Source organism: Curtobacterium sp. ME-Dv--P-122a (assembly GCF_030209645.1).
Taxonomy (GTDB): Bacteria; Actinomycetota; Actinomycetes; order Actinomycetales; family Microbacteriaceae; genus Curtobacterium; species Curtobacterium flaccumfaciens.
Genome location: NZ_JARVRO010000007.1, coordinates 1 through 54593 on the forward strand (window position 1 = coordinate 1; position 54593 = coordinate 54593).

General features: G+C 71.5%; 59 protein-coding genes, 3 tRNA genes and 1 riboswitch (1 of these 63 running past the window's edge). Of the genes, 42 read left to right on the top strand and 20 right to left on the bottom strand.

Annotated features, from left to right (window positions below):
* The 4 genes from QRN49_RS08675 to ribH all read left to right on the top strand — a co-directional run.
* Positions 1 to 701, top strand: a 701-nt coding sequence (locus tag QRN49_RS08675) for an LAVTG motif-containing sortase-dependent surface protein (protein ID WP_502868997.1), incomplete at its 5' end; no start/stop codon positions are given.
* Positions 702 to 1042: 341 nt separating this feature from the next.
* Positions 1043 to 1177: riboswitch (FMN riboswitch) on the top strand.
* Between the two features lie 94 nt (positions 1178 to 1271).
* A complete protein-coding gene (locus QRN49_RS08680) occupies positions 1272 to 1925 on the top strand; it encodes a riboflavin synthase (RefSeq protein WP_071247477.1) in 654 nt (217 codons plus the stop codon).
* The gene (ribB, locus tag QRN49_RS08685) at positions 1925 to 2614 is read left to right on the top strand and encodes a 3,4-dihydroxy-2-butanone-4-phosphate synthase (protein ID WP_284755168.1); all 690 of its coding nucleotides are present in this window, start codon (positions 1925 to 1927) and stop codon (positions 2612 to 2614) included. The genes QRN49_RS08680 and ribB overlap by 1 nt, the downstream gene beginning before the upstream one ends.
* On the top strand, positions 2611 to 3090 hold the full coding sequence (gene ribH / locus QRN49_RS08690; protein ID WP_209082239.1) for a 6,7-dimethyl-8-ribityllumazine synthase: 480 nt from the start codon (positions 2611 to 2613) through the stop codon (positions 3088 to 3090). Before ribB ends, ribH begins: the two co-directional genes overlap by 4 nt.
* A gap of 101 nt (positions 3091 to 3191) precedes the next feature.
* Here the strand turns inward: ribH and QRN49_RS08695 are convergent, their stop codons facing one another.
* Both QRN49_RS08695 and QRN49_RS08700 read right to left on the bottom strand, forming a co-directional pair.
* Complete coding sequence (locus QRN49_RS08695) at positions 3192 to 3362, bottom strand: hypothetical protein (protein WP_017888559.1); 171 nt, start codon at positions 3360 to 3362, stop codon at positions 3192 to 3194.
* Between the two features lie 66 nt (positions 3363 to 3428).
* Positions 3429 to 3977 (bottom strand): TetR/AcrR family transcriptional regulator, encoded by a 549-nt coding sequence (locus QRN49_RS08700; protein WP_259477420.1) that lies wholly within the window; start codon positions 3975 to 3977, stop codon positions 3429 to 3431.
* Positions 3978 to 4132: 155 nt separating this feature from the next.
* Here QRN49_RS08700 and QRN49_RS08705 point away from each other — a divergent pair, with 155 nt between their 5' ends.
* The 5 genes from QRN49_RS08705 (at position 4133) to QRN49_RS08725 (ending at position 10288) form a co-directional block, all read left to right on the top strand.
* Positions 4133 to 6169 (top strand): aldo/keto reductase, encoded by a 2037-nt coding sequence (locus tag QRN49_RS08705; RefSeq protein ID WP_284755169.1) that lies wholly within the window; start codon positions 4133 to 4135, stop codon positions 6167 to 6169.
* On the top strand, positions 6148 to 7155 hold the full coding sequence (locus tag QRN49_RS08710; RefSeq protein WP_284755170.1) for a LacI family DNA-binding transcriptional regulator: 1008 nt from the start codon (positions 6148 to 6150) through the stop codon (positions 7153 to 7155). The genes QRN49_RS08705 and QRN49_RS08710 overlap by 22 nt, the downstream gene beginning before the upstream one ends.
* A gap of 213 nt (positions 7156 to 7368) precedes the next feature.
* Positions 7369 to 8892, top strand: coding sequence for an MFS transporter (locus tag QRN49_RS08715; RefSeq protein ID WP_111022220.1), 1524 nt, complete (start codon positions 7369 to 7371; stop codon positions 8890 to 8892).
* Positions 8893 to 9119: 227 nt separating this feature from the next.
* Complete coding sequence (locus tag QRN49_RS08720; protein WP_194623865.1) at positions 9120 to 9629, top strand: flavin reductase family protein; 510 nt, start codon at positions 9120 to 9122, stop codon at positions 9627 to 9629.
* Between the two features lie 44 nt (positions 9630 to 9673).
* Positions 9674 to 10288, top strand: coding sequence for a superoxide dismutase (locus QRN49_RS08725; protein ID WP_027466323.1), 615 nt, complete (start codon positions 9674 to 9676; stop codon positions 10286 to 10288).
* A 179-nt stretch (positions 10289 to 10467) separates the two neighbouring features.
* On the opposite strand, the gene QRN49_RS08730 is transcribed toward QRN49_RS08725, so the two are convergent.
* Positions 10468 to 11049 carry a TetR/AcrR family transcriptional regulator gene (locus QRN49_RS08730; protein ID WP_111022222.1) on the bottom strand — a complete coding sequence of 194 codons (582 nt, stop codon included), beginning with the start codon at positions 11047 to 11049 and terminating at the stop codon, positions 10468 to 10470.
* Between the two features lie 158 nt (positions 11050 to 11207).
* Here QRN49_RS08730 and QRN49_RS08735 point away from each other — a divergent pair, with 158 nt between their 5' ends.
* A complete protein-coding gene (locus QRN49_RS08735; RefSeq protein WP_284755171.1) occupies positions 11208 to 12179 on the top strand; it encodes a carbohydrate kinase family protein in 972 nt (323 codons plus the stop codon).
* 30 nt (positions 12180 to 12209) lie between these two features.
* Here QRN49_RS08735 and QRN49_RS08740 read toward each other — a convergent pair whose 3' ends face one another.
* The 5 genes from QRN49_RS08740 to upp form a co-directional block, all read right to left on the bottom strand.
* Positions 12210 to 13682 (bottom strand): serine hydrolase domain-containing protein, encoded by a 1473-nt coding sequence (locus QRN49_RS08740; RefSeq protein ID WP_284755172.1) that lies wholly within the window; start codon positions 13680 to 13682, stop codon positions 12210 to 12212.
* Positions 13679 to 15028 (bottom strand): cryptochrome/photolyase family protein, encoded by a 1350-nt coding sequence (locus tag QRN49_RS08745; RefSeq protein ID WP_284755173.1) that lies wholly within the window; start codon positions 15026 to 15028, stop codon positions 13679 to 13681. Before QRN49_RS08745 ends, QRN49_RS08740 begins: the two co-directional genes overlap by 4 nt.
* On the bottom strand, positions 15025 to 15534 hold the full coding sequence (locus QRN49_RS08750; protein WP_181242982.1) for a MarR family winged helix-turn-helix transcriptional regulator: 510 nt from the start codon (positions 15532 to 15534) through the stop codon (positions 15025 to 15027). The genes QRN49_RS08745 and QRN49_RS08750 overlap by 4 nt, the downstream gene beginning before the upstream one ends.
* 258 nt (positions 15535 to 15792) lie before the next feature.
* Positions 15793 to 16560, bottom strand: a complete 768-nt coding sequence (locus QRN49_RS08755) for a winged helix-turn-helix domain-containing protein (RefSeq protein ID WP_111029368.1) — start codon at positions 16558 to 16560, stop codon at positions 15793 to 15795.
* A gap of 681 nt (positions 16561 to 17241) precedes the next feature.
* A complete protein-coding gene (gene upp, locus QRN49_RS08760; protein ID WP_071406290.1) occupies positions 17242 to 17877 on the bottom strand; it encodes a uracil phosphoribosyltransferase in 636 nt (211 codons plus the stop codon).
* 76 nt (positions 17878 to 17953) lie between these two features.
* Between upp and QRN49_RS08765 the strand changes: the two genes are divergently transcribed.
* Positions 17954 to 18388, top strand: a complete 435-nt coding sequence (locus QRN49_RS08765) for a nucleoside deaminase (protein WP_071406338.1) — start codon at positions 17954 to 17956, stop codon at positions 18386 to 18388.
* Here the strand turns inward: QRN49_RS08765 and QRN49_RS08770 are convergent.
* Complete coding sequence (locus QRN49_RS08770; protein ID WP_027466331.1) at positions 18369 to 19325, bottom strand: cation diffusion facilitator family transporter; 957 nt, start codon at positions 19323 to 19325, stop codon at positions 18369 to 18371. The two genes, QRN49_RS08765 and QRN49_RS08770, sit on opposite strands and share 20 nt — an antisense overlap.
* A gap of 64 nt (positions 19326 to 19389) precedes the next feature.
* On the opposite strand from QRN49_RS08770, the gene proC reads away from it, so the two are divergent.
* Positions 19390 to 20220 (top strand): pyrroline-5-carboxylate reductase, encoded by an 831-nt coding sequence (proC, locus tag QRN49_RS08775; protein WP_284755174.1) that lies wholly within the window; start codon positions 19390 to 19392, stop codon positions 20218 to 20220.
* A 69-nt stretch (positions 20221 to 20289) separates the two neighbouring features.
* Here the strand turns inward: proC and QRN49_RS08780 are convergent, their stop codons facing one another.
* Both QRN49_RS08780 and QRN49_RS08785 read right to left on the bottom strand, forming a co-directional pair.
* Entirely contained in the window at positions 20290 to 20985 is a 696-nt protein-coding gene (locus QRN49_RS08780; RefSeq protein WP_217499818.1) for a potassium channel family protein, read from the bottom strand.
* Positions 20978 to 22411: a TrkH family potassium uptake protein gene (locus QRN49_RS08785; RefSeq protein ID WP_071406293.1), complete on the bottom strand. Its 1434-nt coding sequence runs from the start codon at positions 22409 to 22411 to the stop codon at positions 20978 to 20980. Before QRN49_RS08785 ends, QRN49_RS08780 begins: the two co-directional genes overlap by 8 nt.
* A 74-nt stretch (positions 22412 to 22485) precedes the next feature.
* Here QRN49_RS08785 and QRN49_RS08790 point away from each other — a divergent pair, with 74 nt between their 5' ends.
* The 5 genes from QRN49_RS08790 to QRN49_RS08810 all read left to right on the top strand — a co-directional run bounded on the left by QRN49_RS08790 (position 22486) and on the right by QRN49_RS08810 (position 24195).
* Positions 22486 to 23001 (top strand): ArsR/SmtB family transcription factor, encoded by a 516-nt coding sequence (locus tag QRN49_RS08790; protein ID WP_209082250.1) that lies wholly within the window; start codon positions 22486 to 22488, stop codon positions 22999 to 23001.
* 159 nt (positions 23002 to 23160) lie between these two features.
* A complete protein-coding gene (locus QRN49_RS08795) occupies positions 23161 to 23355 on the top strand; it encodes a helix-turn-helix domain-containing protein (protein WP_017888579.1) in 195 nt (64 codons plus the stop codon).
* Positions 23356 to 23464: 109 nt separating this feature from the next.
* Positions 23465 to 23563: a 30S ribosomal protein bS22 gene (locus tag QRN49_RS08800; protein ID WP_003792170.1), complete on the top strand. Its 99-nt coding sequence runs from the start codon at positions 23465 to 23467 to the stop codon at positions 23561 to 23563.
* A gap of 87 nt (positions 23564 to 23650) precedes the next feature.
* Positions 23651 to 23905 carry a glutaredoxin family protein gene (locus QRN49_RS08805; protein ID WP_071247435.1) on the top strand — a complete coding sequence of 85 codons (255 nt, stop codon included), beginning with the start codon at positions 23651 to 23653 and terminating at the stop codon, positions 23903 to 23905.
* Positions 23902 to 24195: a Dabb family protein gene (locus QRN49_RS08810; protein ID WP_071406294.1), complete on the top strand. Its 294-nt coding sequence runs from the start codon at positions 23902 to 23904 to the stop codon at positions 24193 to 24195. The genes QRN49_RS08805 and QRN49_RS08810 overlap by 4 nt, the downstream gene beginning before the upstream one ends.
* Before the next feature lie 125 nt (positions 24196 to 24320).
* Here QRN49_RS08810 and aspS read toward each other — a convergent pair whose 3' ends face one another.
* Entirely contained in the window at positions 24321 to 25661 is a 1341-nt protein-coding gene (aspS, locus tag QRN49_RS08815) for an aspartate--tRNA(Asn) ligase (protein WP_111090278.1), read from the bottom strand.
* Positions 25662 to 25832: 171 nt separating this feature from the next.
* Between aspS and QRN49_RS08820 the strand changes: the two genes are divergently transcribed.
* Entirely contained in the window at positions 25833 to 26171 is a 339-nt protein-coding gene (locus tag QRN49_RS08820; protein ID WP_209082252.1) for a hypothetical protein, read from the top strand.
* Positions 26171 to 26416: a hypothetical protein gene (locus tag QRN49_RS08825; RefSeq protein WP_163342668.1), complete on the top strand. Its 246-nt coding sequence runs from the start codon at positions 26171 to 26173 to the stop codon at positions 26414 to 26416. Before QRN49_RS08820 ends, QRN49_RS08825 begins: the two co-directional genes overlap by 1 nt.
* On the opposite strand, the gene QRN49_RS08830 is transcribed toward QRN49_RS08825, so the two are convergent.
* Positions 26393 to 26767, bottom strand: a complete 375-nt coding sequence (locus tag QRN49_RS08830; RefSeq protein WP_209049931.1) for a MerR family transcriptional regulator — start codon at positions 26765 to 26767, stop codon at positions 26393 to 26395. The two genes, QRN49_RS08825 and QRN49_RS08830, sit on opposite strands and share 24 nt — an antisense overlap.
* Before the next feature lie 69 nt (positions 26768 to 26836).
* Here QRN49_RS08830 and QRN49_RS08835 point away from each other — a divergent pair, with 69 nt between their 5' ends.
* The 6 genes from QRN49_RS08835 (at position 26837) to ccsB (ending at position 33166) form a co-directional block, all read left to right on the top strand.
* Positions 26837 to 28330, top strand: a complete 1494-nt coding sequence (locus QRN49_RS08835; RefSeq protein WP_111029374.1) for a SulP family inorganic anion transporter — start codon at positions 26837 to 26839, stop codon at positions 28328 to 28330.
* A 67-nt stretch (positions 28331 to 28397) separates the two neighbouring features.
* Positions 28398 to 29054, top strand: coding sequence for a histidine phosphatase family protein (locus QRN49_RS08840; protein WP_259571286.1), 657 nt, complete (start codon positions 28398 to 28400; stop codon positions 29052 to 29054).
* Entirely contained in the window at positions 29051 to 29689 is a 639-nt protein-coding gene (locus QRN49_RS08845) for a TlpA family protein disulfide reductase (protein ID WP_258370551.1), read from the top strand. Before QRN49_RS08840 ends, QRN49_RS08845 begins: the two co-directional genes overlap by 4 nt.
* 45 nt (positions 29690 to 29734) lie before the next feature.
* Complete coding sequence (locus tag QRN49_RS08850) at positions 29735 to 30433, top strand: cytochrome c biogenesis CcdA family protein (protein WP_111092751.1); 699 nt, start codon at positions 29735 to 29737, stop codon at positions 30431 to 30433.
* Positions 30417 to 32141, top strand: coding sequence for a cytochrome c biogenesis protein ResB (resB, locus tag QRN49_RS08855; RefSeq protein WP_228513215.1), 1725 nt, complete (start codon positions 30417 to 30419; stop codon positions 32139 to 32141). Before QRN49_RS08850 ends, resB begins: the two co-directional genes overlap by 17 nt.
* 5 nt (positions 32142 to 32146) lie before the next feature.
* On the top strand, positions 32147 to 33166 hold the full coding sequence (gene ccsB, locus QRN49_RS08860; protein ID WP_284755259.1) for a c-type cytochrome biogenesis protein CcsB: 1020 nt from the start codon (positions 32147 to 32149) through the stop codon (positions 33164 to 33166).
* A 276-nt stretch (positions 33167 to 33442) separates the two neighbouring features.
* Here ccsB and QRN49_RS08865 read toward each other — a convergent pair whose 3' ends face one another.
* Positions 33443 to 34435: an o-succinylbenzoate synthase gene (locus QRN49_RS08865; RefSeq protein WP_284755176.1), complete on the bottom strand. Its 993-nt coding sequence runs from the start codon at positions 34433 to 34435 to the stop codon at positions 33443 to 33445.
* Positions 34436 to 34554: 119 nt separating this feature from the next.
* On the opposite strand from QRN49_RS08865, the gene QRN49_RS08870 reads away from it, so the two are divergent.
* The 4 genes from QRN49_RS08870 to QRN49_RS08885 are packed head-to-tail and all read left to right on the top strand — an operon-like array spanning position 34555 to position 38239.
* Positions 34555 to 35097 carry a hypothetical protein gene (locus tag QRN49_RS08870; RefSeq protein WP_209082256.1) on the top strand — a complete coding sequence of 181 codons (543 nt, stop codon included), beginning with the start codon at positions 34555 to 34557 and terminating at the stop codon, positions 35095 to 35097.
* A 31-nt stretch (positions 35098 to 35128) separates the two neighbouring features.
* Entirely contained in the window at positions 35129 to 36058 is a 930-nt protein-coding gene (locus QRN49_RS08875) for a 1,4-dihydroxy-2-naphthoyl-CoA synthase (protein ID WP_209082257.1), read from the top strand.
* Positions 36058 to 37197 (top strand): AMP-binding protein, encoded by a 1140-nt coding sequence (locus QRN49_RS08880; RefSeq protein WP_284755180.1) that lies wholly within the window; start codon positions 36058 to 36060, stop codon positions 37195 to 37197. The genes QRN49_RS08875 and QRN49_RS08880 overlap by 1 nt, the downstream gene beginning before the upstream one ends.
* A gap of 40 nt (positions 37198 to 37237) precedes the next feature.
* On the top strand, positions 37238 to 38239 hold the full coding sequence (locus QRN49_RS08885; RefSeq protein ID WP_071406305.1) for a 1,4-dihydroxy-2-naphthoate polyprenyltransferase: 1002 nt from the start codon (positions 37238 to 37240) through the stop codon (positions 38237 to 38239).
* Between the two features lie 46 nt (positions 38240 to 38285).
* On the opposite strand, the gene QRN49_RS08890 is transcribed toward QRN49_RS08885, so the two are convergent.
* A complete protein-coding gene (locus QRN49_RS08890; RefSeq protein WP_111032003.1) occupies positions 38286 to 38621 on the bottom strand; it encodes a DUF4229 domain-containing protein in 336 nt (111 codons plus the stop codon).
* Between the two features lie 64 nt (positions 38622 to 38685).
* Between QRN49_RS08890 and QRN49_RS08895 the strand changes: the two genes are divergently transcribed.
* Positions 38686 to 39045, top strand: a complete 360-nt coding sequence (locus QRN49_RS08895; protein ID WP_071406307.1) for a PLDc N-terminal domain-containing protein — start codon at positions 38686 to 38688, stop codon at positions 39043 to 39045.
* Positions 39046 to 39094: 49 nt separating this feature from the next.
* Positions 39095 to 40786, top strand: coding sequence for a 2-succinyl-5-enolpyruvyl-6-hydroxy-3-cyclohexene-1-carboxylic-acid synthase (menD, locus tag QRN49_RS08900; protein WP_350309130.1), 1692 nt, complete (start codon positions 39095 to 39097; stop codon positions 40784 to 40786).
* 67 nt (positions 40787 to 40853) lie between these two features.
* On the opposite strand, the gene QRN49_RS08905 is transcribed toward menD, so the two are convergent.
* On the bottom strand, positions 40854 to 42113 hold the full coding sequence (locus QRN49_RS08905; RefSeq protein WP_284755184.1) for an isochorismate synthase: 1260 nt from the start codon (positions 42111 to 42113) through the stop codon (positions 40854 to 40856).
* Positions 42114 to 42199: 86 nt separating this feature from the next.
* Here QRN49_RS08905 and QRN49_RS08910 point away from each other — a divergent pair, with 86 nt between their 5' ends.
* The 4 genes from QRN49_RS08910 to QRN49_RS08925 all read left to right on the top strand — a co-directional run bounded on the left by QRN49_RS08910 (position 42200) and on the right by QRN49_RS08925 (position 46677).
* The gene (locus QRN49_RS08910; RefSeq protein WP_111029382.1) at positions 42200 to 42991 is read left to right on the top strand and encodes a demethylmenaquinone methyltransferase; all 792 of its coding nucleotides are present in this window, start codon (positions 42200 to 42202) and stop codon (positions 42989 to 42991) included.
* Positions 42992 to 43022: 31 nt separating this feature from the next.
* The gene (locus tag QRN49_RS08915; protein ID WP_194653446.1) at positions 43023 to 44099 is read left to right on the top strand and encodes a polyprenyl synthetase family protein; all 1077 of its coding nucleotides are present in this window, start codon (positions 43023 to 43025) and stop codon (positions 44097 to 44099) included.
* Positions 44100 to 44182: 83 nt separating this feature from the next.
* Positions 44183 to 45556 carry an FAD-dependent oxidoreductase gene (locus QRN49_RS08920; protein WP_110863405.1) on the top strand — a complete coding sequence of 458 codons (1374 nt, stop codon included), beginning with the start codon at positions 44183 to 44185 and terminating at the stop codon, positions 45554 to 45556.
* Between the two features lie 5 nt (positions 45557 to 45561).
* Positions 45562 to 46677: a heparan-alpha-glucosaminide N-acetyltransferase domain-containing protein gene (locus tag QRN49_RS08925; protein WP_284755189.1), complete on the top strand. Its 1116-nt coding sequence runs from the start codon at positions 45562 to 45564 to the stop codon at positions 46675 to 46677.
* 36 nt (positions 46678 to 46713) lie between these two features.
* Here the strand turns inward: QRN49_RS08925 and cls are convergent, their stop codons facing one another.
* Both cls and QRN49_RS08935 read right to left on the bottom strand, forming a co-directional pair.
* Complete coding sequence (cls, locus tag QRN49_RS08930; RefSeq protein WP_209049904.1) at positions 46714 to 48174, bottom strand: cardiolipin synthase; 1461 nt, start codon at positions 48172 to 48174, stop codon at positions 46714 to 46716.
* 39 nt (positions 48175 to 48213) lie between these two features.
* On the bottom strand, positions 48214 to 48702 hold the full coding sequence (locus QRN49_RS08935; protein WP_017888627.1) for a YajQ family cyclic di-GMP-binding protein: 489 nt from the start codon (positions 48700 to 48702) through the stop codon (positions 48214 to 48216).
* A 137-nt stretch (positions 48703 to 48839) separates the two neighbouring features.
* On the opposite strand from QRN49_RS08935, the gene QRN49_RS08940 reads away from it, so the two are divergent.
* From QRN49_RS08940 to QRN49_RS08960, 5 genes are all read left to right on the top strand, one after another.
* Positions 48840 to 48924 (top strand) — tRNA-Tyr (locus QRN49_RS08940).
* A gap of 58 nt (positions 48925 to 48982) precedes the next feature.
* On the top strand, positions 48983 to 49813 hold the full coding sequence (locus QRN49_RS08945) for an inositol monophosphatase family protein (RefSeq protein WP_260688908.1): 831 nt from the start codon (positions 48983 to 48985) through the stop codon (positions 49811 to 49813).
* A gap of 148 nt (positions 49814 to 49961) precedes the next feature.
* Positions 49962 to 51110 (top strand): M23 family metallopeptidase, encoded by a 1149-nt coding sequence (locus tag QRN49_RS08950; RefSeq protein ID WP_260688909.1) that lies wholly within the window; start codon positions 49962 to 49964, stop codon positions 51108 to 51110.
* Between the two features lie 93 nt (positions 51111 to 51203).
* Positions 51204 to 51275 (top strand) — tRNA-Thr (locus tag QRN49_RS08955).
* A 32-nt stretch (positions 51276 to 51307) separates the two neighbouring features.
* Positions 51308 to 51381 (top strand) — tRNA-Met (locus QRN49_RS08960).
* Positions 51382 to 51472: 91 nt separating this feature from the next.
* Here the strand turns inward: QRN49_RS08960 and QRN49_RS08965 are convergent.
* Together QRN49_RS08965 and QRN49_RS08970 are read right to left on the bottom strand one after the other, a co-directional pair.
* Entirely contained in the window at positions 51473 to 53368 is a 1896-nt protein-coding gene (locus tag QRN49_RS08965; RefSeq protein ID WP_209082263.1) for an ABC transporter ATP-binding protein, read from the bottom strand.
* Positions 53369 to 53479: 111 nt separating this feature from the next.
* Positions 53480 to 53878, bottom strand: a complete 399-nt coding sequence (locus tag QRN49_RS08970; protein ID WP_071406316.1) for a hypothetical protein — start codon at positions 53876 to 53878, stop codon at positions 53480 to 53482.
* 131 nt (positions 53879 to 54009) lie between these two features.
* Between QRN49_RS08970 and QRN49_RS08975 the strand changes: the two genes are divergently transcribed.
* Together QRN49_RS08975 and QRN49_RS08980 are read left to right on the top strand one after the other, a co-directional pair.
* Complete coding sequence (locus QRN49_RS08975; protein WP_082047026.1) at positions 54010 to 54459, top strand: FAS1-like dehydratase domain-containing protein; 450 nt, start codon at positions 54010 to 54012, stop codon at positions 54457 to 54459.
* Positions 54456 to 54593, top strand: partial view of a MaoC/PaaZ C-terminal domain-containing protein gene (locus QRN49_RS08980; RefSeq protein WP_152376585.1) — the beginning only. 288 nt of this gene lie beyond the right edge of the window; the window shows 138 of its 426 coding nt (coding positions 1-138); its start codon is at positions 54456 to 54458; the stop codon falls past the right edge of the window. Before QRN49_RS08975 ends, QRN49_RS08980 begins: the two co-directional genes overlap by 4 nt.

Sequence of the window (54593 nt, forward strand, 5' to 3'; positions counted from 1 at the left end):
GCACGGCTTCGGGCACGCAGGTGTCCCCGGTCGTCGACGTCCCGGTGACGATCGGTGGCAACGGCATCGGCGTCCTCGGTGACGGCACGAGCACCGGCGGCGCCACGGCTCCGGCCACCGGCACCACGACCCCGACGACCGGCGGTTCGACCTCCGGCGACGGCGGCCTGCTCTCCGGCACCCAGGTCACCCCGGTGATCAGCCTGCCGATCACGATCGGCGGCAACGGGATCGGCATCGTCGGTGACGGCACCAGCACCACCCCCGGCACCGGCACGAACCCCGGGACCGACCCCGGGACGGACCCGGGCACGGACCCCGGCACCGACCCGGGCACGGACCCCGGCACCGACCCCGGTACCGACCCCGGTACGGACCCCGGTACCGACCCGGGCACCGTCCCCACCGACGGGACGGGCACCGACACCGGCACCACGCCCGGCACGGCGACCATCCCGGTGGGCGTGGTCGGCGTCGTCGAGCCGACCCGGGCCTCCACTGCGGGTGTGGTGACCACCACGACCGCTGCCACCAGCGGGGTCCGCACCAGCGCCGGGACCGTCGCGGCAGCAGCCGCGGCAGGTGACGGCCAGCCGGAGCTCGCCTACACGGGAGCCGGCTCGCCGGTCCTGCCCGCCGGGTTCGCGCTCCTGCTGCTCCTCGCCGGAGCGGGCACGCTCGTGCTCCGTCGCCGGCACTGACCGGCGGGTGACGAGGGGCGTCGCACCGTGGCGCCCCTCGTCACCATGCCCGGAGGGGCGTGCGCGTTCCACGACAGAACACCGGAGGATCGACGGATGTCCTGTCGAAACGTGTCGGCGCATCGGATGCGTGTGCATGTTCCGACGGACCGCTCGTCGATCGACTCGTGCATCGTCGCAGTGCGGACGCCGGACGCCGGACGCCGGACGCGGGACGCGGGATGCGGACGCCGGTCACCGCGGGTGCCACGTGCTCACCGTGCCCGGGGGAGACGCCCGGTTACGACGGCCCTGCCACCGTGGCGCGGCCGTCAGCGGCCTGGGGTATCGTTCCGATTACGCAAGCGCTCCGGGGTCGGTGTAATTCCGAGCCGGTGGTGACAGTCCACGAACTGATGACGGGTGCGAACCCGACAGAGGTTGACCCGGTGGGATTCCGGGACCGACGGTGAAAGTCCGGATGGGAGGCGCGCTGGGCGGACAGGACGACCCCACGACCCGTGGGGTGCGACCCGTCCGTCGATGCCGACGATCGTCGAACGCCCCCGGAGTCCCGTTGAGAGGACACCAGTGTTCACCGGCATCATCGAGGAACTCGGCACCGTCACCGCCGTCGAGCAGCAGGGCGACTCCGTCGCGCTCACCGTCCACGGCCCCGTCGTCGTGCAGGACGCCCGGCACGGCGACTCGATCGCGACGAGTGGTGTCTGCCTGACCGTCGTCGAGCAGACCCCCGAGACCTTCACCGCCTTCGTCATGAAGCAGACCCTCGACATGAGCGCCCACGGTGCACTCCGGGTGGGGGACCGCCTGAACCTCGAGCGCGCCGCCTCGGTGGGTGACCGCCTGGGCGGGCACATCGTGCAGGGCCACATCGACGGCACCGCCACGGTGCTCGAGACGGCCGACGGTGACGGCTGGCGGCGCGTGCGGTTCTCGCTCGCGCCCGCACTCAGCCCGCTCGTGGTCGACAAGGGCTCGATCGCGCTCGACGGCGTCTCGCTCACGGTCAGCGCGGTCTCACCCGAGGACACCGCGCCCGACGCGGCCTGGTTCGAGGTGAGCCTGATCCCCGAGACGCTCGAGGCGACGACGCTCGGGCTCCGCGTGCCGGGTGACCGGGTGAACGTCGAGACCGACGTCCTGGCACGGCACGTCCGCCGCATGCTGCGGCTCGACGCCGCGGCGCAGTCGCTCGAGACCGTCGGATCGGAGGCCCGGTGATGGTCGCCGAGGCCGGTGCCGTCCCGCAGGCACTCGGGTTGTCGACCATCGAGGCCGCGATTGCGTCGATCGCCGCCGGGCGCCCGGTGATCGTCGTCGACGACGAGGACCGCGAGAACGAGGGGGACGTCATCCTGTCCGCCGAGCTCGCCTCGCCGGAGTGGATCGCGTGGACCGTGGCGCACTCGTCCGGGTTCATCTGCGCGCCGGTCAGCACCGAGATCGCCGACGCCCTCGACCTGCCGCCGATGGTGGCGCACAACGAGGACGTCCGCGGCACGGCCTACACGGTCACCGTCGACGCCGCCGTCGGCGTGACCACGGGCATCAGCGCCCACGACCGCGCCCGTACGCTACGGGTCCTCGCCGACCCGACCTCGGTGCGCGACGACCTGCACCGACCCGGACACGTGGTGCCCCTGCGCGCACGACCGGGCGGGGTCCGGGAGCGCGCCGGGCACACCGAAGCAGCGATCGAGCTCGTCACAGCGGCCGGACTCCGGCCCGCTGCGGCGATCTGCGAGATCGTCGACGAGGACGGCAGCATGATGCGGCTGCCGGCGCTCGTCGGACTCGGGGCACGCGAGGGCGTGCCCGTCATCACCATCGCCGCGCTCGCCGAGTGGCTGGACGCGGCAGACCGGGCGGCGGCAGCGACCGCAGCGCCCACGGAAGGAACGACACGATGAGCGGAGCAGGCGCGGCGGACCGCGACCAGGTCGACGGCACCGGGATCCGGGTGGCCGTCATCGCCGGACAGTGGCACGACACCATCGCCGCGGGCCTGCTGGCCGGCGCACAGCGCGAGGTCGAGCGGCTCGGGGCGACGGCCGAGGTCATCCCCGTCCCCGGCAGCTTCGAGCTGCCCGTGGTCGCGAAGACCGCGCTCGAGGCCGGTTTCGATGCGGCGGTCGCGCTCGGCGTCATCATCCGCGGCGGCACCCCGCACTTCGAGTACGTCTCGGGTGCTGCGACGAACGGCCTGACGCAGGTCGCGATCGACACCGGCAAGCCCGTCGGGTTCGGCGTGCTCACGCTGGACGACGAGCAGCAGGGGCTCGACCGAGCCGGGCTGCCCGACTCCAAGGAGGACAAGGGCGCCGAGGCCGCACACGCGGCGATCAGCACCGCGGTGACGCTGCGGTCCCTGCGCCTCCCGGTCTGAGGCACCGGACACGCCACACAGAACGGCCCCGCACCGGTGAGGTGCGGGGCCGTTCTGTGTGTGCTGATCAGTGCTTGCTGGTCAGCGGCGGTGCTTGCTGGCTAGCGCTTGCCGAACACGTGGATCGGCAGGAAGAAGGAGAGGCTCATCAGGAGCACGCCGGCCATGAAGACGAAGGCCTGGCCCGACTCGACCTGGAAGGCGAACCCGAACAGGTACATCGACACCAGCAGCAGCAGGATCGAGAAAACAGCGGCGATGACGCGGCCCACGGGATACCTCCGGGTGTCGACGAGTGGATCGTTCCCCAGTCTATCCCCAGCCGGAGGTGTGCCGGTTCACGCTCCCGGTCGCGTCGCGATCAGACGGTCGACGACGGTGAGCAGGGTCTCCATGTCGACGCTGCCCCGCTTCGGTCGCACGTCGCTCGCGGCACCGAGTGAGGCCTGGTGGTACAGCCCGTCGCCGAGGAGCTTGACGGCCTGCGCGGTCGGCTCGTCGCCGAGGGCGTCGACGAGGGTCGCGAGCCAGGCGTTCTCGGTGTCGTCGAGGGTACGTCCGGCCTCTTCGTAGCCGGCCTGCTGCAGGCGGCTCGCGGCGAGCAGGGCGAGGTCCAGCTCGCTGCCGACGAACAGGCAGTTGCGGACGAAGTAGCGCGCGGCGCCGTCCTCGGCCTCCTGCATGCGCTCGACGTCGATCGCGGACAGGTCCGACAGTCGCTCGCAGAGCCCCTCGACCAGCGCGGCCTTGGAGCCGAAGTGGTAGAGCAGGCCGCCCTTCGAGACACCGGCGCGCGCGGCGACGGCGTCGAGTGTGGCGGGACGCTCGCCCTCCTCGCACACGATGGCGACGAAGCTGTCGAGGACACGGTCGCGGGCACTGGCCATGCCGAGAGTCTAGGAGCAGTTCCGGGGGGCGCGGACGCCAGCTCCGCCGTCGCGGCCGTGAACGCTCACGAATTCCCTCGGGGCCATTGCCGATCGCTCCGGCGCCCGCTAGCGTCGAGACGACCGTGAAGGTTCACGAGACGACAAGGATCCGCATGTCAGCGCAGACGGCGAACACCGCCACCACCCCGACCTCGACCGCCACCGACCGCCCCGGGTGGGCCGTCCTCGGCCCCGGCGGCATCGCCCGACGCTTCCTCTCGCAGCTGCCCGCCAGCGGGGGTGTCCTGGTCGCGGCCGGCAGTTCGTCCGCCGAGCGGGCGCAGGTCTTCGCCGACGAGGCCGCCGGGTTCGGGTTCGCGGACGTGACCGCCGGTACCTACGACGACGTCCTCGCCGACCCGCGGGTGGACGCCGTCTACGTCTCGACCGTGCACACCGGGCACGCCCGACTCGTCCTCGCCGCACTCGAGGCCGGCAAGGCCGTCCTGTGCGAGAAGCCCCTCGCCGTGAACCACGGCACCGCGATGGCACTCACCGATGCTGCGCGCCAGGCCGGCCTGCCGCTCGTCGAGGCGTTCATGTACCGCTTCCACCCGCAGACCGCGGCACTGCTCGACCTGATCCGCGACGGCGTGATCGGCGACGTGACCCACGTCGACGCCTCGTTCGCGTTCCGGACGGGCGAGCGCACCGGTCGCCTGTTCGACGTCGACACCGCCGGCGGCGGGATCCTCGACGTCGGCGGGTACCCGGTGACGATGGCCGCGGCGATCGTGCAGGCCGCAACCGGGGTCGCCGTCGCCGAGCCGGTGGACCTCACCGCCACGGGCACGCTCGGGCCGACCGGGGTCGACGAGTGGACGGTCGCGCAGCTCACCTACAAGGGCGGGATCACGGCGACGGTCCGGACCGGCGTCTTCGTGCAGGACGACAACGCCGTGTCGGTGTACGGCTCGCGCGGTCGCATCGTGCTCACCGACCCGTGGACCCTGGGCGACGATCCCACCATCGAGATCCACACCGTCGACGAACCCCCTCGCTCGCTCTCGTTCGCGGGTGAGCACCCCTACGCCCGAGAAGCCGACGCCACCACCGACGCCCTGCGTGCCGGTGCGGTCGAAGCGGCGCAGATGACCACCGGCGAGACCCTCGCCACCGCCCGCACGCTCGACAGGTGGCGCGCGGCGATCAGCCTGCGCTACCCCTTCGAGGCCGAGACCGCCGACATCCCGACGGTGTCCGGCCGACCGCTCACCGTGCAGGACGGCAACCCGATGCGCTACGGCGAGGTGCCGGGCGTCGGCAAGCGGATGTCCCGCCTGGTGATGGGCGTCGACAACCAGCCCGACCTGGCACACGCCAGCGCGATCTTCGACCTGTTCGTCGAGCAGGGCGGCAACGTGTTCGACACCGGCTACATCTACGGCGGCGGGGTGCTCGAGGGTCGGCTCGGCAAGTGGATCCAGAACCGGGGGATCCGCGAGGACGTGGTGGTCATCACGAAGGGCGCCCACACCCCTCACTGTGACCCGGAGTCGATCACCCGGCAGCTGCTCGAGAGCCTCGAGCGCCAGGGCACCGACTACGCGGACATCTACATGATGCACCGCGACAACCCCGACATCCCGGTGGGGGAGTTCGTCGACGTGCTCGACGAACACCGCCGAGCCGGGCGCATCCGCGTCTACGGCGGCTCGAACTGGACCCCCGCACGGTTCGACGAGGCGAACGCCTACGCACGGGCCAACGGCAAGCACGGGTTCGAGGTGCTCAGCAACCACTTCGGTCTCGCCGAGGCGTACGACGTGCCGTGGGACGGCTGCGAACACGCGACCGATGCGGCATCGAAGGCGTGGCTGGAGGAACGTCAGGTCCCGTTGCTGCCATGGTCCTCGCAGGCCCGCGGGTTCTTCACCGGCCGTGCGACTCCCGAGGACACCAGCGACGCCGAGCTCGTCCGCTGCTACTACTCGGACGACAACTTCGAGCGGCTCCGGCGTGCGCGCGAACTGGGCGAGCAGTTCGGCGTCCCCGCGACGGCGATCGCGCTGGCGTACGTGCTCAACCAGCCGTTCCCGACGTTCCCGCTCTTCGGACCCCGTACGATCGCGGAGGCCCGGTCGTCCATGACGGGCCTCTCCGTCGACCTCTCCCCGGAACAGGTGGCATGGCTGGACCTCCGCGCCTGACCCCGGGCGGCCGCGCGACGATCATCGACGTCGCCGCGGCCGCCGGGGTGTCCCGGCAGACCGTCACCCGCGCGATGAACGGCATGTCCGGCATCAGCGCGGCGACCAAGGACCGTGTGCTCCAGGCCGCGGCGGCGCTCGACTACCGTCCGTCGCGCTTCGGCCGTGGGCTCGTCACGGGTGGCGACCACCAGCTCGGGCTCGTCGTCAACGACCTACGGAACCCCTACGCACCGGCACTCGCATCCGCGGTGCTCGGCCTGGCCGCCGCCCGCGGGTGGAACGTCATGCTCGCCGACGTCGGGCTCGCGAGCGACTCGGACCGGATGGTGGAGTCCCTCGGCGCCCAGACCGACGTCGTGATCGGCTACCTCGGGTCCCGTGCGCCGGAGTGGATCGAACGGCTCGGTTCGGTCCCGGTCGTCGAACTCGACCCCTCGGGGCCGGTGACCCGCGCCGCGGTCCGGATCGACCCGACCGCCGCGATCGATGACCTCGCCGACCACCTCGTCGACGTCGGGGTGAAGCACCCCGTCGTGCTCGACGCCGCCGCCGACGGCGTGCCGAGCCAGCGCGGGGAGCACATGGTCGCGGCACTCCGGCGTCGCGGGTACCTGCCCGACCTCGTCGTCGCGTCCGCGCCCACCGCAGAGGCCGGCGCCGAACGGACCGAACGGATCCTCGCCGAGCACCGCCGGGTGGACGCTGTCCTGGCGTTCAACGACGTGCTGGCCCTCGGCGTGCTGTCGGCCTGCCGTCGTGCCGGCGTCGACGTCCCCGGTGACGTCCGTGTGGTCGGCGTCGACGGCTTGCCGCTCGGGACGCTCGTCGCGCCGACGCTCACCACGCTCGCCGTCGACCTCGACGAGGTCGCCGGTCAGGCCCTCGACCTGGCCCTCGGCATGCTCGCGGGCGAGCTGCCGCGCTCGGGCGCAGCCGTGCAGCGCACGGTGCGCCACCGGTTGCTGCTCCGCGAATCGGCGTAGGCCCGACGACGCGACCAGTGGACCGATGCAAGGCCCGTGGCGGGACCGCCACGGGCCTCCCGGCCGTCGTCAGTTGCATTTGCAACCAAAACCGTCCGGACGGTATACTAACGGAGTCCTGACGGGGCGCGTGTCCATCCCGCGTCCCGTCTCGTCTGCCCCACGTACCACCCGCCGTCGACCTGGTCCGGCTCGAAGTCCCAGGAGTCCGCCGTGTCCGCACTGCTCACCAGCCCCGTCGCCACCCGCGTCACCGGGAGCCGCGCCCGACGGTTCCTCGCGCTCGCCGTGCTCATGCTGCCGGTCCTGCTCATCTCGGTCGACAACACCATCCTGAGCTTCGCGCTGCCGTCGATCAGCCGCGCGCTGAACCCGGACGCCACCACGCAGCTCTGGATCGTGGACGCGTACCCGCTGGTGCTCGCCGGCCTGCTCGTCGTGATGGGCAGCATCGGTGATCGCATCGGCCGCCGGCGGATCCTGGTGATCGGTGCGACCGGCTTCGCCCTGTTCTCGGTGGCCGCGGCGTTCGCGACCGACGCCTGGATGCTCGTCGCGGCCCGGATCGCGATGGGCGTCTTCGGCGCGATGCTCATGCCCGCCACGCTCTCGATCATCCGCAACGTGTTCGTGGACGCGGGGGAGCGGCGGATGGCGCTCGCCGTCTGGTCGACGATGTTCGCGGCCGGCAACGCGCTCGGGCCGCTCGTCGGCGGCGCGCTGCTCGCGCACTTCCACTGGGGCAGCGTGTTCCTGGTCGCGGTGCCGATCCTCGTGCTCATGCTCGTCGGCGTGCCGTTCTGCGTGCCGGAGTCCCGCGACCCGATGCCCGGGCCGGTCGACCTGCCGAGCATGTTCCTGTCCCTCGGCGCCCTCGCACCGATCGCCTGGGCCATCAAGTCGGTCGTGCACCCCGAGGAGCGCGGCCTCGCGATCGCCATGCTCGCCGTCGGTGTCGTCTGCGGCATCGCGTTCGTCCGTCGGCAGTTGCGGTCCCGCACGCCGATGCTCGACCTGCGGCTGTTCCGCAGCACGGCCTTCACCGGCAGTGTGCTGATGAACCTGGCGGCGATGTTCTCGCTCACCGGGTTCCTGTTCTTCATCGCCCAGCACCTGCAGCTCGTGGCGGGGCTCGACCCGTTCGCATCCGGCATCGTCCTCATCCCGGGGTCGGTCCTGACCATCGTCGCCGGGCTCGCGGTCGTGCCGATCGTGGCGCGTGTCGCCCCGCGCTGGGTCGTGTCGGTCGCGCTGCTGTTCTCGGCGGCGGCGTACGCCCTCGTCGCGGTCCTCGGACACCACGCCTCCATCGCTGCCCTGGCGTTCGCGTTCGTGCTGCTCGGCATCGGGATCGGCGCGTCCGAGACGGTGACGAACGATCTGATCATCTCGACGGCACCGGCGGACAAGGCGGGTGCGGCGTCGGCGATGTCCGAGACGGCGTACGAGATCGGCGCCGTGCTCGGCACCGCGGTCCTCGGCACGATCTTGGCGACGACCTACCGGGCGCACGTCGTGGTGCCCGACGGGTTGTCCTCGGCGGCGCACGTCGCGGCGCAGGAGACCCTCGGCGGCGCGGTCGCCGCGGCGGGGCAACTCGGCGGCAGCGCCGGGCAGGTGCTGCTCGAGTCGGCTCGGGCGGCATTCGACTCCGGCGTGACGATCACGGCGGGTGTCGCCGCGGTGCTCATGGTGGTGGCGGCCGCGGGCGCGCTCGTCATGCTCAAGCGCCGCTGAGCGGTCGCGCGGGCGCCGCGCGCCGCGAGCGTCGCTGCGCTACGTGAGCAGGAATGGTCGGGTCGCCGTGCGTGACCCGACCATTCCTGCTCACGAAGTGCCCGCCACGGCGCGCCCGGCCACGCCCGAACCTGTGAATCGTTGACCTCAACCAGGGTTCAGGTCATACGTTGGGTGACAGCCGCCGAGTGACGGCAGCCCCTCCCGAAGGAACGACCACGATCACCATGCCCGACGAAGCACCGGCCACCATCGCCGACGCGTACAAGTCCGCCTTCCGCGGGCACCCTGCCGGCGTCGCCGTCATCACGGCCGAAGGCCCCGACGGACCGACCGGCCTCACCGCCTCGAGCGTCGCGAGCGTCGCCGTCGACCCGCCCGTCCTCGTCTTCTCGCTCTCGACGAACTCCGGCTCGGCCGGGGTCGTGCTCGGTGCGCCGCTGTTCGTCGTGCACCTGGTCGACTCCCTCGGGGTCGCACTCGCGAGGCGCTTCGCCTCGACCGGCAGCCCGGCCGCCGACGACCCGATCTGGGGCACGTTGCCGTCCGGCGACCGCTACCTGCCGAGTGCGGCGAGTGCACTCCGCTGCCGACCGCTGTCGACGACGCCCATCGGCAGCTCGACCGTCGTCGTGGCCGAGGTGCTCGACATCATCGTCGGCGCCGACCGCGGCGAGCCGCTGGTCTACCACAACCGGGAATTCCACTCCCTCACCGATCGTTCCCGGCTCTCGTGAGCCGCGGAGCCGCGTCCACAACCCACTGATCGAAAGGACCTCACATGGCTGAGTACACCCTGCCGGAACTGCCGTACGACTACGCCGCGCTCGAGCCGCACATCAGCGGCAAGATCATGCAGCTGCACCACGACAAGCACCACCAGGCCTACGTGACCGGTGCCAACACCGCGCTGCAGCAGCTCGGTGAGGCCCGTGAGTCCGGCAACTTCGGCGCGATCAACAAGCTCGAGAAGGACCTCGCGTTCCACCTCGGTGGTCACGTGAACCACTCGATCTTCTGGACCAACCTCGGCCCGGACACGAAGGTCCCCGAGGGCGAGCTCGCCGCGGCGATCGACGAGTTCTTCGGTTCGTTCGAGAAGTTCCAGGCGCAGTTCGCCGCCGTCGCGAACGGCATCCAGGGCTCCGGCTGGTCCGTGCTGGCCTGGGACACCGTGGGCCAGAAGCTCACCACGTTCCAGCTCTTCGACCAGCAGGGCAACATCCCGTTCGGTCTCGTCCCGATCTTCATGCTCGACATGTGGGAGCACGCCTTCTACCTCGACTACCTGAACGTCAAGGCGGACTACGTCAAGGCCGTCTGGAACATCGTCGACTGGGAGAACGTCGCCGCTCGTTTCGAGAACGCGAAGTCGCAGCGGTTCGTCACGCTCTGATCCGCGTCGGCGGGTCACCACGGTGACCACCTGACGAACGGGAGGCACGGTGCCAGCTGGCACCGTGCCTCCCGTTCGTGGTGCGGGTCACGTTCCGGGCCGTGAGCCGTCGCCGTCCGCGGTCGCCGTGTCCCGTCGCCGGGTAGGCGAGCGGTCCGCGATCGCGTGGGTGCGTGCGCTCAGCGCACGCGGTCTGCGTCGGCCGTGCTGGCTGCCAGGTCGTGGGCGATGCGACGCAGTGCGGCGTCGGCATCGGTGTGCGCGCAGTCGACGAGCGCGCCCCACTGGGCTCCGCGGGCGGCCATGACCGTGTGCTGAGCCGCACGGTCAGCGAGGACGGGGTCGGCGCCGTGTGCTCGGCACCATGCCCGGATGGCGGCCACCTGGCAGCGGTGCGCGCGGCGCTGCCGGTCCCGCCCGTCGAGGGACTCGACCGACCCGAGTTCGAAGGTGAGCCGTGCGGCCAGCGCACGGTGCGGGTCGTCGAGCCCGCCGAACGTCGCGACCAGGTGGTCGGCGAGGGCGTCCGTGTCGGCGGCGGGGTCGAGCGCGGGCGCTCGGTGCGAGGTCGCGAGGTGCTCGACGACGGAGTCGATCAGGGCGTCGCGGGAGCCGAAGTGGTAGACGACCGGGTAGGCGCTCGTACCGAGTACGCGGCCGAGGCCCCGGACCGTGACGTCCTCGATCTTGGTCTCGACGAAGTGGTCGACCACCTTCTCGAGGATCGCGGGTTTGCGGGTGGGGTCGGGCTTCCTGGGCATGGCATCTCCGTCGTCGGGGCGGTGGTCGCGCGACCGCCCACATACTAGCAGCCGGTATATCAGTGGCACCATCGGTCGTTGTGTGCGATCTCTCCGCTGAACCTCCGTTTTCACCGATAGAAACGGAGAAAAACTCGGCTCCGGGTACACTGTTGCGGATGTCGATGCCGTACGAGGGCGCTCTGCCGCCGTCACGGCCCGAGGGGACCCGCGCCGGACGGGTGGTCGCGGGCCGTCGTCGTGGCGCCGGAAAACGCTTCCTGGTCGTCGGCGACGTCCTGGACGGCGTCCTCGTGCACACCACCGCGCAACGGATCGGGGTGCACGACCCCGCCGCGGAGATCCGCCACCGGCCGACCGGTGCCGGTGGCAACACGGCCACCTGGCTCGGCTGGCTCGGGGCCGAGGTCGACGTCGTCGCCCGTGTCGGGGTCGATGACGTCTACCGGCACGAGCGCGCACTCGAGGACGCCGGGGTCCGCGCCCACCTGCGCTACGACGCGATGACGTCCACCGGGGTCGTCGTCTCGGTCCGCAACGACCACGGTCGCACCGCGATGTCCGACCCCGCCGCGAGCGGGAAGATCAGCGCCGCCGACGTCCCGCCGTCAGTGGTCGCCCGCGCCGACATCGTGCACCTGACCGGGGCTGCCATGCTCGGCGGCGGGGCCGACCGGCTCGCCGACCTGGTGGCGTGCGCCCGGACCGGCCCGGCGCGCGTGGCGGTGGACCCCTCGTCGGTGGCGGTGATCGAGACGATCGGTGCCGACCGGTTCCTCGAAGCCCTGCAGGGCGTCGACGTGCTCTTCCCCGACCAGCACGAGGCGCTCGCCCTCGCCGGGGGTGACGACCTCGACGCCGCGGTGCGGCGGCTGACCGAGCACGTCCCCCTGGTCGTCGTCACGGCCGGGGCCGACGGTGCGCTCATCGGGCGCCGGGGCCGCAGCGTCCACCGGGTCCCCGCGACACCGGCGACCGTCGTCGACACCATCGGGGCCGGGGACGCCTTCGTCGCCGGATTCGTCCGTGCGTGGGCGACGGATCTCGTCCGCGTCGGCGCGGCAGCCCGCGAGGGCACCCGGGTCGCCGCGCGGGCACTCGGTTTCGTGGGCGGTCGACCGCCGGTCTGAGCCGACGGGTGCCCGCCTGGTGCCGTCGGGTCAGCGCTCCGACGGTTCGGCGACGACGTTCAGGGTCTGGACGCGCCCCGCGGCGGCGGGGGCGAGCCGGATCTCGACGCGCAGCCGCCCGCAGGTGCCGGGGAGCCACCAGCGCAGGTGCGACGGCGCCGCCGAGTACTCGGACACCGGTGCGGCACCGAGGTCGGCGCCGACGTCCGCGACGGCCTGCGCCACCGCCCGCCGCCGCCGGTCGTACGGAACGTCCATCGCCACGTTGGGCGTGCAGATCGCGTCCGCCAGGTCGTCCCGCCAGTCGGCCAGGAGGCGCGTCACGGCGGCCTGGGCGGCTCGCGTCGCGCGGGTGGTCGCCGCCACCCCGGTGCTCGCTCCGGTCACGTCGGTGCTGGCTCCCGGCGCGTCGGGTGTGTGGGCCGTCAGCAGCGCGTCGAGCACGAGGTCATGCGCCCGCTGGGCGGCCGCGAAGACCTTGGCCTGCGTGGCGTTCTCGAACGCGACGACCCCGAGGCCGTCGCGCACGGACCACCGCATGTGCGCGGAGAAGCCCGGGTAGCCGCCGGAGTGCGAGACAAGCTCGCCGAAGCGGTCGTCCTGCTCGACGAACAGCCCGAAGCCGTACGCCGTCGCGCGGGCCGAACCCGGGACGACGGACGACGGGACGACCCGCATGGCCTGCTGCATCAGCCGGCGGTCAGCGGGGGAGACCGGGCCGGGCCCCGGTGCGCTGGAGAACGCCGAACCGAGGTGCGTCGCCCAGCGCGCCAGGTCACGCACGGTCGAGAAGAGCCCGCCGATCGACGAGAAGGCGCCGGGGCCGGTCATCGGCAGTGGTTCCCAGTCGCCCTCGTGTCCGCGGGCACCGGTGACGACGAAGCCGCCGGACTCGTCCGCGCTGAACACCGTGTCGGTGAGTCCGAGGGGACGGAGCACGGTCTCGCTGGCGGCCGCGGTGAAGGGCTGCCCCGTCACGACGGCGACGACCCGGCCGAGCAGCGCGTAGCCCAGGTTCGAGTAGGCGAATCGGGTGCCCGGCAGCGAGTCGAACAGCAGGCCGCCGCGCAGGACCTCGTCGAGCTCGGCGTCCGAGATCGACTCCTGCCGGTCGGCCCAGGGGTCGTCTGTGGGGAACCCGGCCGACATCGTCAGCAGCATCCGCACCGTGGGGACGGGGGAGTCCGGGGTCGGCAGGGTGACGGTGCCGAAGGCCGGCACGAAGTCGGTGATGGGCGCGTCGAGGTCGAGCGCGCCCCGGGCGACGAGGGTCAGCAGGGTCGCGGCGGTGACGCTCTTGGTGCAGGAGGCGATGCGGTACACGGTGTCGGCGTCCGGTCGCCGGCCGTCCCCGCGGTCGCCGTGGCCCCCGGACGCGACGAGGCCGGAGCGGTCGAACACGCCCCACACGCTGCTCGGCGCGATGCCCTGCTCGACGCGAGCACGGAACAGCTCGTCGACCTGGTCGACGACCGCGGCGATCGCGGGGTGCGACCCGGTCACGAGCGCCGCATCCGTTCGTAGGCGTCGAGCGCCCGCTGCCGCGACGCCTTCAGGTCGACCATCGGCTCGGGGCGCAGCTCGTCGGCGGGGACCCAGCGGTGCACGTACTCGCGGTGCGGGTCGAAGCGCTCGAGTTGTCGATCGGGGTTGAAGACCCGGAAGTACGGGGCGGCGTCGAAGCCGGAGCCCGCGACCCACTGCCAGTTCGCCGCGTTGTTGGCGGGGTCGGCGTCGACCAGGGTGTCCCAGAACCACTGCTCCCCGACGCGCCAGTCGACGAGCAGGTTCTTCACGAGGAAGCTGCCGGCGGCCAGCCGCACCCGGTTGTGCATGGCGCCGCTGTGCCAGAGCTCGCGCATGCCCGCGTCGACCAGGTCGAAGCCGGTCAGACCCTGCCGCCAGCGGTCGAGCTCGGCCGCTTCCGGATCACGCCACGGGAACGCGTCGAAGTTCCGACGGACGTTGACGGTGGCGATGTCGTCGCAGTGGAAGTACTCGTTCCAGTTGAACTCGCGCCACGCCAGCTGCCGGAGGAACGCCGCCGCGTTCTGGCGCTGCGCGGGCTCGAGCCGCTCGTGCAGGCGGTGCCACACCTGGTACGGGCTGATCTCGCCCCACCGCAGGAACGGCGACAGGCTGCTCGTGGCCTCCATCGCGGGCTCGTCGCGCTGGTCGTAGTCCTCGAGCGCGTGCTCGACGAAGTGCTCGAGCTGCTGCTGCGCGCCGTGCTCGCCCGGGGTCCAGGCGTCACGGAGGCCGCCGGCCCAGTCGGGCTTCGTCGGCAGCAGTGCCCAGTCGGCCAGCGCATCACCCGTGACGTCGGCCGGAGCGGGCAGGTCGTCGGGGTCGGGCAGGGGATGGCGCGGTTCGGGCAGCGCCTGGACGGCGTTCCAGAACGGGGTGAAGACCTTGTACGGCTCGCCCTGCCCGGTGAGCACCGTCCACGGTTCCCAGAGCAGGTTCGCGGCGAAGCTGTGCGCCTCGACGCCACGGTCGTGCAGCGCCGTCTTGATGCCGGCGTCGATGTCCCGCTCGACGGCGCCGTACCGACGGTTCCAGTACACGGCGTCCGCCCCGGTGTCGGCGACGAGCTGGTCGATGACCGTCGCCGCGGCACCGCGTCGGAGGACCAGCCGGGAACCCCGCTCGCGCAGGTCGGCGTCGAGGGCGGTCAGCGACTGGTGCAGCCACCAGCGGCTCGCGGCACCGATCGGACGGAGCCCGGGGGACTGCTCGTCGAGGACGACCACCACCGTGACGTCGCCGCCGTGGTCGATCGCTGCACGGAGCGCCGGGTTGTCCGACAGCCGTAGGTCGTCACGGAGCCAGACGATCGCGCCGGTCACACCGTCGCCGCATCCGCAGCGACCGGGCGGACCGTCGACCGTCGGTTCGGTGCCGTGCCGACCGCCAGCCGGAGCTTCGTGCAGAGCTCCGTGAGGGTTCGCAGTTCGGGGTCGGAGAGCCCGGCGCCGACCTGCTGCGCGATGCTCGCCGCGTGCTGCACGGCGACCTGGCGGTAGACGTCGAAGCCGTGCGGGGTCAGTGCGACGATCACACCGCGGGCGTCGGTGGGGTCCGGCTGCTTCTCGACGATGCCGCGGGCGAGCAGCCGGTCGACCAGGCGGCTGACGCTCGGCTGGGTGAGGAGCAGGTGCCCGGTGAGGTCGCGCATCCGGCAGCGGCGGCCGGGCTGGGTCGACAGGTTGAAGCAGACGTCGTACTCGTTGAACGAGATCTCGTCGCCGGGGAAGTCCGCGTTGAGACTCCGCATCACGGCGACCTGGGCGCGGAAGAGCGCTTCCCAGGCGGCGACGGCGGTCGCCTTCTCACTGCGGCGTGTCTCGCTCACGTTCGCGTTCCCTCCGGTCGTACGGTCTGACCACACTACCGACGGGGTCCGACAGGAGCCGGGCGACATGCACGAGGGCCGGCCGCCTGTCGGCGACCGGCCCTCTCCCTTGCACCAAGAGTTTCCTGCAATCACATTCCACAGGCGGTGCCACAGCAAACACCGTCTGCACCACCGACTGTATAACGAAGCGGTAACGGCGCGCCAGCCTCTCCGTGGCCGGTTCGCTGCGAGTTCACCAAGAGCAGCCGATCAGGCTCAGAAGAGGTCGGGCGACGGGGTCGACGCGTACCGCACGGCGACGTCCGCGTGCCGGTCGAAGCGGTAGCCGACGCCGCGCACGGTGCGGACGATCTCCTCGAACGCGCCGAGCTTGGAGCGGAGCCGACGCACGTGCACGTCGATGGTGCGCTCGTTCGGGGTCTCGTCCTCACCATCCGACCAGAGGCCGTCGATGATCGCGGAACGGTCGACGGTCTGGCCCTCGCGGAGGACCAGGAACTGCAGGAGTTCGAACTCCTTGTAGGTCAGGGGTGCCGCTTCGCCGTCGAGGGTCACGCGCTTCCGGGAGATGTCGATGACGACGCCGGTCTCCTCGGGCTCGGGCTTCTCGGCCTGCTTGCGGGCGGCCACCGCGGAGCGGTCCTGCAGGGCGAGGCGGACGACGTCGACGTCACGGCCGCCGGAGTGCTCGGCGGCGACGGCGACGGCCGCGTACGTCTCGGACGACGGGACGAGCTGCGCGGTGAGGGCCTTGAGTTGCTCGACCACCGCGGCCAGGGTCGTGCCGGCGGCGGCGGCCTTCGCCTCGTCGATGCCGACGTACAGGGCGAAGCCGCGGGCCTCGGTGCCCTCGGGGAGCGCGCGGTTCCGCTGCGGCGCGACCACGGGGCTCGTCGGAACGGTGGCCGGTCCGGTCGCTGCCGGCGAGGCCGGGCGCGGACGGATCGGGGTGACGGTGCCGAGGTCGGTCGGGGCCGGTGCGGAGCGGAGCGCGGTGCGGGGCTGGGCGATGGTGAGCGACATGGTGGTTCTCCGGGCGGTGTGGCCGGTGCGCGGGTGGCGCGGCGGCCGGTGTCGAATGCGTCATCCCGGGTACGGCGGTACGCCGATGTGCCCTGCGGTCCTGCTGCGGACCGGGGCTGACCCGGGGGAACGGGAGACAGACCTCGTGACGTGGTGCGCGTCGCCGACGGTGTCCGTCACCCGGGGATCACGCGCTCGCGACGGGGGTGGTGTCGCGGGGGATCCGGCTGGAACGGGTGCCGATCAGGCACACATTCGACAACGCATGACCGGCATGGTCGGCATCATCACGCCGACGGTCCCCACTGCCCCTGCGGAGGAGCACGCCTCGGAGAGGACGCGGGTGGACACGGTTGCAGTCATGTGATGAGTATCTGCGGTATACCAACGCGGTGTCAACCGTCCGCACGGACGGTGCGGTGAGCGCGACCGCACGGACGTCGAGCCCTACGCCCGTTCTTCCCATTGCGCCCGCGATGGAAAGTGGAATCGGGCGTACCGGGTGGAAAGAACCGACCGGGTACGCCCGGAACGACCGGGTACGCCCGGAACGACCGGGTACGCCCGGAACGGGCAGGTACGCCCGGAACGGGCGGGTGCGGTGAGCGCGACCGCACGGACGACAGGAGGCGCGGTGCCAGCCGGCACCGCGCCTCCTGTCCGCGAAGTGGCGGGTCTGCGCTACTCGGCCAGGCCGTAGAGCCGGTCGCCGGCGTCGCCGAGGCCCGGGACGATGTACCCGTTCTCGTCGAGCTTCTCGTCGAGGGCACCGAGGACGATCGAGACGTTGCGGTCGCCGACGGCCTGCTCGACCATGGCGAGCCCCTCGGGGGCACCGAGGATGCACACGCACGTGATCTCCTGCGCACCGCGGGCGAACAGGAAGTCGATCGCGGCGGCGAGGGTGCCACCGGTGGCGAGCATCGGGTCGAGCACGAAGCACTGCCGACCCGACAGGTCGTCGGGCAGGCGCTCGGCGTAGGTCTGCGGCTCGAGCGTCTCCTCGTTGCGGGCCATGCCGAGGAAGCCGACCTCGGCCGTGGGGACGAGCTTGACCATGCCCTCGAGCATGCCGAGCCCGGCGCGGAGGATCGGGACGACGAGCGGCCGCGGCTTGGCGATCGCGACGCCCATGGTGTGCGCCACCGGCGTGTCGATCGGCGTCGCCGTGACCCGGACGCCCCGCGTGGCCTCGTACGCGAGGAGCGTGACGAGTTCCTCGGTCAGGGCGCGGAACGTGGGGGAGGGCGTCGTACGGTCGCGGAGCACCGAGAGCTTGTGGGTGATGAGCGGGTGGTCGGCGACGTGGACTCGCATAGGGTCGAGCCTAGCGTGCCGACGACCGTCAGGAGGTCCCGTGGAGGAGCCCGCAGCCCGCCCGTTCGTCCCGGCGATGGAGCGCGCGCTCGACGAGGCCCGACGGTGCCTGGAGACCGACGACGTGCCGGTCGGCGCCGTGGTGCTCGACCGCGACGGCCTCGTGGTCGCCACCGGCCGGAACGAGCGCGAGGCGCGACAGGACCCGACGGCCCACGCCGAGGTCCTCGCGCTGCGTGCTGCAGCGGCGGTGACGGGGGACTGGCACCTCGAGGAGCACACGCTCGTGGTGACGCTCGAGCCCTGCCCGATGTGCGCCGGCGCCGTCATGGCCGCACGGGTGCCACGGGTCGTGTTCGGCGCGTGGGACCCGAAGGCGGGCGCCAGCGGCAGCGTCTACGACATCGCCAGGGACCGCCGGCTGCCGCACCGCTCCGAGGTCATCGGCGGCGTGCTCGAGCAGGCGTGTGCCGAGTTGCTCGACGACTTCTTCAGTCCGCGGCGAGGATGACGATCGCCTCGGTCGGCGGCTGCGGCCCGGTGCGCAGGACGTCCGGTTCGACGTAGATCACCCGGGCGATCGGCACGGCGCTCCGGACCCGCTGCTCGACGGTGTCGATGCCGGCGGCGACGTCACCGAGCCGGCGGTCCCCGTCGACGGCGACCTTCACGCCGACCATCAGCTCGTCCGGTCCGAGGTACAGGGTCTTCAGGTGGATGATCGCGTCGACCTCGGGGCCGTCGAGCACCGCCTGCTTGATGCGCTCGACGTCGGCGGCGGTCGCGCCCTCGCCGACGAGCAGGCTCTTCGTCTCGATGCCGAGCACCACGGCGACCGCGATGAGCAGCGCCGCGATGAGCATGGTGCCGATCGCGTCGAACACCCCGTTGCCGGTGATCGCGGTCAGGCCCACGCCGAACAGGGCGAAGACCAAGCCGAGCAGGGCCGCGGTGTCCTCGAGCATCACGACCGGCAGCTCCGGGGCCTTCGCGCGGCGGACGAACTGCACCCAGCTCTGCGAGCCCTTCTGTGGTCGGGCCTCGTGCAGGGCGGTCCGGAGCGAGAAGCCCTCGAGCCCGATGGCGATGACGAGCACCACGAGGGGGAGCCACCAGTTCTCGAGCGGGTGCGGGTGGGCGAGCTTCTCGATGCCCTCGTAGAGCGAGAACACACCGCCGACCGAGAACAGGATGATGGAGACGACGAACGCGTAGACGTAGCGTTCACGCCCGTAGCCGAAGGGGTGCTCCTGGTCCGCCGCTCGCCGGGCCTTGCGGCCACCGAGCAGCAGGAGGAGCTGGTTCGCGGAGTCGGCCAGGGAGTGCACGCCCTCGGCCAGCATCGACGCGGATCCGCTGATCGCCGCCGCGATGAACTTCACGATCGCGATGCCGATGTTGGCACCGAGTGCGGCGAAGATCGCCTTCGTGCCTCCGGAAGCGCTCACAGCTGTCCCCTTCTCGTGGTCTGCGACACGATCCTAGGCGGGTGGCGTCGGTAGGGTCGGGAGCATGACGATCGACCTGCCCCGCACCGCCCTGCTCGGCGTCGGCTCCATGTCCGGCGCGGTCCTCGACGGCCTGCTCGCCGCGGGACTCGACCCGGCCACCGTGACCCTCACCACGAAGTCCGAGGCGTCCGCTGCTGCCCACCGGGAGCGCGGCCTCGACGCCACCGCGAGCGACACCGACCCCGACGCCAACCGGTCGGCCGTCCGTGGCGCGGCCCTCGTCGTGGTCGGCGTGAAGCCGTACATGATCGCGGACCTGCTCGACGAGGTCGCCGCCGACCTGGAGCCCGGCGCCGTCCTGGTCAGCGTCGCCGTCGGCACCACCACCGCGAGCATGGAGGCACGGGTGCCCGCCGGCGTCCGGGTCGTCCGTGCCCTGCCGAACACCCCGATCGGCGTCGGCCACGGCGTCACCGGCATCAGCGCGGGCACCTCGGCCGACGCCGAGGCCGTCGCGCTGGCGTCGTCGGTGTTCACCGCCTCGGGTGCGGTCATCGAGGTACCGGAGTCGCAGCTCGACGCGCTGTCCGCCGTGTCCGGTTCCGGTCCCGCCTACGTCTTCCTGCTGGTCGAGCAGTGGCAGCGTGCCGCCGAGGAGCTCGGCTTCACCCACGAGCAGGCGGCGACGATGGTGCAGGGCACCGTCCGCGGCGCGGTCGAGCTGCTCGAGCGGTCCGGCCGTGAGCCCGCCGACCTGCGCCGTGCGGTGACGAGCCCGAAGGGCACGACGGAGCGTGCCGTCGCGGTGCTGCAGGACGCCGACCTGGCGGACACGCTGCTGCGCGCGTCGCGGGCCGCGATCGCGCGTGCCGAGGAGATCGCCGCGTCGTAGACGCAACCGCAGTGCGGACGGGAGGCCCGTGGCGACGCCGCCACGGGCCTCCCGTCCGTCCGCTGGTCGTTACTCGTACGCGGCGAAGCGCTCCAGGTCGGTCTCGGAACCCGAGACGATGATGACGTCGTCCTCGCCGATCACGCTGTCCGGCGTCGCCGGCACGAACGGGCTGCCGGGCGGCTTGATGCCGAGCACGGTCAGGCCGAAGCGGGTGCGGATCACGGTGGTGGCGAGGTCCTTGCCGCGGACCGCGCGCGGCGGGAACATCTTGACCACGGCGAAGTCGTCGTCGAACTCGATGAAGTCGAGCATCCGGCCGGAGACCAGGTGTGCCGTCCGCTCGCCGGCCTCGCGCTCGGGGTAGACGACGTGGTTCGCGCCGATGCGGGACAGGATCGTGCCGTGCGAACGGCTGATCGCCTTCGCCCAGATCTGGGGGACGCCGAGGTCGACCAGGTTCGCCGTGATGAGCACGCTCGACTCCAGGTCGCTGCCGGTGCCGACGACGGCGATGGCGAAGTCCTGTGCGCCGATCTGCCGGAGCGCGTCGATGTCGGTCGCGTCCGCCTGCACCGCGTGGGTGACCCGGTCGGACCACTTCTGCACCAGTCCGGCGTCGGTGTCGACGACGAGCACCTCGCGGTCCTGGCGTTCGAGCTGGCCGGCGGTGGCGGCCCCGAAACGCCCGAGTCCGATGACCAGGACGGGGGCGTCGTGACTGATGGCACCGTGCTGGTGCGACGAACGGGTGCGGTCAGCCAACGATCGGCCTCTCCTCGGGACGGCGGAACAGTTGCCGGCTCTGGCTGGCGGCCAGGGCAGCGGCGATGGTCACTGTACCGACACGGCCGAGGAACATGGTGGCGGCGAGCACGTACTTGCCCGGTTCCGGCAGGTCCGCGGACACGCCGGATGACAGGCCACTGGTCGAGAACGCCGAGATCACCTCGAACAGCACCCGGTCGAGCGAGTCGTCGGTGATCTGCAGGAGCACCACGGTCGCGACGGCCACGATCGTCGCCCCCCAGAGCACGATGGCCACCGCGACCCGCAGGACGTCGCTCGGGATCCGGCGACCGAAGGCCTCCATGCTCTGGCGACCGCGTGCCTCGGCGACCGCGGCCAGGAACAGCACCGCGAGGGTCGTCACCTTGATGCCACCGGCCGTCGAGGCGGATCCGCCACCGATGAACATGAGCATGTCCGTGACGAGCAGGCTCGAGCCGTTGAGCTGGTCGAAGTCGACGAGCGAGAAGCCGCCCGAGCGGGTCATCGTCGACAGGAAGAGCGCCTGGAACGCGGTGCGCCCGGCTCCTTCTTCGCCGAAGGTCGTCGGGTTCGACGCCTCGAGTGCGGTGTAGACGACCGCGCCGCCGAGGAGCAGGATCGCGCTCGTCGCCAGGGTGAGCTTGACGTGGATCGGCCAGCGCCGCGGGGTGCGCAGCTGCTTCGTCAGGGCACGGATCACCGGGAACCCGATGGACCCTGCCACGACGCCGATCATCAGCAGCGTCAGGAACCAGTAGTCGTGGGCGAACGGGTCGAGGCCGTCGGCGTTCGGTGAGAACCCGGTGTTCGTGAAGGCCATCGCCGCGTAGTAGAAGGAGTCACCGACCGCGGTCCAGAACGGGATGCCGGCGATGAGCACCGACGGCAGGAGCAGCAGGCCGAGGACGATCTCGATCGACAGCGTGCTCACCGCCACGGTCGCGAGCAGGGTGCCGACCTCGCCGAGCCGGACGGCCTGTCCCTCGGGCACGGCGCCGTGGTGGGTGCGGAGCGGGTTCGAGTCGCCGGCCGCCATGAGCTTGGCGCGCAGGCCGAGCTTGCGGGTGACGAACAGGCCGAGGATCGACGCGAAGGTCAGGACACCGACGGCGCCGATCTGGGTGCCGATGACCACCAGGACCTTGCCGAACACCGACCAGTGCGTCGCCATGTCGACCGTGGACAGCCCGGTGACGCAGACCACCGACGCCGCGGTGAACAGGGCGTCCGCGAAGTGGGTGCTGCTGCGGTCCGCGGTGGCCCACGGCGTCATGAAGAGCACCGTGAACAGGAAGATCAGCGCGATGAACACCACGATCGCCAGTCGGGACGGCGACGAGCGCAGCACCGTCGCGATCCGGCTCGCTCGCCGTCGGCCGACACTCACGTGGTGCGGGATCGGCTCGGTTCGGTCGAGCATGCGTATGCCTCCGAGGACATGGGCCGGGACGGTTCGTCATGGTACATCCGTGGTGCCCCGGCTAGCCTTGCCCCATGGCCGACATCTTCTCCGTCGTGGCGGACCCGACCCGGCGCGAGCTGCTCGGCACGCTGTTGTCCGCCTACGGTTCGGACGTCACCGGCGGGGAGCTCAGCGTCGGTCAGCTCGTCGAACGCCTCGGGGTCAGCCAGCCCACGGTGTCGAAGCACCTGCGCGTCCTGCGCGACATCGGTCTCGTCACCAGTCGCGAAGAGGGGCAGCACCGCTACTACCGACTCGACCCGGAGCCGCTCGTGCACCTGGAGGACTGGGTCCTGCCGTTCACGGGCGCGGTCGACGCCGACGGCACCCCGGCCACCACAGCGTGGACGCCGGACGGCCAGCCGGTGTCGATCCGCCGGAACGGCACGGCCGGCAAGGCGACGGTGGAGGTGGGCACCGAGCTCGGCCGCGTCATGGCCGAGGCGTCGCACCGGGCCACCGCGGCGATCTCCGGCGCGCAGCAGGGATGGGAGCGCGTCGTCGACCGCAGCCGCAAGCGCTTCACCCGCCGGGGCGACGAGGACTGAGCTCTGCCGCACGGCTTTCCGAGCACGGGGCGCGGCCGGTGCGCTCGTGGCTCGGACTGATCCTGGACACCGGGTCGCACGCGCCTCTACAGTTGCCACTGACCACACAGGTCACACCACTCCCGTGCGCAGCGCGCGTGCGAGCCCCGAAGGCGGACCATGACCGGCAGTTTCGACGACGTGCGCTTCCTCACCGTCGCTGAGGTCGCCGAGATGATGCGCGTCTCGAAGATGACCGTGTACCGGATGGTGCACGCCGGAGAGCTCCCCGCCATCCGCTTCGGCCGCTCCTTCCGCGTCCCCGAGTCGGCCGTCGCCGACGTGCTGCGCGGTGGCGTGGCGGACGTCGGCTGAGCGCGCGTTCGACATCACAGCGGGCAGCCGGTAGACTCGGGCAGGTTGATTTTCCGCGGTCTCTTCGGCCCGGTGTCCGTACATCAGCATCAGTCCGAGCGAGGTCCACATGGGTTCTGTCATCAAGAAGCGTCGTAAGCGCATGGCGAAGAAGAAGCACCGCAAGCTCCTTCGCAAGACGCGTCACCAGCGCCGCAACAAGAAGTAGACCCGCACAGGTCTGCGCAGGTCGGAGGACCTGCACGAGAAGCCCCGGTTCGCCGGGGCTTTCGCGTTCCCGGACTACGCTGGGACCATGCCCGCAGTGACGTTCCTGACGAAGCCCGGATGCCACCTCTGCGACGACGCCCGACCCGTCGTCGAACGCGTCGTCGCCGACCACCCGGGGGTCACCCTGCAGGAACGCTCGATCCTCGACGACGACGCCCTCCGCCAGGAGTACGCGGAGGACATCCCCGTCGTGCTGATCGACGGGCGCGTCCACAGCAACTGGCACGTCGACGCCGACCGGCTCGCACGTGCGCTCGAGAAGGCCGAGGCCCGCGCATGATCTCCCACGTCGTCTCCTGGTCCCTGCGGACCGACCTCGACCGCACCGCGTCGATCGCCCGCATCCGCGAACTCCTGACCGGTCTGGTCGGCACCGTCGAGTCGATCCGCTCGCTCGAGGTCGTCGAGAACGTGGCCTACCCGGACAAGAACCACGACGTCGCGGTGGTCGCCACCTTCGACGACCTCGCCGGGCTCGACGCGTACCAGGTGCACCCGGAGCACCAGGCCGCGGCAGCGGAGATCCGCGAACTGGTCACGGCGCGGGCCGCCATCGACTGGCAGAGCTGAGCCGGGCCTCCAGTCCCGCCCCCGGCGCTGCACGTCGCGCTTCGTGAGCAGAAAAGGTCGCCTCCCGCATCGGGAGGCGACCTTTTCTGCACACCATGTGCGCGCGGCCTCGCCGCGCACGGGTCCTACGGGGTCAGGCGCGTCGGGCCACGGAACAGGTACGTGACCTCGCGGATCGACGGCTCACCGAGCATCAGCATCAGCACGCGTGCGAGGCCCATGCCGAAGCCACCGTGCGGCGGGACGCCGTAGCGGAAGAAGTCGAGGTACCAGCCGAGCTCCTCCGGGTCGAGGCCCTTCTCGACGGCCTGCGCCTCGAGCACGTCGACGCGGTGCTCACGCTGGGCACCCGTGGAGATCTCGGCGCCGTTGAAGATGAGGTCGTAGCTGTTGGTGACCGACGGGTCGCCGGGCTTCCGCATGTGGTAGTACGGCCGGATCGAGGCGTCGTACTCCGTGACGAACACGAACTCGGAGCCGTGGTGCTCCTTCGCCCAGGCGGCGACGCGGCGCTCGCCCTCGGGGTCCAGGTCACCGTCGGCGCGGACGACGTCGTAGCCGCTGTCGGCGACGATCTTGCGCGCCTCGGCCAGGGTCACGCGGGGGAACGGCGTCGCGGGGACCTGCAGCTCGAAGCCGAAGACCTCCGCGATGTCCTTGCCGTACTTCTCCTTGACGGCAGTGATGCCGGCGACCAGGACCTCTTCGTGCATCGCCATGACGTCCTCGTGGGACTCGATCCACGAGAATTCGGCGTCGACGCTGGTGAACTCGGTGGCGTGGCGGCTCGTGAAGGACGGGTCGGCGCGGAAGGCGTCGGCGATCTCGAACACGGCACCGAAGCCGGCCGGCTGCGCCATCTGCTTGAAGTTCTGCGGCGACTGGGCCAGGTAGGCGGTCGTCTCGAAGTACTCGAGCTGGAACAGCTCGGCGCGCGACTCGGACGCCGACGCCATGAGCTTCGGGGTGTGGATCTCGATGTAGTCGCGGTCGACCCAGTACGTGCGGAACGCGTGCTCCAGCGTCGTCTGGATGCGGAAGATCAGGTTCTGCTTGCGGTTGCGCAGGTCGAGGAAGCGCCAGTCGAGGCGCTTGTCGAGCGACGAGTCGTCGGCGATCGGGGTCTCCGGGATCGCGGCGCTCACCACCTGCAGCGCACCGATCTTGACCTCGAGCCCGCCGAGCTTCACGCGCTCGTCGTGCTTCAGTGTGCCGGTGACGTGCACGAAGGTGCCGTGCGCCAGGCCGGAGATCTCGTTGGTGGTCGCGAGGGCCGACTGTGCGGCGTCGTCGCCGTCCTCGGCCTCGCGCGTCGCCGGGTTCACGAGCTGGACGGCGCCGGTCTCGTCGCGCAGCACGACGAACTGCACCTTCTTCTGGTCTCGGACGGTCTCGACCCATCCGGCCACGGAGACGGGACCGTCGGGGAGGGCTGCCAGGTCGGCGATGCGGGTGCGTTCGATCACGGTGGTCGAGTCTAACCGCCTGCGTCCGGGGGCGTGGGCGGCGGGGTTCTTCCCTCCACAGGGCCGCCTGCGTCCGGCGTTCTCCACCGATGGCCGGGAGGCCCGTGGCGGCCTGCGTGGACTCCGTAGCGTTCTCGACGTGGCCGGGTCGCGGGACGAGAGGGGGACCGGGTGGGGACGGAGACGGGGGAGCTCGCGACCTGGCCGCCTGCGGCGGTCGCGGTGGTTGTGGCTGCGCTCTGCACGGCGGCGTTCACGCTGCTCGTGGCGGTCGTCGGTGGGCTGTGGGCGGTCATCCGGTGGCGGCGGGACGTCGCGCGGGAGCAACGGGACCGCTACTGGGCGCGGTTGACCGTGGTGTTCGACCTGATCACCGCGGCCGAGGTCGGGCGTCGCGAGATCGGCCGGAACCTGGCGCAAGCGATGTACGACATGCAGAAAGTGCCTGCCGGAGAAGAACCCGCTGCAAGGGTGTTGGCGGAACTGTTCATCGAGAAGAGGAGACAGTGATGACGACTCGTCTGCGCCGCGCCTGGCGAGAGCTGGTGCGGAAGGAAGACACGGTTCCCGCGGAGCGGCCGTACATCGGTCCTGCGCCTGGCGAGAGCATGTGGGAGTGGGCACAACGTGGGGCGATCGACTGGCAGCTCCACGTGGAAGAAGGGGAGCTCAAGCTCGAACTCGAGCGGCAGCGCATGCGCGCCAGGGTGCTCGCCGAGGACACCGCGACATCAGGGGAGCGACGCGCGGAGTGACCCGAGCGTGCCGATGAACTCCTCGGCCATGCCGGCCCGCTCGACGAGCTTGGCGTGCCGGGCACGGGCGTCCTCGAGGTACGCGTCGAGGCGGGCGGCCAGCGCCGGTTCGTCCTCGGGGCCCTTCGTCGCGAGGGCGTCGACCACGCGGAGCAGCTCGGCCATCTCGTCGAGCGTGAACCCGAGCGGCTTCATCCGACGGATCACGAGCAACCGTTCGAGGTCCTGCGCCGTGTAGACCCGGAACCCGCCGGTGGTGCGGCCGCTCGGCACGAGCAGCCCGACCTCGTCGTAGTGCCGGATCGTGCGCAGGGACATGCCGGCGCGGTCGGCGAGCTCGCCGATGTGCATCGTGTCGGGGACGTCGCTGGTGCTCACGGCGTACGACTCTACCCTCACGTGAGGGTAGAGTTCCGATCGATGTCCGTGATCACACACGCGCCGACGGCCCCGAGCGTCCTCGCCGCCCTCCGCTCGCCCCGCATGCTCACCCGAGAGGTGCTGGCCGGCATCGTCACCGCGCTGGCCCTCATCCCCGAGGCGATCTCGTTCTCCGTCGTCGCCGGGGTCGATCCCGCGGTCGGCCTGTTCTCGAGCGTCGTCATCGCGATCGTGATCTCGATCGTCGGTGGTCGCCCCGCGATGATCTCCGCCGCAGCCGGCTCGGTGGCGCTCGTCATCGCCCCGCTCGTGCGGGAGCACGGGATCGAGTACCTGGTGCCCGCTATCGTCCTGGGCGGCGTGTTCCAGCTCGTGCTCGGGTTCCTCGGGGTTGCACGGCTGATGCGCTTCATCCCGCGCAGCGTCAACGTCGCGTTCGTGAACGCCCTGGCCATCCTCATCTTCACCGCCCAGCTGCCGAACCTGCTCGGCGACGACGTGCCGTTCATCGTCTGGCCACTGACGGCACTCGGCATCGCGATCATCGTCGGCTTCCCGTTCCTGACGAAGGCGATCCCCGCACCGCTCATCGCGGTCGTCGTGGTCACCGGCATCACGATGGTGTTCAGCGTCGCCGTGCCGACGGTGGGCGACGAGGGCGAACTACCGACGGCGCTCCCGGGCTTCGGCGGCATCACGACGCCGTTCACCTTCGAGACGCTGCAGATCATCGCCCCGTACGCGTTCGGTGTCGCGATCGTCGGGCTGATCGAGACCCTGCTCACCGCGCAGCTCGTCGACTCCATCACCGAGACGGGCTCGAGCAAGTGGCGCGAGTCGTGGGGCCAGGGCGTCGCGAACATCGCGTCCGCCTTCTTCGGTGGCACCGGCGGCTGCGCGATGATCGGCCAGACGGTGATCAACGTGAAGACCGCGGGTGCCCGGACGCGCGTCTCGACCTTCGCGGCCGGCGTCTCGGTGCTCGTCTTGACGATCGTGCTCCACGACCTCGTGGCCCAGATCCCGATGGCGGCACTGACGGCGGTCATGCTCATGGTCTGCGTCGCGACCTTCGACTGGCACAGCATCCGACCGCGCACCCTCCGACGGATGCCGCTCGGCGAGACCGCGGTCATGCTCGTCACGGTCGTGGTGGTCGTCGTGACCGAGAACCTCGCGACCGGCGTGCTCGTCGGTGTGGTCGTGGCGGCCCTGGTCTTCGCCCGACGGGTAGCGCACGTGGTGACCGTGGTGCGCGAGCCGGTCGACGACCGCACCGTGCGGTACCGGGTCCGCGGTGCGCTGTTCTTCGCCTCGTCGAACGACCTCGTCACACGGTTCTCCTACGCCGAGGACCCGGAGCACGTGATCATCGACCTGGCCGACGCCCACGTGTTCGACGCGTCCACGGTCGCGGCGCTCGACGGGGTCGAACAGCGGTTCGCGAAGCACGGGTCGACCGTCGAGGTGGTGAACCTCGACACGGGGTCGATCGCGCTGCACGGGCGGCTCTCCGGTGAGCTCGGCGGCTGAGTGCTTCCGCATCCGGTGAATCACCTGAGGGGGCGGTGGGAACCGCGGGCGACCTACACTGGAACCCATGCCCGCGACCCGTCTCCACCTCGTCCGGCACGGAGAGGTGCACAACCCGGGCCGCGTCCTCTACGGCCGGCTCCCGGGCTTCGGGCTGAGTGACCTCGGCACGCGGATGGCGCAGGCCTCCGCGACCGCTTGGAAGGACGCTGGCGTCGACGTGCGTCGGATCGTGGCGTCCCCGCTGCAGCGCACCCAGGAGTCCGCCGCACCCTGGTCGGCTGCCTACGGGCTCGACGTGACGCTCGACGAGCGCCTGATCGAACCGACGAACCGCTACGAGGGGCAGCCCCCCGGGTTCACGAAGCGCTCGCTCGGCCGCCCGTCGGAGTGGCCGTGGATCGCGAACCCGCTGCGTCCCAGCTGGGGCGAGGCCTACGAGTCGATCGCCAACCGCATGCTCGCGGCGATGACCACGGCATGGGAGAGCGTGGACGAGGGCGACGTCGTCCTGGTCAGCCACCAGCTGCCGATCTGGATGGTCCACCGGAAGCTCGCGGGGGAGCCCCTGTGGCACGACCCGCGCAAGCGCCGCTGCGACCTGTCGAGCATCACCACCGTCGAACGTGTGCCCGCCACGTCGACCGGTCGGTTCACCGAGGTCGGGTACGCGGACCCCGCGCAGGAACTGCGCGCGAACGCGGTCGACGAAGGAGCAGTGTGAACAGCACGAAGCGTGCGCGCGTCATCAGCAAGCGGTTCGCGGTCCTCGCAGCGACGACCGTGGCCGCAGTCCTCGTCCTGTCCGGGTGCTCGTCGGACAGTGGCGGCATCGCGAAGCAGTACGGCAACGGCACGACCCAGAACTACATCTCCGGTGACGGCGCCGTGACCGAGGTCTCCGCGAAGGACCGCACCGATCCGGTCACCTTCCGGGCCGAGGACTCGAACGGCGACACCGTCTCGTCGAAGGACCTCCGCGGCAAGGTGGTCGTCCTGAACTTCTGGTACGCCAGCTGCCCGCCCTGCCGTGCCGAGGCGAAGTACCTCAACAAGGTGCACGACGAGTACGCCGACGCCGACGACGTCGCGTTCATCGGCGTCAACGTCCGCGACGAAGCAGCGACCGCGGCCGCCTTCGAGCGCACCTTCGACGTGCAGTACCCGACGGTCCTCGACCAGCGCACGGGCACGATGCAGCTGGCGATGTCCGGGCAGATCGCACCGAACGCGGTGCCTGCCACGATCGTCCTCGACACCAAGGGCCGCGTGGCCGCCCGGGTCCTCGGCGCGATCGACGGCACGAGCATCCTGCAGACCCTGGTCAGTGACGAGCTCGACGCCGGCAAGGCTTCCTGACCCGTGACCTCCAACCCCTTCGCCGACGCGATCCTGAGCGGCCAGATGGCCGTGGCGCTGCCCGTGGCGGCGCTCGCCGGGCTCGTGTCGTTCCTGTCCCCGTGCGTGCTGCCGCTCGTGCCGGGGTACCTCGGGTACGTCGGCGGTGTCGCCGAGGGCGGGCAGCGTCGGGGTCGTGTGGTGCTCGGCGTGCTGCTGTTCATCGCCGGGTTCACCGCGGTGTTCGTGGCGTACACGACGGTGTTCGGCGCGCTCGGCTTCTGGCTCGTGCGGTGGCGCGACCTCATCACGCAGATCCTCGGGGTCGTCGTGATCGCGATGGGCCTGGTGTTCGTCGGTCGGTTCACCTTCCTGCAGCGCACCATCAAGCCCGGCTGGACCCCTGCCACCGGGCTCCTCGGCGCCCCCCTGCTCGGCATCGTGTTCGGCCTCGGCTGGACCCCGTGCCTCGGCCCGACCCTGGCGGCCATCAACCTGCTCAGCGTCCAGTCGGGCAGCGCCTGGCAGGGCATGTGGCTCGGGGTGGCGTACTGCCTCGGGCTCGGCATCCCGTTCGTCCTCGTCGCCCTCGGCGCCGGCTGGGCCACGGGGGCCATCGCGGCGGTGAAGCGTCACATGCGCACCGTCAACATCATCGGAGGAGCGATCCTGATCGTCATCGGTCTGCTCATGGTCACCGGTATCTGGTCGGCCGTCATGTCGAGCGTCGGGGCGGTGATCCAGAGCTTTGTCCCCGCGGTCTGACCTGAACGAGCACATCCCGACGGGCGCAGGCGACGGAGCCGACAGCGCCTCCGACCCGCAGCGACCGTCCGACCACGTCGACGGCTCCGGCCCCACCGACGGTGGCATCAACCAGCCGAAGCTCGGCTTCGTCGGGTACCTCCGCTTCTTCTGGCGGCAGCTGACGAGCATGCGCACGGCGCTGTTCCTGCTCATGCTGCTCGCCCTCGCGGCCATCCCGGGCTCCCTCGTCCCGCAGCGCACCGCCGACCCGAACGGCGTCGTGCAGTACAAGGCGGACCACCCGCAGCTCTACCCGGTGCTCGACAAGCTGCAGGTCTTCGACACCTACACCTCGGTGTGGTTCTCCGCGATCTACCTGCTGCTCTTCATCTCGCTCATCGGCTGCATCGTGCCCCGCACGAAGCACCACTGGCAGGCACTGCGGACCCGTCCGCCGAAGACCCCCGCGCGCCTGACGCGACTGGCGGGCTTCCGCACCGTGGCGGTGCAGCCGGACGCGATGATCGACGGGACGACCGGGATCGACGCGACCACGGGCCTCCCGTCCGCCGAGCACGCGGTGACGCGCGCGATGGCGATCCTGAAGCGGTCCGGGTACCGCGTCGAGCGGTTCGGCGACTCGGTCAGCGCGGAGCGCGGCTACCTGCGCGAGACCGGCAACCTGGTGTTCCACGCCGCCCTCGTCGGGGTGCTCCTGGCGGTCGGCGTCGGTGGCGGCTTCGGCTTCACCGGACAGCGCCTGCTGGTGGAGGGCCAGACGTTCTCCAACGTGCTCGGCTCGTACGACTCGTTCAACCCCGGGCGCTGGTTCCAGCAGACCGACCTCAAGGGCTACAACCTCCGACTCGACAAGTTCGTGACGAAGTACGAGGAGCGCAACCTCGACGCCCTCGGGCAGGCGCTCGACTACTCGGCCACGGTCACGAGCACCGAGAAGGGCGGCGAGCCGAAGACGAGCCGCCTCGGCGTGAACGACCCACTCCACGTCGGCGGTACCAACGTGTACCTGCTCGGCAACGGCTACGCGATGCAGGTCACGGTGCGCGACGGCGACGGCAACGTGGCCTTCAAGGACGTCGTGCCGTTCCTGCCGGAGGACGCGAACTACACCTCCACCGGCGTAATCAAGGTGCCGGACGCGAAGCCGGACCAGCTCGGCATGGTCGGGTTCTTCTACCCCACGGCTTCGAAACTCGCGAGCGGCGCGTACTCGAGCGCCTACCCGGACACCCAGAACCCGCTGCTGACGCTGCAGGTCTACACGGGTGACCTCGGGCTCGACAGCGGAGTCCCGCAGAGCGTGTACACGCTCAGCACCAAGGGGCTCGACCAGATCGCCGGTCGGCAGTCGGACACCGCGAGCATCGCGCTGAAGCCCGGCCAGACGAAGAAGCTCCCCGAAGGCGCCGGCTCGATCACGTTCGACGGCGTCAAGCGGTACGTCTCCCTCGACGTCCACCACGACCCCTCGCAGCTCTGGGTGGGCGGGTTCGCCCTGCTCTCCACCCTCGGCCTGCTCACCTCGCTGTTCGTCCCGCGCCGCCGCGTCTGGGTGAAGGTCGTCCCGCGCAAGGACACCGCGGGCGGCGAGTACGACCTCGAGTACGCCGGACTCGCACGCGGCGAGGACCCGAACCTCGAACGGGCCGTCGCGGACATCGCACAGCGCCACACGTCGGACCTCGGAGTTAGGATGCCCCAGTGAACGACATGACCACGAACCTCGCGACCTACTCGGTCGTGCTCACGTACTCCGCGATGGCGGTGTACGTGGTCGCGTTCATCTCGTTCGCCCTCGACATGGCCAAACGCTCCGGCGACGTCACGGCCGCCGCGAAGAACGCGGGTGCCGACGACAGCTCGGCCGACGCGGCCAGCGCGGCGGTAGCACCCGGCGCGAAGACGGTCGCGACCGTCCGCGGCGGCACCGTCGTGCTCGAGCAGGTCGCCGCACCGCCGTCGGGCGGTTCGGCCGGCCGCGGCACGAAGTTCGAGCGCGTCGGCATGGCGATGACGATCCTCGCGCTCGTCCTGCACGTCGCCTCGGTCGTCCTCCGCGGCATCGCGGCCGACCGTGTGCCGTGGGGCAACATGTTCGAGTTCTCGCTGACCGGCACGGCGCTGATCACCCTGATCTTCCTGCTCGTGCAGTTCTGGCAGAACCTGAAGTTCCTCGGTGTCTTCATCACCGGCCTGACGATCATCCTGCTCGGCATCGCGACCGTGAACTACTGGGTCCCCGTCGTCCCGCTGCAGCCGGCCCTGCAGTCGTACTGGCTGGTCATCCACGTGTTCGTGGCGATCGCCGGCACCGGGTTCTTCGCGCTCGGCGCGGGGCTGGCGGTGGCGCAGCTCGTGCAGACGTACCGTCAGGGCCGCACGGCGTCCGGCAAGCTCCGCTTCATGGCGACGCTGCCCGACGCCGACCGGCTCGAGGTCCTGACCTACCGCGTCCTGCTGGTCGGCTTCGTCCTCTGGACGTTCACCCTCATCGCCGGCGCGATCTGGGCCGAGCGCGCCTGGGGCCGCTACTGGGGCTGGGACACGAAAGAGGTCTGGACCTTCATCATCTGGGTCGTCTACGCGGGCTACATCCACGCCCGTGCGACCCGCGGCTGGCGCGGTGCGCGGTCGTCCTGGCTGGCCCTCATCGGCTTCGCCGCGGTGATGTTCAACTTCTCGGTCGTGAACGTCTTCTTCAAGGGCCTGCACAGCTACTCGGGTCTGTGAGCCGCACGGGTCGCTGACGCGGCCCTGGTCGCGACCACGACCGGACGGGAGGCACGGTGCCATCTGGCACCGTGCCTCCCGTCCGTCGTCCGGGGTGCGTCGAGAGCCGCGACCGGTCCGGCGGACCCCGCCAGCGGTCACGACATGCCGTGTGCGGAGCGGCGTGGTCGCACGAACCGTCGTTCCGGGGCCGTCCGAGCGACGGAACGGGAGACCTCGGCGAACGCGAGTGGCGTGTCGTGCACCCTCGACGGACCCGACCGAGCGGCGGGCGCGCTACCCGGCGGCTGCGAGCACGGCGTGCACTCGGGCCGCCCGCGTACGCCACCACGCCGTGCGCTCCGGCGACGCGGCGTACCGCTCCACCAGCTCCGCAGCGACGTCGACGCGGCGCACCGGCACCCGACCGCCGACCGGCAGCAGCGGATCGGTCGTGACGTCCCCGGCGAACATCGCGGCCGTCCCGAGCCCGGCGGCGTACCCGGGCGTCATCGCCGAAGCGGCCAGGAACGCTCCCATGCCGAGCCCGACCGAGGTGTCGAGCGCACTGGAGACGACGCACGGCAACCCGGCGTCGGCGATGACGGCACGGGCCGCGGTGATCCCGCCGAGCGGCTGGGCCTTCACGACCAGGACGTCGGCGGCACCGGCCCGGGCGACGGCGAGGGGGTCGCTCGCCTTCCGGACGCTCTCGTCCGCGGCGACCCGGACGCCGAGGCCGGCGATCCGCGACCGGAGCTCCGCGAGCTCGGGCACCGTCGCGCAGGGCTGCTCGGCGTACTGCAGGTCGAACGGTGCGAGCCGCTCGAGTGCCACGGCGGCCTGCTCGACGCTCCACAGCCCGTTCGCATCGACCCGGACCGCGGCCTCGGGCCCCATCACCCGGCGGACGGCGGCGACCCGGGCGACGTCGTCGTCGACGGTCGTGCCGGGTTCGGCGACCTTGACCTTGGCCGTCGTGCAGCCGGGGTACCGGGCGAGCAGATCGGCGACGTCGGCGGCGGCGATCGCGGGGACGGTGGCGTTGACCGGCACGGAGTCGGCGGCGGGTTCGTGGTCCGTCCACCCGAAGTCGACGGTGGCGCGCAGCCAGGCGGCGGCCTCGGCGTCGTCGTACTCGACGAACGGCGAGAACTCGGTCCAGCCGGCGGGACCGCGCAGCACGAGCGCCTCGCGCGTGGTGATGCCGCGGAACCGCACCCGCATGGGCAGGGCCACCACGTGGGCGTCGGCGAGGAGGTCGGCGAGGTCGGGGAGCACGTCCGCCATCCTCCCACCGCACCCAGGGGGCCCGCCGGTTCCTCGGAGGGGACCGCCAGGGCAGGGCACTAGCATGCATCGGTCGGCCTCGGTCGGCGAGGGGAACGACCCGGAACGAGGGAGGCTCGGTGGCGGTGGATCCGCGGCAGCGCGCAGCACAGCAGCGTGCATCGCAGCGCCCGTCCGACCCGTCGAGCGCCGGAGCAGCACGCCCGGCATCGGCTCGTCCGGCAGCTGCAGCCCGACCCTCGGCGGCGACCCGCCCGGCAGCGGGCGCTCGATCCGCGGCGGCTCCCGGGCGCGACTCCGACGACTTCGCCCGCCTCATGCAGCGCAACACCGTCGACGTCCGGCAGGCGGGCGGCACGAAGCGCCGCAACCCGGTCGTCGGCAAGATCGCCCTCGGCCTGGCCGTGGTGTCCGCAGCGGTGGACGCCAGCGCCTTCGCCGTGTTCATGGGCGGTGACACGAACTTCGCCTTCGGGATCTGCTTCGTCGTCGTGTTCCTGACGCTCATCGCCGCCGTGCTCGGGTTCGTCGCCGCCGTCGGCTCGTTCGGACGCTGGTACGGCGCCGTCGGGGTCGTCCTGGCGTTCTTCGCGAACCCCGTGATCCTCATCGTGATCATGGTGTTCGTCGCGCCGGAGATCCTGACCGACATGGGCGCCTGACCCGCCGGACGCCCGGCGGTACGTTGGGAGCATGGCTGCTCCCGTCTCCGACCTGTTCGACCCCGACGTCTGGACCACCGCTCCGATCGCGGAGCAGTTCACCGACATCACGTACCACAAGCACGTCTCCGAGGGCATCGTCCGGGTCGCCTTCGACCGTCCCGAGGTCCGGAACGCCTTCCGCCCGCGCACGGTCGACGAGCTCTACCGCGCCCTCGACGACGCGCGGCAGGACCCCCGTGTCGGCGTCGTGCTGCTCACCGGCAACGGCCCGAGCCCGAAGGACGGCGGGTGGGCGTTCTGCTCCGGCGGCGACCAGCGCATCCGGGGGCGGAGCGGCTACCAGTACGTCGGTGACGAGGGCGCCCCGCCCGAGGGCGTCGACCCCGCGGCCGCACAGGCGTCGATGGGGCGGCTGCACATCCTCGAGGTCCAGCGCCTGATCCGGATGATGCCCAAGGTCGTCATCGCGGTCGTCCCCGGCTGGGCTGCTGGCGGTGGGCACTCCCTGCACGCGATCTGCGACCTCACCATCGCGAGCGCCGAGCACGGGAAGTTCAAGCAGACCGATGCCGACGTCGGCTCGTTCGACGGTGGATACGGCAGCGCCTACTACGCCAAGCAGATCGGGCAGAAGTTCGCCCGCGAGGTCTTCTTCCTCGCCCAGGAGTACTCCGCCCAGCGCGCGTACGAGATGGGTGCGGTGAACGCCGTGGTGCCGCACGCCGACCTGGAGCGCGAGGCGATCCGCTGGGGCGAGATCGTGCTCGGCAAGTCCCCGACGGCGATCCGGATGCTCAAGTACGCGTTCAACGCCGTCGACGACGGCATGGTCGGCCAGCAGGTGTTCGCAGGCGAGGCGACGCGGCTCGCCTACGGCACCGACGAGGCCGTCGAGGGCCGCGACTCGTTCCTCGAGAAGCGCGCTCCCGAGTGGACCGCGTTCCCCTGGCACTACTGATGCCCCGTCCGCTGGTCGCGACCGGTACGTCGGACCCGACGGCCGTGCTGCGCGGCCTGGAGGCAGCACTCGCCGGCGGCCCCGCACTGCTCCCCGTCGCCGAGGGGGCACCGGCGCTGCCGACGCCACCTCCGGCCGAGGTCCGGCAGGCGGTCGCCCTGGTGGTCGAGACGAGCGGGTCCACCGGCACCGGCAAGCGCGTGGCGCTCTCGTCCGAGGCGCTCCTCGCCGGTGCTGCCGCGGCGGACGCGGCACTCGGTGGGCCCGGGCGCTGGGTGCTCGCGCTGCCGACGCACTACATCGCCGGCATCAACGTCCTGACCCGCTCGATCACCGCGGGCACCGAACCCGTCGTCGTGCCACCCGGGCACTTCGCGGCCGCCGCGTTCACCGAGGCCGCAGAACGGCTCGTCACCGGTCCGGCCGCGCCGCGTCGCTACACCTCGCTGGTGCCGGTGCAGCTCGCCCGGGTCCTCGACGACCCGGACGCCACCCGTGCGCTCGCCCGGTTCGACGCGGTCCTGGTCGGCGGGCAGGCCACCCCGGCGCCGCTCCGGCAGCGTGCGCTCGACGCCGGGGTCCGGGTCGTGACGACGTACGGTGCGAGCGAGACGAGCGGCGGATGCGTGTACGACGGCGTCCCGTTCGGGACGGTTCGCACCGCGCTGGTCGACGGCGAGCTGCACCTGGCGGGGCCGATGCTCGCCGAGGGGTACCTGGACGACGACGCCCGCACGGCGTCGGCCTTCGTCGAGCGGGACGGGCTGCGCTGGTACCGGACCGGGGACACGGCGTCCCTGTCCGACGGCGTGGTCCGCGTGCTCGGACGCCTCGACGACGTGGTGATCTCCGGCGGCGAGAAGGTCCAGCTCGGTGCGGTCGAACGGCTCGTCCGCGGGCTGCCCGGGCAGGAGACCGCTGTCGTCGCCCGGCGCTCGGCGGGGGAGTGGGGCGAGGTCCCGGTCGTCGTCACCGAGCAGCCGCTCGACCTCGATGCCGTGCGTGCGCACGTCGGAGCCACCCTGGGCCGAGCCGCCCGGCCGGCGGACGTCGTCGTGCTGGACCGCATCCCGATGCTGTCGTCGGGCAAACCCGACCGTCGGGCCGTGCAGGCGCTCGTGGAGCCGGGCCGCCCGTAGGGACCGCGAGCGGCCGGGCGGCGCATCGGCAATATGATCGGTGCTCGTGGCACGAACGAAGAACTCGACGCAGAAGCAGGGCCGGTCCGGCAACCCGGCGAAGGCCGCTGCCCCCGCCCGCACCAAGCGGAAGGCGACCGCGCGCGACTGGATCGGCGGCGCACGCCTGCGCACCCTGACCCTCGGTGTCGTCCCGGTCGTGCTCGGCACCGCCGTCGCGTTCGTCGACAGCGGGGAGCCCGGCGACTTCGGCGACTACCTGGCGAAGGACGGCCACCTCGCCGTCGCGCTGCTCGCCCTGGCCGTGGCGCTGTTCCTGCAGATCGGTGTGAACTACAGCAACGACTACTCCGACGGGGTCCGCGGCACCGACGAGTACCGCGTCGGCCCGGCACGACTCACCGGAGCCGGTCTGGCCAAGCCCCGGACCGTGCTCACCGTCGCCCTGACGTTCTTCGGCCTGGCCGCGGTCGCCGGCCTGGTCATCGTGCTGCTCACCCAGCTGTGGTGGCTGCTGCTCGTGGGGGCCGCCGCCATCGTCGCCGCCTGGTTCTACACGGGCGGCAAGAAGCCGTACGGGTACAACGCCCTGGGCGAGGTCTTCGTCTTCGTCTTCTTCGGGCTGGTCGCCGTGCTCGGCACCCAGTTCGTGCAGATCCGCGAGGTCACGGTCAGCGGCTGGGCAGCCGCGGTGGCCGCCGGGTTCTTCGCCTGTGCGGTCCTGATGGTGAACAACATCCGCGACATCGACGAGGACCAGCTGGCGGGCAAACGCACGCTCGCCGTGGTCGTCGGCCGTCCGGTGGCCCGCGTCCTGTACGGCCTGTTCCTGATGCTGCCGTACGTCGTGCTGCTCTGGTTCGTGCTGCTGTACTTCCGCACCGGCTTCACGTACTTCTCGCTGCTGCTGGCGCTGCCGGCACTGGCGATCGGTGTGTCGTCACGGAAGCCCCGCGAGCTCATCACGGCCCTGCAGCTGTCGTCGTTCGCCTCGCTCGCCTTCGGCGTGGTGCTCGGGATCACCCTGGCCGTCCAGCCGTAGCCGTTCCGGCTGCTCGACCGGACGGCCCCGCCCCGGCTCCGTCTGATCAGTCGGCGTCGGTGTCCCGGCGCGCCTCGTGCCGGTCGGCGTCGGACACCGGACGGACGGTGGGGGTGGCCGCGGCGTCGGAGTCGGCGGCGTCGACGAAGTCGTCCTCGAAGTCCGAGTCCGCGTCGCGCTCCGGGGTGCCGCGGCGGTTCGCCAGGCTCAGGGCCACCTGCGTGCGCAGTCCGGACAGGGCGATGTACGAGATGAGCAGGCCCACCAGGGCGGCCACGATCGTCGCCCAGTACCACGGCATCGGCGTCAGGAGCAGGAGGAGCACGAGCGCCACCACGAAGATGCCGAGCCGAGCCAGGGTGTACAGGAGCCACGCTTTCACACGGTGAGTCTACGGAGCGCCGACCGGCAGGGGCATCACAGGGTCGCGACCTAGACTTCACCACATGGTCCGCTTGTGGTTGATCGTCGCCGTGGCCGCCGTCGCCTTCACGGTGTACGCGGCCATCGACTGCGGCACGATGCCCCGTCAGCGCGTCCGTTCCCTGCGTCGCGGCGTGTGGCTGCTGCTCGTGATCATCCTGCCCGTCCTAGGCGGCGTCCTCTGGTTCCTGCTCGGTCGCACCCCGGCGGCCGACCCCGGTGCGTCTGCCCGGTACCGTGGACCCGAAGACGACCCGGACTTCCTCGGCACCACGCCGGAGCCGGGCACCACCCTCACGGACAAGGACCAGGACGACGCGACCCTCCGAGACCTCGAAGACCAGTTCCACGAGCGCGACGACGACGGCCGCACCGATCGCTGACGGCCCCGCCGGTTCGGGCAGCCCGGCGACGGACACCGCGCTCGCCCTCCTGCAGGAACTCGTGCGTGCCGGCGTCACCGACGTCGTGGTGAGCCCCGGTTCGCGTTCCCAGGCACTCGCCCTCGCGGCGGTCGCCCTCGAGCGCGCCGGCGGGTTGACCGTGCACGTGCGGTTGGACGAACGGACCGCCGGGTTCTTCGCACTCGGGCTCGCGGTCGAGACGCACCGACCCGCAGCGGTGGTGACGACGTCGGGCACCGCGGTGGCGAACCTGCACCCCGCCGTGCTCGAGGCACACCACTCCGGCGTGCCGATGATCGTGCTGAGCGCCGACCGCCCCGATGAACTGCGCGGCATCGGCAGCAACCAGACCACCGTCCAGCCAGGAATGTTCGGCCAGGCCGTCGCCTTCGTCCGCGACGTCGAGGCCCCGTCGGCGAACGGCGTCGACGCCTCGGTCCGCGACACCCTGCGCACCCTCGCCCGACAGGTCGTCGCCGCCGCGGCCGGGCACACCGGACAGCCCGGTCCCGCGCAGCTCAACGTGGCGTTCCGTGAGCCGCTGTCCGCAGGACTCGCCCCGGAGCACGTCAGCCCCGTGCCCGAGGACGAGGTCGACCTGGCGTTCGCGACCCGCCGGGCGCACACGGGTCTGCCGGTCGCCGAACTCACCCCGGACGACGAGCCGGGCACCGTCGTCATCGCCGGGCACGATGCCGGCGAGGACGCCGAGCGGATCGCCTGGGAACTCGGGGCGCCGCTCCTCGCCGAGGTCTCGAGCGGCGCGCGCTTCGGCCGCAACCTGGTCGTGGCCTACCGCGAACTCCTGCGCGACGCCGACCACGGTGGCGCCGTCCGCCGCGCCGTCGTGCTCGGCCACCCGACCCTCAGCAGAGAGGTCCCCGCGCTCCTGCAGCGCGACGGGGTCGAGACGATCGTCGTCCGCGGACCGGCGGCCGACCCCTTCGACCCGGCCCGTACCTCCCGACCGGACGCCGTGACCACCTTCGTCTCCGACGTCCGCGTGACGGGCCGCACCCGGCCGGAGCACCGTGCGTGGGTCGGCCGCTGGGTCGGCGCCAGCCGCCGGATACTGGGGGACGGCGACGCCGGCCCGGACCTCGACGCCAAGCGCTCCGCCGACCGCGCCGAGCGGAACAAGTTCCTGCGTGACGAGGTCGCGCTCCGTCGCCGACCCGTCGACCGGGCCATGCTCGCCGAGGCCGTCTGGGGCGTGACCTGGCCGCACGACCGGCTGGTCCTCGGGGCGTCGCAGCTCATCCGTGAAGCCGACGCCCGGGTGCTCGGCAAGAAGATCCGGGTGCACGCGAACCGCGGGCTCGCGGGTATCGACGGCACCGTCTCGACCGCACTCGGCATCGCCGCGGCGCTCGAACAGTCCTCGGCCTCCGTCGGCACCACACGCGTGCTCCTCGGCGACCTGACGCTGCTGCACGACCTCGGAGCCTTCGTCACCGGGACCGAGGAACGCACCCACCGGGTGCAGGTCGTCGTCGGCAACGACCACGGCGGCGCGATCTTCCGCGGGCTCGAGGTGGCGAAGACCACGCCCGAAACCGACATGCGGCGGATGATGTCGACCCCGCAGCACGTCGACGTCGAACGGGTCGTCACGGGCCTCGGGTGGGAGTACCGCCGGGCGGCGACGTGGGGTGACCTGGAGCGGGTGCTCACCGATCCGGCCGAGCGGGTCGTGATCGAGGTCCCGCTGGCCGACTGACCACCCAGCGGCTGTCGCCGACCGCACGGCGGCGCGGGTCGCGTGGCTGGGCGGCCGCGCGGCTGCCTCAGGCCAGCGCGTCAGCGATGGGCCGGAACTTCAGGGCCGTCTCGGCGACCTCGCGCGCCGGCTCCGAACCGGCGACGATCCCGGCCCCCGCCCAGGCCCGGACGGTGCCGTCGTCGTCGATCCGGGCGCTGCGGAGCGCGAGCATCCACTCGCCGTCGCCCGTCGCGCTCATCCACCCGACCGGCCCGGCGTAGCGGCCGCGGTCGACGCCCTCGAGCTCGGCGACGAGCCGCACGGCCACGTCCGTCGGGGTCCCGGCGACCGCGGCCGTCGGGTGCAGGGCGTCGGCGACGTCCAGCGACGTGGTGTCGGGCGGCAGCGTGGCCTGCACGTCGGTCGCCAGGTGCCACAGGTTCGGCAGCTGCAGCCGGAACGGTTCGGCGTCGGCGCGCAGGTCCGTCGCGAGCGGTGCGAGGGCCGCGAGCAGACTGTCGATCGCGAAGGTGTGCTCCTCGACGTCCTTGGCACTGCTGGCCAGGGCCTCGGCGGCGGCCCGGTCGGACACCTCGTCGGTGCCCCGGGCGGCGCTGCCGGCGAGCACCCGTGCGGTCAACCGTGTGCCGTCGGTGCGGGCGAGGGTCTCGGGGGTGGCGCCGACCAGTCCGTCCACCGCGAAGGTCACGCACTGCGGGTAGGCGGCCGCGAGGTCGAGCAGGACCGCCCGTCGATCGGCTCCCGGCGGCAGCGTGCCGACGAGGTCGCGGGCGAGCACGACCTTGCGGGCGTCCCCGGCCACGATGCGGCGGACCGCCTCGGTCACGTCGGCGGCGTAGGTGTCCTCGTCGATGTGCCCGGGACGCAGGGCCACGGAGACGTGCGGCCCGACGTGGGGGACCGGGACCGAGGTCCGGGTGAAGGCCAGGGGCTCCGCGCCGAGCGTGGTGTCGATCGCGGTCAGCCAGGCCTTGCCGCGCCGCCGACCGAGGACCACCCGGGGCACGATGAGCACGCTCTCGTCGGCGGAGTCGTCGGCGAAGGCGAACGACCCGAACGCGACGAGCCCCGAACCGCGCAGCTGCACCGGGTCGTCGACGACGGCGGTCTCGACGATGCTGCGCCAGAGGGCCGCGGCGTCCCGCATCCGGTCCGGGCCGGTGAAGGTGAACCGGAGCGCCTCACCGATGCCGACGATGCCGTCGCCGTTCCGGACGAAGGCAAGGGGACGGTCGCGGAGCGTGTGGCGGAGGACGGCGCCCGGGTCGTCGAGGATCCGGGTCGAGACCGTCAGCGGGGGCGCCGCCGTGGTGGTTCGGGTCACGGCTCCGATGCTACGCGCCGATCCCGCACCGCCCGGGTGGCTGCGAGTCCGGTGAACGCTCGGTCGGGACCTCTAGGATTGACCGTGTGAGCAGAGCGGACCTGAACAAGCGCCCGGACGAGGTGGCGGCGATGTTCGACGACGTCGCGGCCAAGTACGACCTCACGAACGACATCCTGTCGGCGGGCAACGCCCCGCTGTGGCGTGTCGCGACGGTCCGCGCGGTCGACCCGCAGCCCGGCGAGAAGGTCCTCGACATCGCCGCGGGCACCGGGACCAGCGCAGCGGCCTTCGCCAAGAAGGGCGCCGAGGTCACCGCGCTCGACCTGTCCGCCGGCATGATCGCCGTCGGCCGCGAACGCCACCCGGAGATCACCTTCGTCGAGGGCGACGCCGAGCAGCTGCCCTTCGACGACGACACGTTCGACGCCGTCACGATCTCGTTCGGGCTGCGCAACGTGAACGACCCGAAGCAGGCGCTCGCCGAGATGCTGCGTGTCCTGAAGCCCGGTGGTCGCGTCGTCATCTGTGAGTTCTCGACGCCGCCCCGCGCCCTGCTGCGCCTCGGCTACGGCACCTACCTGAAGCGCGTGCTCCCGGGCATCGCGCGGCTCTCGAGCAGCAACCCGGCCGCCTACCGCTACCTCGCCGAGTCGATCGACGCGTGGCCCGACCAGCAGGTGCTCACCCAGTGGCTCCGCGGTGTCGGCTTCTCGGTGGTCGCCTACCGCAACCTGACGGCCGGTATCGTCGCACTGCACCGTGGCCGCAAGCCCGTCGCCGACACGGTGCGCGAGTCCGCGGCACGGCGTGCGAAGGCCCGCCGTGACCACCAGAACACCGGCGAGCAGCCGCGCGTCGACCCGGCCGCCGACTGACCGGTCACCACCCCCGAAGACGGAGCAGCACTTGAATCCGAGCGTCCCGGTCGCACGTCGCGCGCCGAGCCTGCGCGCATCGCTGGGCATCGGCGAGCGGTTGTTCGCCACGCCCGCCGACCGACGCTTCATCTCAGCGGTCGACGACGGGCTCGAACTCGTCGAGCAGGGGCTCGAGGACGCCATGCGCTCCACCGACACCCTGGCCGACACCACCAGCCGGTACCTGCTGTCCGCCGGTGGCAAGCGCATCCGTCCGACCCTGACGCTCCTCATCGCCCAGCTCGGTGACGGCGTGACCGACGCCGTGGTCAAGGCCGCGGTGAGCATCGAGACCACGCACCTGGCGTCGCTGTACCACGACGACGTCATGGACGAAGCGCCCGTCCGCCGCGGGGTCCCCGCCGCGCAGATCACCTACGGCAACAACGTGGCGATCCTGACCGGTGACCTGCTCTTCGCCCGCGCCAGCCTGATCACCGCCGACCTCGGCACCGAGGGCATCCGGATGCAGGCCGAGACCTTCCAACGTCTCTGCATGGGGCAGCTGCACGAGACCACGGGGCCGCAGCCGGACGACGACCCGCTCGAGCACTACATCCAGGTGCTCAGCGACAAGACCGGCTCGCTCATCGCCACCGCCGCCCGCGCCGGCGTGATGTTCTCCGGTGCCGACCGCGCCTACCTGGACGCCGTCGGTACCTTCGGCGAGAAGGTCGGCGTGGCCTTCCAGCTCGTCGACGACGTCATCGACCTCGCCCCCGCGACGGACAAGACCGGCAAGATCGCCGGCAACGACCTGCGCGCCGGCGTCGACACCCTGCCGGTCCTGCAGCTGCGCCGGATGGCCGCGACCGACCCGTCCGCGCAGCACCTGGTCGAGCGCATCGAGCGCGACGTCAACGGTGCACCGGACGACGTGGTCGCCTCCGCGCCGTACCAGTCGGCCGTCGCCGCGCTCCGCGAGCACGAGGCCACCGCGGCGACCCGAGCCGTCGCCGTCGCCTGGGCCCGCGAAGCCGTCGCCGCCCTCGCCCCGCTCCCCGACGGCACCGTGAAACGGGCACTCACCCGCTTCGCGGACTCCGTCGTCGACCGAAGCCGTTGAACACCCCTCCCGACGGCGCACGCACTGCGGCCCGGTCGGGAGGCCCCCCGGGAACCCCCACCCGAACGAACTGGAGACGATCAGTGCCCACCCTCCGACTCGCCATCGTCGGCGCCGGCCCGGCCGGCATCTACGCCGCGGACATCCTGCTGCGCGAGGCCCACGGCTACGACGTGTCGATCGACCTGTTCGAGCAGCTCCCCGCGCCCTACGGTCTGGTCCGGTACGGCGTCGCCCCCGACCACCCGCGCATCAAGGGCATCATCAACGCCCTGCGCGACGTCCTCGACCGCGGTGTCGTCCGGCTGTTCGGCAACGTCCGCTACGGCGAGGACATCACCCTCGAGGACCTCAAGAAGCACTACAACGCGGTCGTGTTCTCGACCGGCGCGATCAAGGACGCCGACCTCGACATCCCCGGTGTCGACCTCGACGGCTCGTACGGCGCCGCCGAGTTCGTGAGCTGGTTCGACGGCCACCCGGACGTCCCGCGCACCTGGCCGCTGAACGCGGAGAGCGTCGCGGTCATCGGCGTCGGCAACGTCGCCCTCGACGTCTCCCGCATCCTGGCGAAGCACGCCGACGACCTGCTGCCGACCGAGATCCCCGCGAACGTCTACGAGGGCCTCAAGGCATCGCCCGTCACGGACGTGCACGTCTTCGGCCGCCGCGGCCCGGCACAGGTGAAGTTCACGCCGCTCGAGCTCCGCGAGCTCGGCGAGGTCCGTGACGTCGACATGGTGGTCTACGACGAGGACTTCGACCACGACGAGGCGTCGAAGACCGCGATCGCGACGAACAAGCAGGTCATGGTGATCAACCGTGTCCTCGAGCAGTGGCGCACGCGCGAGGTCGGCCAGGCCAGCCGCCGGCTCCACCTGCACTTCTACGCGAAGCCGATCGAGTTCGTCGGCGACGAGCAGGGCAAGCTGACCGCCATCCGCTACGAGCGCACCCGTCCGAACGGCGAGGGCGGCGTCGAGGGCACCGGCGAGATCCGCGAGATCCCGATCCAGGCCGCCTACCGCGCGGTCGGGTACTTCGGTTCCCCGCTCCCCGGTGTGCCGTTCGACGAGCGGCACGGTGTCATCCCGAACCACGAGGGCCAGGTCCTCGACGACGACAACCAGCAGATCCCCGGCGTGTACGCCACCGGCTGGATCAAGCGCGGTCCGGTCGGGCTCATCGGGCACACGAAGTCCGACGCGATGGAGACCGTCCAGCACATCGTCAACGACCAGGCGAGCTGGTGGACGCCGGAGGACCCCTCCGACGAGGCCATCCCGGCCCTGCTCCGCGAGCGCGGTGTCGAGTACACCGACCTCGAGGGCTGGCACCACCTCGACACCCACGAGCAGGCACTCGGTGCGGTCGACGGGCGCGAGCGCATCAAGGTCGTGCCGCGCGACGAGATGATCGAGGTCTCGCTCGGACGCGTCGACACCCCGACGAGCTGACGACCATGACCGACACGCGCCCCGTCCCGCCCACAGCGGTGCGGGGCGCGGCCGCGTCGGGGATGCGGCTGCAGGGCGTCGACGTGGCCCGTGCGGTCGCGCTGCTCGGCATGATGGCCGCACACATCGGTGGCATCGCGGAGCAGCTCGACTGGACCGACCCGGCCACCTGGACCGCCGTCGCCCACGGGCGCCCGTCCACGCTGTTCGCGGTCCTCGCCGGCGTCTCGATCGGTCTGACGAGCGGCCGCACCGACCCGCCCGGCCCGCCCACCATCGGCCGCATCCGTGCCCGGCTCGCGATCCGCGCCGTGGTGGTCGTCGTCATCGGGTTCGCCCTGATGGCGCTCGACACCCCCGTGTACGTGATCCTGCCGACCTACGGGGTGCTGTTCCTGCTGGTGGTCCCGGTGCTCCGCGTCCGACCGGCGGCGCTGCTCGGCATCGCCGCGCTCTGCGCGGTGCTGTCGCCGCTCGCCGCGATGACGATCGCGCCGGCCTACGCGGACGCCGGCATGATCGGCGTCCAGCTCGGCCTGGTCTACCCCGTGGTCACCTTCCTGGCGTACGTCCTGGTGGGGCTCGTGGTCGCCCGGGCCGGTCTGGAGGAACGGGGCCGGCAGGTCCTGCTCCTGGCGTCCGGCGCACTGGTCGCCGCCACCGCGTACGTCGCCGGGTCCGTCCTCGCCCCGCTGCCCGACGACGCGGCCCTGGCATTCCCCGGGGTCCCGTCCGCGGGCGAGGCCTCGACACCCGGCCAGGCTCTCGCGCAGCTGTTCCTGTCCCCGCGCGACCACTCGTCGTCGGTCGTCGACGTGGTCGGGACGGCCGGGGTGGCGGTCGCCGTCATCGCCCTCTGCCTGCTCGTGTTCGACGGCCGCGGGCGCGTCGCCGAGCGGATCGCGTTCCCCCTGGCGGCCGTGGGGTCGATGCCGCTGACGGTGTACTCGGGGCACCTCGTGGTCATCGCGATGCTGCCGACGTACCCCGAGTCGGCCGAGGCCTGGGGCTGGTTCGCCCTCGGCTCGGTGGTCTTCGCGATGCTGTGGCGGCGGTTCCTCGGCCGCGGCCCGCTCGAGCGGGTGGTCGGGGCCCTGGCATCCCTCGTCCCGATGCGCTGAGCGCACCTGGCGGACCCGCACCGGGCCTCCAGACGGCTACTGCAGCGCCGCCGTGAGCCGCGCGACGTTGTCGAGCACCTTGGACCGGCGCGGACGGTCGACCCACGCGTCGAGCGTGAGCTCGACGCTGTGCTCCTTGTACGCTTCCTGCACCTCGCGCAGGGCGTCCACGAAGCGGTGACCGCGCACCATCACGGAGACCTCGAGGTTCAGGCTGAACGAGCGCATGTCCATGTTGCTCGACCCGATCACCGACACCTCGTCGTCGATGGTGAAGTGCTTCGCGTGCAGGATCGTCGGCGCACGGTACAGCCAGATCCGCACACCGGCGCGGAGCAGTCCCTCGTAGTACGAGCGCTGTGCGTGCCACGTCATGGCGTGGTCGCCCATCTCGCCGACGAACAGCTCGACGTCGACCCCGCGCTGCGCCGTCGTGGTGATGGCGTAGAGCATCGAGTCGTCCGGCACGAAGTACGGCGACGTGATCGAGACCTTCTGCTGCGCCGAGTAGAGCAGCGCGTTGAACAGGCGCAGGTTGTTCTCGCCGTCGAAGCCCGGGCCGGACGGCACCACCTGGCAGTCGAGCGCGTCGCCGCGGTCGGCCCGCTGGACGGGGTCGCTCTCGCGCAGCAGCAGCTCGTCGGTCTCGCTGTACCAGTCCGTGACGAACAGGGCGTTGAGCCCCGCGACGACCGGTCCCTCGAACCGGGCGAACAGGTCCTTGTAGACCATGCCCTTCTCGACGTGGGACTTGATGTCGTAGGACGCGTCGATCAGGTTCTGCGAGCCGGTGAACGCGACCGAGCCGTCGATCACCATGATCTTCCGGTGGTTGCGGAGGTCGGGGCGCTGGAACTTCCCCTGCAGCGGCAGGAGGGGCAGCATCAGGTGCCACTCGATGCCCGCCTGGTCCATGAACGACAGGGTGTCCTTGTAGCCCGGGTAGCCGCGGCTCGCCCAGTGGTCGAGCAGGAACCGCACGGTGACGCCCCGTGCCTGCGCCCGCGCGAGTGCCTCGAAGAACGGGCGCGTGGTGTCGTCGAGGGTCGCGATGTAGAACTCGACGTGCACGAACCGGCGGGACTGGTCGATCGCCCGGGTCATCTCGGCGATGGACTCCTCGGAGTCGGGGTAGAGCTCCGCGGAGTTGCCACCGACCAACGGCATCGCACCGAGTTCGCGGTTCAGCCGCGTGACGCTCTCGAGCCACGCGGGCCACGGGTGGTCACGGCGGACCCGCTCGATGCCCTCGGTCTGCTCGAGGATGTACGCGTTGATCTCGGTCTGCTTCTCGCGACGGGCGCGGGGGAGCTTCGTCGACCCGATGACCAGGAAGACGATGAAGCCGATGTAGGGGATGAGGAAGATCGCGAGCAGCCACGCCGTCGCGGTCTGCGGCTTCCGGTTGATCGGGACGTAGATGATCGAGAAGACGCGGATCGCCAGGTCCAGCAGGACGAGCAGGACGGTGATGACGACGCTGAGCCAGTGCTCCACGGGGTGCCGGTGTCGGGTGTCGTTCGCAGGGGCCGCTGGTCAGCGGAAGTTGATGAACTGCAACGGGACGTCGAACTCTTCACCCTTGAGGAGCTGGATCGTGTTCTGCAGGTCGTCACGGCTCTTCGACGAGACGCGGAGCTCGTCGCCCTGGATCTGGCTCTTCACCGTCTTCGGGGCGTTGGCCCGCAGGAACGCGCCGATCTTCTTCGCCACGTCCTGCTCGATGCCGTTCTTGAACTTCACCTCGATGCGGTACTCCTTGCCCGAGGGGTACGGGTCGCCGGCGTCGAGGCTCTTCAGGCTGATGTTCCGCTTGATCGCCTTGCTCTGCAGCACGTCGAGGACGGCCTTGGCGCGCTCTTCCGAGTTCGCCTTGATGAGGACGTCCTCGCCGCTGAACGCGACCGAGGCGTCGGCGCCCTTGAAGTCGTACCGCTGCTCGATCTCCTTGGCCGCCTGGTTGAGGGCGTTCTCCGCCTCCATCTTGTCGACCTTGCTGACCACGTCGAAGGAACTGTCTGCCATGCGGAACAGCCTAACGGCGGACAGGAGGCGCGGTTCCGCTCGCGCGGATCGGCTCGCGGTGGTCACGACCACCGTCAGCCATCCGCTATGCTTTTGTGCGCGCCTTCGGTTGGTGATCACACCGGCTGGGTGCGCATGGCAAGTTACCCAAGCGGCCAAAGGGATCTGACTGTAAATCAGCCGGCGTAGCCTTCGGGGGTTCGAATCCCTCACTTGCCACCATCTGATCGGCCCCGTCCACTGCGGACGGGGCCGGTGGTGTTTCCGGGAGGATGGGTGCATGGCATCCGACCTCACCCCGTCCCAGTTCGCCGACCTCGCCGAGTCGATCGCCCGTGATGCAGCGGCGCTGGCCGCACGGCGCCGCGCCGAGGGGGTCGAGGTCGCGGACCGGAAGTCGAGCATCGTCGACGTGGTCACGGCCGCCGACCGTGAGGTCGAGGCACTCATCCGCGCCCGCATCGCCGAGGCCCGACCGGACGACGCCTTCCACGGTGAGGAGTCCGGGTCGGCCTCCGGCGCCTCGGGCATCACCTGGGTGGTGGACCCGATCGACGGCACGGTCAACTACCTGTACGGCAGCGCCGAGTACGGCGTGAGCATCGGCGTCGTGCGTGGAGCACCCGACCCGATGACCTGGGAGTCGATCGCGGGCGTCGTCGTGGCGCCGGCGACGGGCACCGTCTTCCGGGCGGCGGTCGGCCAGGGTGCGACCCGTGACGGGGAACCGTTGTCCGTCGCCACGCCTGGTTCGCTCGCCGAGACGCTCGTCGCCACCGGGTTCGGGTACACGGCCGACCGTCGCCGCGAGCAGGTCGCGGTGCTCGCCGGGCTCATCGGCGAGGTGCGGGACATCCGCCGCGGGGGAGCGGCGTCGCTCGACTGCTGCGCCGTCGGGGCGGGCGTGGTGGACGCGTACTACGAGCGCGGGATCAACCCGTGGGACATGGCGGGCGGGGCCCTCGTCGCGCAGGAGGCCGGCGCGGCGATCCGCATCTGGGAGGCCGGGGGGACCCGCTCCTTCCTGTTCGCGAGCCCCGCCGTCGCCGACGAGCTCGAGGCCCTCGTGCGTGGGCTCGAGGCCGGTGCACTCGGAGCCGTGCGGGCCTGAGGACGCGCCGAACCCCAGGTCTGGGGGTGCCGGGAGGACATGACCACGACTGGCGACCTGCGACGTCTCCTGCTAGCGTGCTCAGGTCCCGTTACCTGCTCGTTACCAACGAGTGAGCCCTTCTCCGATCAGGATCGCCACCGCACGCATGCCCCGTACTCCTCTGTCGTCCGCTCCCACCGACGGTTCCGTCGACGCCGCCACCCCGGTCGTCCACCAGACCCGACGCGCTCGGATCGAGGCAGAGCGAGCAGCTGCAAGGGGTGCGGTCGTGGCGCAGGACTCGACGGGTCCGAGCTTCGACGACGTGATCGGTGCGGCCACGCCGGGAACCCCCGCGGCCCCCGTGTCGCCGATCGACCTCGCACCGGCGTCGCCCGTGCGCCCGGCCTCCCGCATCGTGACGCCGCCGGCCCCCACCTCGCCCGTCGTGCACGCGCAGCCGGCTGCTCCCGCCCCGTCGGTGTCGCAGCCGCGTCGGGTGGCCGGGCAGGTCCCCGCGTCGCGTCGTCGCACCAGCCGTCCGGCACCGAAGGCCCCGGTCGACCGGGCGACCCGCCACATCCGTTCCAGCACCCCCGCCAGCGCACCGGCCCCGAAGCGTGGTGCGTCGTTCCGCCGGTCGGCCTCCCGTGTGACCGCGGTCGGCGCCCTGCTCTTCGCGGCCGGCCTGGTCGTCTCGACCTCGCTGCCGGCCCAGGCGCTCTGGGTGCCCGAGTCCGGCTCGACCGCGGCCCGCGCCAGCTCGGGTGCCACCCAGTCGATGCAGGTCGGTGCCGCTGCTGACGGGTCGACCGCGCGCGACCAGTTCACGGTCTCGGACGCCACGCAGTACGCGAACGTCGACTCCTCCAGCTTCACGAACGACCCGACCGGCACGATCCAGTGGCCGTTCCTGACGGGTGTCCCGATCACCTCGGGCTTCGGCGGACGCCAGGTCGCCGGGTGCTCGTTCTGCTCGACGAACCACATGGGCGTCGACTTCGCCCCGGGCGAGGGCACCCCGATCGGCGTCATCGCCGCCGGCACCGTCATCAAGGTGCAGGCGAACGACGGCGGCTTCGGCAACGACGTCTGGGTCGAGCACGACGTGGACGGCAAGCAGTTCGTCAGCGTCTACGGCCACATGGAGGACAACTCCTTCAAGGTGGTCACCGGCCAGCACGTCGAGGTCGGCGACATCCTCGGTCTCGTCGGCAGCACGGGCAACTCCACGGGCCCGCACCTGCACCTCGAGGTGCACGTCGACGGGGTCCCGGTGGACCCGCTGGCGTGGCTCAAGACCAACGCGAACTAGCGGCCCACGACGCGGCACGCCCGGGCGTCTCGTCCGGTTCCGGAGCAGCGTCGGAGGTCTGCTATCCTCGTGTGGTGCCGTTCGCGGCACATCGCCCCGATAGCTCAGTGGTAGAGCACCTCCATGGTAAGGAGGGGGTCGTCAGTTCAATCCTGACTCGGGGCTCCGACCCGGTGCGCGTGCCGCTCCGGATCTCTGGCGGGGTAGCTCAGTTGGTTAGAGCACACGACTCATAATCGTGGGGTCGCGGGTTCAAGTCCCGCCCTCGCTACACGCAAGGCCCTCTCGTCCAGGATCCCTGGGTCAGGGGGCCTTCTCTGTTGCCGGCCCCACTTCGACCGCTGGGACCACCCGCCGCGCGTTCAGTCCGCCGCCGGCACGTCGGCCGCGACGTTCTCCTGCGCGGCGAACTGGGTGCGGTGCAGCTCCTCGTACCGGCCACCCGCGGCCAGCAGTTCGTCGTGCGTGCCCCGCTCCACGATCGAGCCGTCCTCGACCACGAGGATCACGTCCGCGCTGCGGATCGTCGAGAGCCGGTGCGCGATCACCATCGCCGTCCGTCCCTCGAGCGCCTCGCCGAGTGCTGCCTGCACCGCTGCCTCGGACGTCGAGTCGAGCGCCGCCGTCGCCTCGTCGAGGATGACGACGCGCGGCTGGGCGAGCAGGAGCCGGGCGATCGTCATCCGCTGGCGCTCGCCCCCGGAGAGCCGGTAGCCGCGTTCACCCACCATGGTGTCCAGCTGGTCGGGGAGGGACCGGATGAGCGGCTCGAGCCGCGCACGGCGGACGGCGTCCCACACCTCGTCCTCGGTCGCTTCGGGCCGCGCGAACCGCAGGTTGGAGCGGATGGTCTCGTGGAACAGGTGACCGTCCTGCGTCACCATGCCGAGGGTGTGCCGCATCGAGGCGAACGTGACGTCGCGGACGTCCGTGCCGGCCAGACGCACGGCGCCGCTGTCGACGTCGTACAGGCGCGAGAGCAGCTGCGCGACCGTGGACTTGCCGGCTCCGGACGAGCCGACCAGGGCGACGGTCTGCCCCGGTTCGATCCGGAAGGACAGGCCGTGCAGCACCTCCTCGCCGCCACGGGTGTCGAGCGTCGCGACTTCCTCGAGCGAGGCGAGGGAAACCTTGTCGGCGGACGGGTAGGCGAACCGGACGTCGTCGAACTCGACGGAGACCGGGCCGTCGGGGATGGTGACCGCGTCGGGCTGCTCCTGGATGAGTGGTTCGAGGTCGAGTACCTCGAAGACGCGCTCGAAGCTGACCACGGCGCTCATGATCTCGACCCGGGCGTTCGCCAGGCTCGTCAGCGGGGCGTACAGCCGGGTGAGCAGGAGCGCCAGGGTGACGACCTCACCGGTGTCCAGGCGGCCGGCGAGCGCGAGGAAGCCGCCGAGCCCGTAGACCAGCGCGAGGGCGAGCGCGGAGACGAGCATCAGCGCGGTGAAGAAGACGAACTGCAGCATCGCGGTCCGGACACCGATGTCGCGGACCCGGGCGGCGCGCACGCGGAACTCCTCGGCCTCTTCGTCGGGCCGGCCGAACAGCTTGACGAGGGTGGCGCCGGGTGCCGAGAAGCGCTCGGTCATCTGGGTGCTCATCGCGGAGTTGTGGTCGGCGGCCTCGCGACGCAGTGCGGCGAGGCGGCTGCCCATCCGGCGCGCGGGGACCAGGAACACCGGGAGCATGACGACGGCGAGCACCGTCACGAGCCACGAGGTGCTGAGCATGACGATCAGGGTGAGGACCAGCGCCACGAGGTTCGTGACCACGCCGGACAGCGTGCCGCTGAAGGCCTGCTGGGCGCCGATCACGTCGTTGTTGAGGCGGCTCACGAGCGCACCGGTCCGGGTGCGGGTGAAGAACGCGATCGGCATCTTCTGCACGTGGTCGAAGACAGCGGTGCGGAGGTCCAGGATCACGCCCTCGCCGATCCGTGCCGAGTACCAGCGCGTGGTCAACGACACGGCGGCGTCGGCCACGGCCACCAGGGCGATGACCACGGCCAACCGGACGATCGTCGAGACCTCACCGCGGGCGACGATGACGTCGACCACCTGACCGGCGAGGACCGGCGTCGCGACCGCGAGGAAGGCGCCGACGACGGAGAGACCGATGAAGACCAGCAGCTTCGCCCGGTACGGCACCGCGAACGTCAGGATCCGCCGGACGGACGCGCGGGAGAACCCGTGCTTGCCGCCCTGCGCGGACGAGATCTTGTACAGCGAGCTCCAGGCTGCGCTCTCCATGCTCATGGCGGTTCCTTTCCGGGGCCCCGGGCCCAACCTAGATGGCTGACCGGGTCCACGGTGACCGCTCCCGTGGCGGTGCGCCGCGCGGCCACCCGCCGGGAGGCGTCCGGCCGCCTACTGCGTGCGGTGGGAGCCCGTGTCCGTCCGCGTCGCGAGCACCCCGGCGGCACGGAACGCGTCCTCGACCGCGGCGGTGACCTGTTGCCATGCGGCGCGACGACGGTTCGCCCCGATGCTGCCGCCGGACACGGCCGTCCCGTGCCCGGCTCGGCGCAGGGTGATCGTGGTGGTGGCACCGTCCACGACGGTCGACAGCTCGTACCGGCGGTACTCCCGGGCCGGCTGGACGAGCGCACCGAGCAGGATGGTGAGCGTCCGGCTGCCCGCCGTCGCGGTCATCGTGCCACCCGTCGACTCGACGTGGTGGCCCGTGCGGCGCAGCGCAGCGGCCGCGACCTCCATGGCGGTGCACCGGTCTCCCGTGTGCACGGCGAACTCCGTCGTGGTGTCCATCGGCCCTCCCCGTCCCGAACGAACCCGTGCCGAACGGCACGCCCCGATTCCCCCGAATCGGTCTCAGACAGTCTAGCTGATGCGTTCTCATGGATCACCGGCCCCCGGACGGGCCTCGGTAGACTGCCGTGGTGTCAGTGAACCCCGAGCTCGTCGGCAGGACGTTCCCGCCGGCCCAGCCCTACCTGGTCGGCCGCGAGAAGGTGCGCGAGTTCTCGCGTGCGGTCTTCGCGACCAACCCGGTCCACCACGATCCGGACGCCGCACGTGCCGCCGGGTACGCCGACGTGGTCGCACCCCCGACGTTCGCCGTCGTCGTGCAGGAGGCCACGCTCGCGCAGCTCCTGAACGAGCCCGACGCCGGCATCGACTTCTCCCGCGTCGTCCACGGCGAGCAGTCCTTCACCTACGACCGGCCGATCGTCGCCGGTGACGAGCTCACCGCCACCCTGACGGTCACCAGCGTGAAGACCCTCGGCGGCAACGCGATGGTCACCGCCCAGAGCACCATGAACGACGCCGAGGGGGAGCACGTCGTCACGGCGACCTCCACCCTCGTGGTCCGAGGAGACGACGCATGACCGCCGCACCCGCCACCGCGCTCGAGGTCGGCACCGTCGTCGCCGAGCGCGACGTGCACATCACGCGCGACTCGCTCGTCCGGTACGCCGGCGCCTCGGGCGACTTCAACCCGATCCACTACCGCGACGACGTC

What these genes read in the sequence shown, in the direction of transcription:
- QRN49_RS08765 (WP_071406338.1), top strand. Translation starts at nt 17,954, where the DNA reads ATGGAGCGCGCGCTCGACGAGGCCCGACGGTGCCTGGAGACCGACGAC.
- QRN49_RS08950 (WP_260688909.1), top strand. Translation starts at nt 49,962, where the DNA reads ATGCCCCGTACTCCTCTGTCGTCCGCTCCCACCGACGGTTCCGTCGAC.
- QRN49_RS08710 (WP_284755170.1), top strand. Translation starts at nt 6,148, where the DNA reads ATGGCTGGACCTCCGCGCCTGACCCCGGGCGGCCGCGCGACGATCATC.
- QRN49_RS08810 (WP_071406294.1), top strand. Translation starts at nt 23,902, where the DNA reads ATGATCTCCCACGTCGTCTCCTGGTCCCTGCGGACCGACCTCGACCGC.
- QRN49_RS08785 (WP_071406293.1), bottom strand. Translation starts at nt 22,411, where the DNA reads ATGCTCGACCGAACCGAGCCGATCCCGCACCACGTGAGTGTCGGCCGA.
- ccsB (WP_284755259.1), top strand. Translation starts at nt 32,147, where the DNA reads ATGACCACGAACCTCGCGACCTACTCGGTCGTGCTCACGTACTCCGCG.
- QRN49_RS08720 (WP_194623865.1), top strand. Translation starts at nt 9,120, where the DNA reads ATGCCCGACGAAGCACCGGCCACCATCGCCGACGCGTACAAGTCCGCC.
- QRN49_RS08945 (WP_260688908.1), top strand. Translation starts at nt 48,983, where the DNA reads ATGGCATCCGACCTCACCCCGTCCCAGTTCGCCGACCTCGCCGAGTCG.
- QRN49_RS08895 (WP_071406307.1), top strand. Translation starts at nt 38,686, where the DNA reads ATGGTCCGCTTGTGGTTGATCGTCGCCGTGGCCGCCGTCGCCTTCACG.
- QRN49_RS08735 (WP_284755171.1), top strand. Translation starts at nt 11,208, where the DNA reads ATGTCGATGCCGTACGAGGGCGCTCTGCCGCCGTCACGGCCCGAGGGG.
- QRN49_RS08725 (WP_027466323.1), top strand. Translation starts at nt 9,674, where the DNA reads ATGGCTGAGTACACCCTGCCGGAACTGCCGTACGACTACGCCGCGCTC.
- QRN49_RS08795 (WP_017888579.1), top strand. Translation starts at nt 23,161, where the DNA reads ATGACCGGCAGTTTCGACGACGTGCGCTTCCTCACCGTCGCTGAGGTC.
- QRN49_RS08825 (WP_163342668.1), top strand. Translation starts at nt 26,171, where the DNA reads ATGACGACTCGTCTGCGCCGCGCCTGGCGAGAGCTGGTGCGGAAGGAA.
- QRN49_RS08805 (WP_071247435.1), top strand. Translation starts at nt 23,651, where the DNA reads ATGCCCGCAGTGACGTTCCTGACGAAGCCCGGATGCCACCTCTGCGAC.
- QRN49_RS08865 (WP_284755176.1), bottom strand. Translation starts at nt 34,435, where the DNA reads ATGGCGGACGTGCTCCCCGACCTCGCCGACCTCCTCGCCGACGCCCAC.
- QRN49_RS08830 (WP_209049931.1), bottom strand. Translation starts at nt 26,767, where the DNA reads ATGCACATCGGCGAGCTCGCCGACCGCGCCGGCATGTCCCTGCGCACG.
- upp (WP_071406290.1), bottom strand. Translation starts at nt 17,877, where the DNA reads ATGCGAGTCCACGTCGCCGACCACCCGCTCATCACCCACAAGCTCTCG.
- QRN49_RS08800 (WP_003792170.1), top strand. Translation starts at nt 23,465, where the DNA reads ATGGGTTCTGTCATCAAGAAGCGTCGTAAGCGCATGGCGAAGAAGAAG.
- QRN49_RS08935 (WP_017888627.1), bottom strand. Translation starts at nt 48,702, where the DNA reads ATGGCAGACAGTTCCTTCGACGTGGTCAGCAAGGTCGACAAGATGGAG.
- QRN49_RS08850 (WP_111092751.1), top strand. Translation starts at nt 29,735, where the DNA reads ATGGCCGTGGCGCTGCCCGTGGCGGCGCTCGCCGGGCTCGTGTCGTTC.
- QRN49_RS08875 (WP_209082257.1), top strand. Translation starts at nt 35,129, where the DNA reads ATGGCTGCTCCCGTCTCCGACCTGTTCGACCCCGACGTCTGGACCACC.
- ribH (WP_209082239.1), top strand. Translation starts at nt 2,611, where the DNA reads ATGAGCGGAGCAGGCGCGGCGGACCGCGACCAGGTCGACGGCACCGGG.
- proC (WP_284755174.1), top strand. Translation starts at nt 19,390, where the DNA reads ATGACGATCGACCTGCCCCGCACCGCCCTGCTCGGCGTCGGCTCCATG.
- QRN49_RS08790 (WP_209082250.1), top strand. Translation starts at nt 22,486, where the DNA reads ATGGCCGACATCTTCTCCGTCGTGGCGGACCCGACCCGGCGCGAGCTG.
- QRN49_RS08705 (WP_284755169.1), top strand. Translation starts at nt 4,133, where the DNA reads ATGTCAGCGCAGACGGCGAACACCGCCACCACCCCGACCTCGACCGCC.
- QRN49_RS08755 (WP_111029368.1), bottom strand. Translation starts at nt 16,560, where the DNA reads ATGTCGCTCACCATCGCCCAGCCCCGCACCGCGCTCCGCTCCGCACCG.
- QRN49_RS08965 (WP_209082263.1), bottom strand. Translation starts at nt 53,368, where the DNA reads ATGAGCATGGAGAGCGCAGCCTGGAGCTCGCTGTACAAGATCTCGTCC.
- QRN49_RS08925 (WP_284755189.1), top strand. Translation starts at nt 45,562, where the DNA reads ATGACCGACACGCGCCCCGTCCCGCCCACAGCGGTGCGGGGCGCGGCC.
- ribB (WP_284755168.1), top strand. Translation starts at nt 1,925, where the DNA reads ATGGTCGCCGAGGCCGGTGCCGTCCCGCAGGCACTCGGGTTGTCGACC.
- QRN49_RS08880 (WP_284755180.1), top strand. Translation starts at nt 36,058, where the DNA reads ATGCCCCGTCCGCTGGTCGCGACCGGTACGTCGGACCCGACGGCCGTG.
- QRN49_RS08840 (WP_259571286.1), top strand. Translation starts at nt 28,398, where the DNA reads ATGCCCGCGACCCGTCTCCACCTCGTCCGGCACGGAGAGGTGCACAAC.
- QRN49_RS08970 (WP_071406316.1), bottom strand. Translation starts at nt 53,878, where the DNA reads ATGGACACCACGACGGAGTTCGCCGTGCACACGGGAGACCGGTGCACC.
- QRN49_RS08730 (WP_111022222.1), bottom strand. Translation starts at nt 11,049, where the DNA reads ATGCCCAGGAAGCCCGACCCCACCCGCAAACCCGCGATCCTCGAGAAG.
- QRN49_RS08700 (WP_259477420.1), bottom strand. Translation starts at nt 3,977, where the DNA reads ATGGCCAGTGCCCGCGACCGTGTCCTCGACAGCTTCGTCGCCATCGTG.
- QRN49_RS08835 (WP_111029374.1), top strand. Translation starts at nt 26,837, where the DNA reads ATGTCCGTGATCACACACGCGCCGACGGCCCCGAGCGTCCTCGCCGCC.